The sequence below is a fragment of the Noviherbaspirillum agri genome (assembly GCF_054780595.1).
This window is the reverse complement of the sequence record NZ_BAAGWA010000009.1, coordinates 1-57,671: the sequence shown is the minus strand read 5'-3', so window position 1 is coordinate 57,671 and position 57,671 is coordinate 1. Positions and strand designations below refer to the sequence as shown.

Here is a 57,671-nt window from a genome sequence, read left to right as displayed (position 1 = left end):
GGTGTGCAGGATGCAGACCAGCTGGCGGTGCGCGTCGTGGATCGGGGTGTTGACCACGCTCCAGTAGCGTTCCTCGTACCAGGATCGGCCATCCGGTGTTGACATCCGGATGGGAAATCGTTGCGCGGGCAGGGCATGCGGCTTGCCGCTTTTCAGCACTTTCATCAGGGAAGCCCGGAGGGCGGCAATACCGGTATCGTTGGGGTCATCCGTATCCTCGCGAAAAACGTCGAACAGGCCGAAACCCTCCATGTCCTCCCGTGAGCGGGAAACCGTCCGCAGGAAGGAATCATTGAGCGCGAGAATAATGAATTCCGGCGTGGGAGAAAGCAAAAAAGCTCCGATCGGAGCGTCATAAAAAACGGATTCAAAAAGCGCGTTGGAAAGCATGAACAATGGCCCGTCGGGCTGGGTGGTTGTAGCGGATGGCGCCGGGGACTGACTTCCAGCGCCGCTGGCTGATGTTGGTAATTGACCATGAAACATCGGCAACGTTCGGGAAAGCAGGTGTCCAAGATGACAAGGGAAGAAAAGGGTAGGGCTGCCCCGGTGTCCTTTTCGCCTAGGATTTCGCGATTGCTTGATCTGAAAAAGCTTTCACGAAGGTATCGGATGGGCTCTGAAAGGCACTTTCCTATAATTCATGCATCAATAGCGAAATGGAGCGGCGAATGACTTCACCATGGGAAATTGACAGACAGGAAAGCAGTGCGCCAACTGACGCGGCGCCTGTCACGCGCCAGACCTTTGATGAGGTCATGGTTCCGGTGTATGCACCGAGCAGCATGCTGCTGGTACGGGCGCGCGGGCTGGACGTCTGGGATCAGGAAGGGCGGCAATATCTGGACTTTACTGCCGGCATCGCGGTAACGAGTCTTGGTCATTCGCATCCCGCAGTGATGGAAGCACTGCGCGCGCAATCAGAGATGCTCTGGCATGTCGGCAACGGTTACACCAACGAGCCGGTGCTGCAACTGGCGCGCGCAATGACGGAGGCCACCTTTGCTGACCGCGCGTTCTTCTGCAATTCCGGCGCGGAGGCGAACGAGGCGGCGCTCAAGCTGTCGCGCAAGCATGGGCACATGCGCTTTGGCGCGGCCAAGTCGCGCATCGTTTCCTGCGTCAATTCCTTCCATGGCCGCACGCTGTTTACCGTCTCGGTCGGCGGCCAGCCGAAATACACGGAGGGATTCGAGCCGCTGCCGCCGGACCTGATCCATATCCCTTTCAATGACATCGAAGCCGCACGCGCGGCGATCGGCGCCGACGTCTGCGCGGTGGTGGTGGAGCCGGTGCAGGGCGAAGGTGGCGTGCTGCCCGCGACATGCGAGTACCTGCAGACGCTGCGCGAACTGTGCGATGCGGCCGAAGCGCTGCTGATCTTCGACGAAGTGCAGTGCGGCATGGGGCGCACCGGCGACCTGTTCGCCTACATGGGTTACGGCGTGACGCCCGACATCCTGACGTCCGCCAAGGCGCTCGGCAACGGCTATCCGGTCGGCGCGATGCTCACCACGAATGACGTGGCCAGCGCCTTCAGTGTTGGTTCCCATGGCACCACCTATGGCGGCAATCCGCTTGCCGCAGCGGTTGCACTGAGCGTGCTGCAGACGATCAACACACCGGATTTCCTCGCACATGTGCGGCATGCTTCCGTCTTGCTGACGCAACGGCTGGAAGCCGTCGCACGCGATTATCCGCAGGTGTTTGAACTGGTGCGCGGCAAAGGGCTGATGCTCGGCATGGTGCTGGCCGACGCCTGGCGCGGCAAGGCCAAGGAGTTTGCCAAGGCCGCCGAAGGGCAGGGGCTGATGCTGCTGATTGCCGGGCCTGACGTACTGCGCTTCCTGCCTGCGCTGATTGTGACCGAGGCGCAGATTGACGAGGCGGTGCAGCGCTTGCGCCGTGCACTCGACGCGGTGTTGCAGGGTGTGCCCGCAGCAGCGAAGTCATAGCGGCAAGACCCACAGGAACGACACAACCCACAAGACCGACTGGAGAGCGCCATGTACATGGTCCGTCCCGCCACCACTTCCGACATCCCGGCACTGGAAGCAATGTGGTCCGGCGCGACGCCGGGCGTGCATACCTTGCCTCGCACGCGCAAGACGGTCGAACTGGCCATCGAACGTTCGGTCGCCTCGTTCGCCGCACGGCCGGACATGCCGCAGGAGGAGTCCTATTTTTTTGTGCTGGAGTCGACAGCCGACCGAAGCATCGCCGGAAGCGCCGGTATTTCTGCCACCGCCGGTGCAAGCGGCGCGTTTTTCGCCTTCCGCAATGAAGTCGTGAGCCAGGTCTCGCGCGAGCTGAACATCAGCTACAACGTCAACGTGCTGATGCTGTGTTCCGACCTCACCAGCTATTCGCAGCTGTCCGGCTTCTTCATGCGCGAACGCAACTCGGCAGGCGAACGCAAATATAGCGAGGAGGCGGCGCTGCTGTCGCGCGCGCGCCTGCTGTACGCCGCCCACGCACCGCAGCGCTTCGGCGAAAAGTTCTTTGCCTCCATCTCCGGCGTGACCGATGCAAACGGCCGCTCGGCCTTCTGGGAAGCGCTCGGCCGCAAGTTCTTCCAGATGGATCTGCAGGAGGTGGAGCACATGATCGAAGGCGCACGCAACCGCACGCTGATCGCGGAACTGATGCCGCATTACCCGGTCTACGTGCCGCTGCTGTCGCAGGAAGCGCAGGACGCACTGGCACGGGTCCATGCGGCCGCCGAACTGCCGTTCCACATTCTGTCGGAGGAGGGGTTCGAGCTGGACGAATACATCGACATCTTTGACGGCGGCCCGATCCTGCGCGCACCCAGGAATGCGCTGTGCTCGTTTTCGCAGTCACTGGAACGGATGGTGACGGGCGCGGAGGGTGCGATGGATAGTGAGGACCTGGAAACTTATCTCGTCGCCACGGCGCGCGAGGACAATTTCCGCGCCATGCTGGTGCGATGCCCGTCGCCCGAGCTTTCCGAGGACATCGCCATGCCCGACGAGGCGATGCGCAGCCTGGAAGTCACCCGTGGCGACACCGTGCTCTGCGTGAAATTGTGAGACTGTGAGGTAGCCGATGCTGGTCGTGCGCGCCATCAGGGAACAGGATCTGGACGGGCTGCTCGCCCTGGCCGAGCTCACCGGTTCCGGCATGACGACGCTGCGGCCGGACCGCGAGACGCTAGGCCAGCGCGTCGCCACCGCCTGCGCCTCCTTTGCGGGAAAGATCCCGCCCCCGCTGCGCGATTACATGTTCGTCATGGAGGATGTGTCCATCGCCAAGGTGGTCGGCGTCTGCGCGATCAAGGCGGCGGTCGGGCTCGACGAGACGTTTTACAACTACCGCATCGGCACGCTGGTCCACTCCAGCAAGGAACTCAAGGTGTTCTCCCGCATGGACACGCTGTATCTGTCCAACGACCTGACCGGCTGCGCCGAGCTGTGTTCGCTGTTCCTGCATCCGGATTATCGCGTTGGCACCAACGGCAAGCTCTTGTCCAAGAGCCGCTTCCTGTTCATTGCGCAGTTCCCGCAGCTGTTTTCGGAAAAACTGATCGCCGAGATGCGCGGCTTCCAGAATGCGGAGGGGCGCTCGCCGTTCTGGGACAGCCTCGGCCACCATTTCTTCCAGATGGATTTCAGCCGCGCCGACGACCTGACCGCGCTCGGCAAGAAATCCTTCATCGCGGAACTGATGCCGCGCCATCCGCTGTATGTCGCCTACCTGCCGCAGGATGCGCAGGAAGTCATCGGCCGCGTCCATGTCGATACCGCGCCCGCGCGCCGCCTGCTGGAGCATGAGGGCATGCACTACGAAGGTTATGTCGACATCTTCGACGCCGGGCCGGTGCTGCAGGCACGCGTCGTGGAGCTGCGCTCCCTGCGCGAGAGCAAGCGGGCCATCGTCGAGCATGCGGCGGCGGAAGAGGTGGAAGAAAACCCCGCGCTGGTATCCAGTACGGCGATGCATGACTTCCGGGTCATCACTGCCATGATCCGCCCGCGCCACGGCCGGCTCTCGCTGTCGGAGACGCAGCAGCGCCTGCTGAGCTGCCGGCCGGGCGATACAGTGCGCACGATGCTGCTCAACCCGAAGAAGGCCAGCCATGCATAGCCATTACATCGACGGCAAATGGGTAACAGGCGAGGGCGCACCGTTTGCGACGGCCGATCCCGTCAGCGGACAACCGCTCTGGACTGGCCGTGCGGGAACCGAAGCCGAACTTGACGCCGCCTGCAAGGCGGCCCGATCAGCCCTCGGCGCGTGGGCGTTACGCCCGGCGGATGAGCGCATCGCCGTCTGCCTGCGCTTTCGCGACCTGTTGAAGGCGCAGGGCGAGAACCTCGCCGAACTCATCTCCCGCGAAATCGGCAAGCCTTTGTGGGAAGCGCGCACTGAAGTCACGAGCATGGCCGCCAAGGTCGACATCTCGGTGCAGTCTTACCACACGCGCACCGGCACCGCGACCAGCACGGTCGCTGACGGCAAGGCCGTATTGCGGCATCGCCCGCACGGCGTGTTCGGCGTTCTCGGCCCCTACAATTTTCCCGGCCACCTGCCGAACGGGCACATTGTTCCCGCACTCATCGCCGGCAATACCATCGTCTTCAAGCCCAGCGAATACGCACCGCAAACCGCGATCCGGACCGGGCGATTGTGGGAAGAGGCCGGCCTGCCGGCAGGTGTGCTCAACATCGTCAACGGCGGACGCTACACCGGCGCAGCACTCGCCGCGCACGGTGAGCTGGACGGCATCCTGTTCACCGGCAGCTACCAGACTGGTGCCCTGCTGCACCGCCAGTTCGCCGGCCAACCGGGAAAAATGCTGGCACTGGAAATGGGCGGCAACAACCCGCTCGTCGCATGGCAGGTCAGCAACATTGACGCAGCCGTTCACCACATCGTTTTCTCCGCCTTCGTCAGCGCCGGACAGCGCTGCACCTGCGCGCGCCGCCTGATCGTGGAAAACGCTGCGCAGGGATCGGCGCTCGTCGACCGCCTCGTCGACATCGCAGGCAGGATCACCATCGGCAGGTTCGACCAGACCCCACAACCCTTCATCGGCCCGGTCGTCTCCGCCCAGACCGCCGAAAGGCTGTTGCAGGTGCAGGACGACCTGATTGCACGCGGCGGAAAGTCCTTGCTCCCCATGCGCCACCTGCAACCCGGTACCGGCTTCGTCTCCCCCGGCATCATCGACGTCACCGACGCCACAGGCGTCCCCGACGAAGAATGGTTCGGCCCGCTGCTGCAGGTCATCCGCGCAAGCGACTTCGACAAAGCGCTCCGCACCGCCAACGCCACCGACTACGGCCTCGCCGCCGGCCTGCTCAGCGATGACGAAAGCCTGTGGAACCAGTTCCAGACCCACATCCGCGCCGGCATCATCAACTGGAACCGCCCCACCACCGGCGCCGCCAGCACCGCACCATTCGGCGGCATCGGCAAGTCCGGCAACCACCGGCCGAGCGCGTACTACGCAGCGGATTACTGCGCATACCCGGTTGCATCGATTGAGAATGAAGTACTGGAAATGCCGAAGCAGCTTTCTCCGGGCTTGATGTTCTAAAGAACGGGATGATCAAAAGATGCGGTGGTCGCGCCTAGAGAAATCCCGCTTCTGGCGCTGCCAAGACAGTGAAGAGCAAAACGGAAAAAGAAGCGAAACATGTTTGAGCCGCAGGCGAGTTGGTTTCGCTTCCCGTTTTGTTCTTCACTGTCTTGGGAACCCGAAGGGCAGCGACTGCGCGGTCGCATTTCTTTGCTTACTTTCTTTGGCGAGACAAAGAAAGTGAGCGGCCGCCGGGCCGCCCCCGGCAAGCATCGACGAAGAGACGAACGCAACGAAGTAACGAAGAGAAAACAAAGGCGCAAAAAAGGAGCGCAACCATGCCCCCCACAAAAGAATTCAACTTCGACGGCCTAGTCGGCCCCAACCACAACTACGCCGGCCTCTCCTTCGGCAACGTAGCCTCCCTCAACAACATCGCCACCATCGCCAACCCCAAAGAAGCCGCCCTCCAGGGCCTCGCAAAAATGCGCGCACTCGCCCAGCGCGGATTCGCCCAAGCCCTGCTGCCGCCCCAAGCCCGCCCCAACTTCCACCTGCTGCGCCAGGTCGGCTTCACAGGCACCGATGCGGAAGTCATCGCGAAAGCCTGCAAGCAGGCCCCAGCCATCCTCTCGAGCGCCTATTCGGCATCACCGATGTGGACCGCGAACGCCGCCACCGTCAGCCCATCCGCCGACACGCGCGACGCCCGCGTCCATTTCACCGTCGCCAACCTCAACAACAAGCTGCACCGCTCCTACGAACACACGCAGACCGCACGCACGCTCCGCGCAATCTTCAAGGATGACCGGCACTTCACCGTGCATGACGCCTTGCCGTCCACGCCCGCCTTCGGCGATGAGGGTGCTGCCAACCACACGCGCTTGTGCGCATCGCATGCAAGCCCCGGTGTGGAAATGTTCGTCTACGGCCGCGTCGAGTTCCATCCCGACGCACCCGCGCCAAGGCGCTATCCCGCCCGGCAGACGCGCGAGGCCAGCGAAGCCGTTGCGCGCCTGCATGGCTTGCAGGCCGAACGCACCGTCTTCGTCCAGCAAGACCCGGCGACCATCGACAAGGGCGTGTTCCATAACGATGTGATTGCGGTAGGCAACGGCAATGTGCTGTTCTATCACCAGCATGCCTTCCTCGATGAAGGCGCGGCGCTTGCCTCACTCCGGCGGGCGATGGCGCACACGGGCGCCGAGTTGCAGGCGGTACGCGTGGATGCCGCCGATGTCCCGGTGGCGGATGCAGTAGCCAGCTACCTGTTCAACAGCCAGCTCCTATCCAAACTGGATGGCCGGATGGTGCTGCTTGTGCCGCAGGAATGCCGGGAAATCCCTTCCGTTGCAAAGTACCTGGAAAACCTGATTGCCTCCAACGGAACGATTGACGAACTCATCAGCTTTGACCTGCGCCAGAGCATGCGCAACGGTGGCGGTCCTGCCTGCCTGCGCCTGCGCGTCGCGCTGACGGACGCAGAGGCGGCAGCCATGCATCAGGGTGTGGTGATGACGGAGGCGTTGTACGCACGTCTCGTTGCCTGGGTGGAGAAGCACTACCGCGATCGCCTCGCACCGGCCGATCTTGCCGACCCGTCCCTGGCGATCGAAATCCATGCCGCGCTTGACGAGCTGACGGGGGTTCTCGGATTGCCGGGTTTGTATGGCTTTCAGTATTGATCGGCCTATGCCCGGTCAATGCGCAAGCCCGGCACGATCAAGGCAGGATCACAGCGCGATCAGGCCGTGCTGCCGCGCAAGGAACACCGCTTCGCTGCGGTTGCGCGCATCCAGCTTTTCCAGAATGCGCCGGATGTGCCATTTGACGGTGTTCACCGACAGGAACACCCGCGCGGCAATCTGCTCGTTGCTCAGGCCGGTTGCCAGCAACTGGAGAATGGTGCGTTCGCGGTCGTTGAGTGATGCGTTCAGCGGCATTGCCGTTACCGCGGCCGATGGTGTATCCCCGCGCAGATCCCGCCAGTAGTCGGCAATCGCATCCGTGTCCGGCATCGCCGCAAATACCGAGGCGGGCAGGTCGCGCAGCAAGGCGGCAAGCCGCTTTCCTTCTTCCGCAAAGCTGCGCCGTGCGCCGAGCCGCCAGCCCAGCGCAATGGCATTGGCGAGCGTCGTCTGCGCCGCCTGCCGATCGCCATGCGCATCGAGCGCCAGTGCGCGCAGCAGCAACAGCTTGAGCAGACGCCAGCGCCGGCCTTGTGCCTGTGCCTGCTCCACTTCACGTTCGAGCAGGACCAGTGCGGTTCGCGGGACATCGCGCTCGATGGCGCAGCGGATGAGCTCGATGCCGCGCCCGTACAGCTCTTCCACATACGAATAGGGTGTGTCGCCGCCGGGCGCTGTGCGTTCCAGCAGGTCGGCGCGCGACAGCGCCTGCTCGCGCCGGCCCAGCAACAGTTCGATGCGCACGCGCTCCCATTCGATCAGCCTGTGGGCACGCGCGACCTCCCAGTTGTCGCCGGTGTGGAGATGTGCCTGGTCGAGTGCCTCGAACGCCGCGTCATGGTCGCCCTGTGCCAGCTTGAGGCGCACATGCACGAGTTGCGACAACAGCAGCATGTCGACCGAGGGCTGGTGCATGACCAGCGGCAGGTAGCGCTGCAGCAGTTCTTCCGCCTCGTCGAGCCGGTCTTTTTCGTAGAGCACGCTGGCAATGAGGCCGACCGACGCAACGTTGACATGGCTGGTCTCAAAGGACGGCCGCTGCAGGCGCAGCGCCGCCATCTTGCCAACTTCGCGCAGTTGTTCCAGCGCCCGGTCGAGATTGCCCTGGATCGCCTCCAGCAGGCCGGAAACGGAGAGCGCATAGCCAAGGCCGAGCATGCTGCCAATTTCCTCGTTGCAAAGCCGTGCGGTGTCGGAGAATTGTCGCGCGCGCACAAAGTCGCCTTCGAGCATCAGGCAATAAGAGATCACGTTCGCCAGCGCCCCGGTGGCAAAGCGCTGCGTCTTGCCCACCTGCTTCCACCGCACCAGGCCGGACTGCAGCGCGCGCCGGGTGTCGCCACGCAATGCCATCAGAATCGATTCCAGTGCGTTCGCCTCATCCCGCACCGCGGTGTTTGGCTCGCGGCCGGTGAGGAGCTGCTTCACGCGCGTGAGCCACTCCACGGCGATGGCCGGCTTGCCGCCAAAGCCGCAGGCCCAGGCCGCGGCCAGCGGCAGCTCCGGTCCGGCACCCGACAGCGCGTCCTCGTCCAGCCGTTCCATCCAGCGCAGGATGATGCCGAACTGCGCCTGCATCACCAGTTCGCGCGCGCAGCTGGTCATTTCGCGCACGGCCGCTTCGTTGTCGCCTGCCTGAAGCCACAGGTCGACGGCCTCGATTGCCTGTCCCTGGCGCGCAAACCAGCGCGCGGCGCCGCGATGGGTGGCGACGACCTGCTCGCGCGGCAGCAATTGCGCCTGCTGGCCGCGCAGGAATTCGGCAAACAGCGGGTGATAGCGGAACCAGGTGTGGCTGGCGTCGAGTGCGGTGGTGAAGAGGCCGTGCCGCTCCAGGTAAAGCAGCACGTGCTGGCTGTCGGTGCGCCCGGTCGCGGCGTCGCATACGGTGGCGCACAGGCGGGGGAATCCGCAGGTTTCCAGCAGAAAGGCGCGCACGTTCGGTGGCTGTGCGTGGAGCACGTCTTCCGCGAGATAGTCCGCGATATGCGCGAGGCTGCCGGACAAGTCACTGGCGTAGCGTTCCAGGTCTTGCTGGTCATGCGCGGCAAGGGCGGTGAGCTGCAGCGCGGCAGGCCAGCCATCGGTAATGGACTGCATTTTCTCGACCAGCCACGGGGCGGGCGCCTGGCCGATGCGGCCACTGAAGAAGCGCAAGGTCTCGCGGCTGTCGAAGCGCAGGTCGCGCGCGGTGATCTCCAGCAGTTCGCCGCGCACGCGGTAGCGCTCGACACCGAAGGCGGGCTTGTCGCGCGTGCTGATCACGAGGCGCACCAGGCGCGGCAGGCGCTCGACCAGCAGGCGGGCGATGCGCAGCGCCGGGTCGCTGTTGAGCTGTTCGAATTCGTCGAGGAACAAGGTGAGCGGCGGCGCATCCGGGCCGATGCGGTCCAGCACGGCCATCCAGTCGGCAGACGCGGATACCGCCGTTGCCGTCGTTCCCTCGTCGCCCAGCGCAAGCGCCATCCAGTTGCCGAGCGCACCAAACAGGTAACCCATCAGGCGCGCCGGGTCGTTATCCGATCCGTCCAGCGTAAGCCACGCCGCATGTCCATTTCTCGATGCGATGCGCTCCATCCACTGGCGCATTAGCGTGGTCTTGCCATAGCCTGCCGGGGCGCGCAACAACACCAGGTGGACGTTTGCTTCCCGCTCCAGCCTGCTCAGCAGGTTGTCGCGCGGCACGCCGCTGCGGCTCGATTGCGGCGGATGAAACTTTGTCTGGATGAGGGATGCCGCCCCGGCCGGCGGGTTCGTCGGCAATACGCTATGCGGCGATGCGAACGCTGGATCGGTCATGGGGCGGGACAGTCTGTTCCGGGTTTGCTTCCCGATGGCGGGGAAGGGAGCGCCTAGCATAACTTGTTTCGGTTCTGTCGGCGCCTGAGACGATGCAGCCGCGCAACGCGATATGCCATGGCATGCACGCGATATGAATGCGATACGAATGCGTTACACATTACGGCAGGACGTACGCAGTGAGCAATCTCAAATCGGTTTGGTTTGCTGCGCTGCACACCAATCCTTGCACGCCTGCCGTGCCGTGTCATGCAGCTGGCGTGGTTTCCTTGGGGAGTGCAGGGGAGAGGATGGCCTGGAGCGAAGACAGTCCCAGTGTTGTGCCCGCCGTGCGGCTTCGCTTGATCATGTCGCTCGCCTTCTCCGCGATCATGATCGTCGGTGCATTGGTGTTGCCGCCGACGAGCAAGGGCATGATCGAGGCATCCACGACGCGCAGGCCTTCCAGCCCGTGCACGCGCAACTGCTCGTCCACGACCGCCATGCTGTCGTTGCCCATCTTGCAGGTGCCGACCGGGTGGTAGATCGTCTCGGCGCAGTCCCGAATGAACTGGCGGATGCCTTCGTCGTCGTTGTCGTCCTTGAGGCTGCCGGGCTTCGGCACGATCTCGGTGCCGCGGTAGTCGTCGAATGCGGGGGCGGAGAGAATGCGCCTCGCCAGCTTGACGCCCTTGACCATGCATTCCATGTCGTCCGGGTGGGACAGGTAGTTAGCAAAGATGTCCGGCTTGGCGAGCGGGTCGCTGCTGGCGAGACGGATCTCGCCGCGGCTCTTCGGCCGCAAGTTGCACACATGCAGGGAGTAGCCGTCGCCGAACAGGAACCCGATCTTGCGCCCATGCTGGGACAGGCGCAGCGGCGTAAAGTGGAATTGCACGTCGGGCACAGGCTCGGCGGAAGAGGTCTTGGCAAAGCCGCAGCCTTCGGCGCCGTTGCTGGTGTACATGCCGCTTCCCTTGCGCAGGTAGCGCATCGCCTCCAGCCCGCCGCGCAGGATCGTGCGCGCAGTGAAGCCCCAGGACACCGGCTTGGTGCAGGTGTGGACGACGATCACATCGAGGTGGTCCTGCAGGTTCTTGCCCACACCGGGAAGATGGGCGCGCACCGGGATGCCGGCCGCCTGCAGCTCGGGGCCATTCCCCACGCCGGACAGCATCAGCAACTGCGGACTCTGCACCGCGCCGGCGGCAAGGATCACTTCACGCGCCGCATGGGCTTTCTTGAGCAGGCCTTGATGACGGTACTCCACGCCGACGGCGCTGGCGCCCTTGAACAGCACGCGGGTCGCATGCGCGTCCGTGATGACGGTGAGATTGGGCCGCCGTAGCGCAGGCTTCAGGTAGGCGCGCGCGGTGCTGCAGCGGCGGCCATCCTTCTGTGTGACCTGGAACAGGCCGACGCCTTCCTGTTCCGGTCCGTTGAAGTCGTCGTTATACGGAATCCCGGCTTGCACGCCTGCCTGGATAAAGGTCTGCGACAGGATGTTTGGAGTACGGATGTCGGCCACATTCAGGGGGCCGCCGACGCCATGCCATTCCGATGCGCCGCGTTCCTGGTGCTGCGAGCGCTTGAAGTAGGGCAGCACGTCCTTGAACGACCACCCCTCGTTGCCGAGTGCCGCCCAGGCATCGTAGTCACTGGGGTGGCCACGCATGTAGCACATTGCATTGGTGGAACTGCTGCCGCCCAGCGTGCGGCCGCGCGGCCAGAACAGCTGGCGGCCGCCCAGTTCGGGTTCGCCGCGGGTCTGGAACTGCCAGTTCAGGACTTTGCTGTACATCATCCAGAGTATGCCCATCGGCATATGGATCAGCGGGTGGGAATCCGGCGGTCCCGCTTCCAGCAGGCATACGGAGATATCGGGATCCTCGCTCAGGCGGGACGCGAGCACGCAGCCGGCAGATCCGCCGCCGACGATGACGTAATCGAACATGGTTGTCTCCTCGTGAAGCCTTCATCGTCGAGTCCTTTATCGTCGAGTGTCAGCAGCCCGCTGCGGACTGCTGACTGGCGATGCGGCTTCTGTTGTGTCGCTGTGTTTTCAGTCAACGTGCTTGTGTCCGGCTCAACATTCAGCATTCTGTGCAAACGGGAAACACAACTGCCTCAGACGGACCAAGCGATTTATGCAGACATCGTACGTTTGACAGTCGCAAACCGTCACCATCAAAAAGGATGGAAATGGGTGGTGAGGTGGATCAAAAAGTATTTGTGCGGCGCATCAAACAGGCGGCGAATCGTCGGCCGGGATACGCATGGCGGCAGTGCGGCAAGAGGATGGACAACGGAGGCCCGTGGGCACCGCAAGGAAAACCAGGTTGGTGGAAAGGCGGCAGCCGGGTCTGACGGCATGCCGCAAAACTGCCGAGTGCCACCGGCATCCCCGGCATGCGTGGATACAACGGATGCTGGGGCACTGCGGCGTGCTACTTCACGCGACAGCCTACCGTCCGGATGCTGTCGACCCCTCTGAACTTCTGGCCGGTGACGGTTTGTCCGCTTAGCGCAAGGCTGCTCGTGCCACACGCGATACCGGTGTCTGCGGTACGGAAGTGCAACATCAGATCCGGCAGTCCGTCGCCGTTGACATCCGCGTTACTGTAGCCGGCCAATTGCGCCTCGCTTCCGGAAACGCCGAAACGAAGCGACTGCCAGTCGATCGAACAGGTGGAAAAGCCCGGCCCCGCCAGCAGCGCCACCGGAATGACGCCTTCGGAAACCGGATTGACCGGATTGCTTGCCGAACCGGGCTTGATGTCGATCGCGACATGCTGCGCTTGCGCGACGAAGGAAAAGTCATCAATGAAGAGCTCGGTGGAACTGAGGCTGAATTCCACCCACTCGATCGGACGGTCGGAGGTCACGCCGAAAAACGCCCCCGGGAGACTGAAGGGAACGCCTTCGGGCGGCGGATGAAAGACATCGCCGGTTGAGAGGCGGAAGGTCGTGACACCCGGAATCTCGAACATCCACCAGTCCAGCCCAAAGGCCGTCGTGTTCGGCGGAAGATTGACGCGCAACACGCCGCCATACGGTGCGTATATGTACTCGTTGTTCACCGACGCGCCATTCATGAAGGTCACGTCCTTGATCGTCAGGGAGCCAAACGGCACCGTTGCCGGCGGATTGGTGATCGGATTGCCGGCGCCGTCGGTGGAAAAGTCGATCACTTCCGGCGTACCCGCTGCGTTTTGCCATGCTGCCCGGTTGTTGAACGTGTTGACCGCGCTGGCAGAGCTGGAAAAGAAAGCCGCTGCGAGTACGGCGCTTGCCATGATGAGCCTGTGCCTTATTTGCATGTGTCCTTCCTCCTGGTCAGGTTGAGGTGATCTCCGGTCCCGACAAAGCATAAGGCGCAGACACTGCATCGCTGCTTGCGCAATCGCAGAAGCTTGCACGACAGGAATGACGAGCGGCATCAAGGCTTGCCGGCAATCGACACGGAAATGCAGCGCGGCAGCGGCTGATGCGAGCATTCCTCTTGCTCGCTGTAACGACAACAGGGTGTTCCCAACGACATGCAACGTGTCGCGCAGCCCGATGGAAGTTGGCCGAAAGCGGCTTTGCGTCAAGGCAGGATGTTTATTGCGTGCCTATAATTTTTGAATTGAGACATCGTTCGAAGCAGTCGGCTTTGGCGATCTTCCGAACAAGTGCATCTCGCCAGAAGAGATGCTTCAATGCCTGTTTGAAATGCATGAACGATGAAGGCGGCAGACGCTCAACCAAACGGAGAGGTGTATGGAGAAAGAAGCCCCGGACCTGCGCAGCAAGACCTTTGACAGCGTGTTGGAGAAAGACGGCGCTGCGCCAAACACCCCGGTTGCAAAGCTGATCGAAGCCTGGCTGCATTCCCTTGAAGAAGAAGACCTTGCCGGCATGACAGCCGACTGCCTTGCTTCGCCGTTGTGGGCCGGCTTTTCCCGGCTTGCTGCCTGGACGCCACAGGAAGGCTGCCGTATCGAAGTGGCGGACTATGCCGACGGTCGCGGCGGACATGCAACCGGCCTGCTGGTCCTCAATCCCGACATGCCGTTTCTCGTCGACTCCATCGTCATGGCACTGCGCAAATTGCGCATTCCGTCGCGCGCGGTGCTCAATGCGGTGCTTTCCGTAAAACGCACCCCGGACGGCGCGCTCGCATACGCCGGCCCGGCAAGCGAGGGTGGATCGCTCGAATCCTATGTGCTGTGCCTGCTGGCAGACCAGCTGGCTGCAGCAGATCTCGAGGCGCTGACCGGCGCGATTCGCATGGCCGCAGCGGATGCCGCCATCGTGCACCGCGACGCGCATGCGTTGCATGCAAAGATGGCTGCGGTAGCCGCGGCCGCTGCAGAACGCGGCACACGAGGCACACGAGGCACCAATGGCCACGAGGTGGCAGCCTTCCTCGAATGGGCCAACAGCGAGGGATTCGAAGTATTCGGCTACGCCCGTTACCAGCTTGTGCCCGGACAGCGCGAACTGGAGCGCGAACCCGGCAGCGCGCTGGGTGTGCTGGTCGACAAATCGCATCCGGTGTACGGCAATTGCCTGGCCGGCATTCCCGGAGACCTGGAGACGCTGGCGGCACGCAAGGAAACCCTGTCCGTGGTGAAGGCCGATGTGCAGTCCACGCTGCACCGCGACCAGCAACTCGACTTCATCGGCGTGCGCGACACCAACGATACTGGTGCGGTAATCGGCGAGCACTGCTTCGTCGGCCTGTTCTCGCGCTCCGCCACGGCGAGCACATTGGCGCAGCAACCGTTTGCGCGCCTGCGCATCAAGGAAGTGCTGACGATCGCCGGCGTGCGGCCGGAAGGATTCCGTGCCGAGAAATTTCTCGAAATCCTGGAATCCCTGCCCCGCACCGAGGTGATGGAGGCGGAGGTCGCGTGGCTGGCGCAACTCTGCAATACCGTCGTTGCGCTCTACAAGCAGCCGCGCGCCAAGGTCTTTGCGCGGCGCGATGTCTATGGCCGCCACCTGAACGTGCTGGTCTACCTGCCGCGCGAGCAGTACAGCGCGCACCTGGCGGACTCGCTGGCGCAACACCTGCGCAATCTGTCCGGTGCGCGCGACGTGCGCGTGCAGACGCACCTCGGCGAAGGACCGCTGGCGCGCCTGTACCTGATCGCCACCGCAGCCAGCATGTCCCTGCAACTGGAAAATGATATCCAGCAACCGCTGCTCGCCATGCTGGAAGGCTGGCATGGCAACTTCGATGCGTTGGTCGATCGCACCGAGCATCCCGCATTGCGGCAGGCACTGCGCAAATTCAGGGCAACGCTGCCGGCCGACTATGTAACCGCCGCTTCGCCGCAGGTGGCTTACCGTGATCTGTGCATACTGCTCGGTAACCCGCAGCCTTCACGCGTGAAGGTGAGCATCGATGTCGATGCGGCCAACCTCGTTACCATTCGCCTGCATTCCATCAACAGCGTGCCGCCGCTGTCGCAGATCCTGCCCGCGCTGCAGAACACAGGTGTTGCGATCCAGCGCGAGCGCACCCATGCGATCCGTGCGCCGGACGGCACGCGCCTTTTCGTGTCCAGCCTGTCGGTCGATGCGCAGAGCGCCGCGAAACTGTCCCAGCCGCAAATTGCGCTGGTCGCGCAGGAACTGTTCGAGTCGCTGTTCAATGACGAGGCGGAAGACGGCCGCATGAACGCACTCGTGATCGAGGCAGGACTGCGCATGAAGGAAGTGCAGCTGATCCGCGCGTATACAAGCTACTGGCGTCAGGCCGGCTGCCGCTTCAGCCTGCGCTACATGGCTGAGCGGCTGAAGACCCAGCCGGTGCATGTGCGCACACTGGTGGAAGCCTTTATCGCGCGTTTCGATCCCGCGCTCTCCGCAGAACAGCGCGCCGCCGGCACCGCATCGCTCGCGGCGTTCAAGCAGCAGCTCGCCGACGTCAACCATGCCGATACGGAAAACATCCTTGGCAGCATTGCCGACCTGATGCTGGCGACGGTACGCACTTCGTATTTCCAGAGTGCGCCGGGCAGCGACTCGATCGTCTTCAAGTTCGACAGCAGCGAGCTTGCCTTGCTGCCGCAGCCACGCCCTTATCGGGAAATCTTCGTGTTCTCCCGGCGCTTCGAAGGCGTGCACCTGCGCGGCGGGCCGGTGGCGCGCGGCGGCCTGCGCTGGTCGGACCGCATGGAGGACTACCGCACCGAGGTGCTCGGCCTGGTGAAGGCGCAGATGGTGAAGAATGCCGTGATCGTTCCGGCCGGCGCCAAGGGTGGTTTCGTGTGCAAGATGATGCCCAGGGACGCCACGCGTGACGTGATCGCCGCAGAAGGCGAGGCGGTGTACCGGCAGTTCATCGCCGGCCTGCTGGACGTGACCGACAACCGCATTCGCGGCGAGATTGTGCCCCCGCCGCAAACGGTCCGTTATGACGATCACGACCCTTACCTCGTGGTCGCCGCCGACAAGGGCACGGCCACCTTCTCCGACATCGCCAACGGCATCGCATTGAAGCGCGGCTTCTGGCTCGGCGACGCGTTCGCCTCCGGTGGCTCGGTGGGCTATGACCACAAGAAGCTGGGGATCACCGCAAAAGGGGCATGGGAAGCCGTCAAGCGGCACTTCTACGAGATCGGCCACGACCTCGCGACGACACCGATCACCGTCGTCGGTGTCGGCGACATGTCGGGCGACGTGTTCGGAAACGGCATGCTGCGCTCGCGCCAGATCAGGCTGGTCGCCGCGTTTGACCACCGCCACATCTTCATCGATCCCACGCCGGATGCCGAAGCCTCGTTCGAGGAGCGCCGTCGTCTGTTCTCGCTGCCGCGCTCGTCCTGGGACGACTATGACAAGCGCCTGATCTCTGCGGGCGGCGGCGTCTGGCCGCGCACTGCGCGGACCATCGCGCTGTCGGACGCGGCGCGCAGCGTGCTCGGCATCGACGCCACCAGTCTCACGCCGGAAGAGGTGATGCATGCGATCCTGCTGGCGCCGGTCGACCTGTTCTACAACGGCGGCATCGGCACCTATATCAAGGCCTCCACGGAAAGTCATGAACAGGTGAAAGACCGTGCCAACGATGCGATCCGCGCCGACGGCAAGGAGCTGCGCTGCAAGGTCGTGGCCGAAGGCGGCAACCTCGGCGCGACGCAGGCCGGCCGCATCGAGTTTGCGTTGAAGGGTGGCCATATCTTCACGGACGCGATCGACAATTCCGCCGGTGTCGACTGTTCCGATCATGAAGTCAACGTGAAGATCTGGCTCGACAGCGAGGTCAACGCCGGCAGGCTCGCCGCCGACGAGCGCAACCGGCTGCTGACCGATATCACGCAGGACATCGTGTCACTCGTGCTGCGCGACAATGCGCTGCAGACGCATCTGCTGGTGCGGGAAACGCAGGCGCAGACCGAGGCCACCGTGCAGGACCACTACGCGACGCTGATTGCGCGGCTGGAGGCGGAAGGCGTGCTGTCCCGCAAGCTGGAGCAATTGCCCGGCGCAACGGAACTTGCCACGCGCAAGGCGGAGGGAAGGGGGCTGACCACGCCCGAACTCGCGGTCATCGTCGCCCATGTGAAGAATCGCTACAAGCGCATCCTCGCCGAAGTCAACCTGCTCGCACAGCCGTGGGCGAAGGCGATGCTGACACCGTATTTCCCGCCGGCGCTGGTTGCGGAGCGCAACCCCCTGGAGCATCCGCTGGCGAACGCGATCCTTGCCACCGTGCTGGCCAACGAGTCGGTGAACCGCTGCGGCCCGGTGATGATCGGGGAGATTGCACGCACACTCAGCGTCGACGAAACCGAGGTGATCTGTGCGTGGGCCCAGGCATGGGCAGCACTGAACCTGACGCCGGTTTTTGCCGCGCTGGACGCGCATGCGCTGGAGGTACCGCGCGAAGTGTCACGGGCCGTGGACCAGCGCACGCGCTCATTGCAAAAGGCAATTATCAGCGGTGCACTGTCGGCCCCCGCACAGCAGCTGCACAAGGCGGGTGCGATGGAGGAGTTGGCATTGCTGTTTCGGCAAAAGGATGCCGTCGTCGAGCTGGTGCCGGCACTCGATTCGTCCCTGGCGACACAGGGCTTACCGGCGGGTTTTGCACAGGCATGCCAGGCGGTGGAGGCGGTCGAAGGCCTCGCCGACTTCCTGTTTGCCGGTTTGTCGGTGCCGCGTCCTGCCGGCATGAGCCTGCCGCAGTTCCTCAAGCTGGGAATGGCATTGCGACGGCAGGTCGGCATCGATGGCCTGGAGCGTGTGCTGACGCATACGCCGGCCACTGCGGCGCAGGAAGCACTGCGCGACCATGCGTTGCAGGTATTGCGCCGGGCGCAGCAGAACCTGCTGGCGCATGCGTTGCAGCAGCTGCCAGCAGATGGCGGACAGATCGACAATCCGGCGTCCCTGATTGAATCGCTGATGGCCAGGCTCAAGCTCGGTGTCCGCGCCGCCGACACGGCAGCACAGCAGAATCTCGAGCATGCGGTGCTGGATGTCTGGACGCTGTCGGAAGCGGCATCGTCCATGGCCGAAGCGGGCTGAGGCAATCGTGACACGCGCTTTGCCCGCATCGGTGCGCGCCCTGGCGAATGGCGACTTCGCACAAGTCGCCGATGGCTTCCGGAACGCCGGCTTTTCGGTGAGCCAACCCGCCGATGGCATCCTGCAACTCGTGCGGCCCGGGCAGGTGCAGCGCCGGAAGCTGCTGCTGTCGGTTGGCATTCATGGTGACGAAACGGCGCCGATAGAAATGCTGGCCGGCCTGCTGGCCAGATTGGCAGGTGCGCCGCATCGGCTCGGCGTGGACCTGATGGTGGTGGTCGGCAATCTTGCGGCGATCGGGCAGGGAAAGCGTTTCATCGACGTCGACCTGAACCGCCTTTTCCGTACCGGCCAAAGCGACTTGCATGCCACTGCGGAAGGGCGACGCGCGGAGGACATCATGCGGGCGGCAGCACGCTTTTTCGAATCCGGGGCAGCAGGAAAATGGCACTTCGACCTGCACACCGCCATCCGGCCTTCGCATTACCCGGCATTCGCCGTGATTCCGGATACCGGCGGAGACATGCAGGAATTGCTCGGCTGGCTAGGGCCGGCCGGCGTCGAAGCGGTAATCTTCAGCGCACCATCGGCAGGCACGTTCAGCGCCTACACGGCGATGCAATGTGGTGCGACAAGTGCCACGGTGGAGCTCGGCCGGATCGGGAAGCTTGGGCACAATGACCTGAGCCGGTTCGCGGCGGCCGATGCCGCGCTCGAAGCCTTCGTCCTGAGCGAAGCGGCGCCGGCCACTGCAAAACGACCTGTCGTGTATCGGGTGGCGCAGGAGCTGGTCAAGCACAGTGACAGCTTCCGCTTCGCCTTTGATAGCGCGACCGAAAACTTCACGCCGATGCCGCCCGGTGCGGTGATCGCGGAGGATGAGGGCATTGTGTATCGCGTCGGGCCGGAGACGGAGTACGTGGTCTTTCCGAATCCGGATGTGAGAATCGGTCTGCGAGCGGGTCTGATGGTCGTACGCAGCGTGTAACGACGACCTTGCTCAGTGGGTGGTATCAAGCGTTTGCAAGCAAGTCCCGTAGCTTGCCTGCGATACGGGCGTATTCCACTTCTATCGCCGCGAGCCGTTGCGGCGCATCGGCCGGCATCGCGTTCTTTGCATGCTGTTCCAGCAGGGCGCACATCGCGGACATGCCGGTGGCGCCGATCGACATGCTGCTGCCGCCGAGCGCATGGGCAACCCTGGCCAGTTCAAAACCGTTTCCAGCGGCAAGCGCCTGGCGCAGCGCGGCAAGCCGCGGGGGGCTGTCCGCCTGGTACAGCGCGGCAAGCTCCGCGAAATCCGGGCCGAACATCTGCTGCACCGTTTCCAGCTCATCCACCTCGTTCAACGTATGGGTATCTCCTGCATTGCTGACCTGTTCGCCATCTGTCAGCGGGAAAAGCCACCGCTCCAGCACCCCGGCCAGTGCCCGCGGATGCAAAGGCTTGGGCAGGAAATCGTCCATGCCCGCGGCCAGGCAGCGTTCCGCTTCGCCTGGTCCGCCCGCCGTCAGCGCGACGATCGGCGTGCGCCGGCCGCTGCCTTCCATTGCCCGGATTCGTTGTGTTGTCTGGTAGCCATCCAGCACCGGCATGTTGCAATCCATGAGGATCAACGCGTAGGGTGCAGCGCCATGCATCTGGATTGCCTGTGCGCCGTCGACCGCGCCTTCGGCGATGCAACCCTGCTTTTCCAGAAGGCGCAGCGCGACCTCCCGGTTTACCGGATTGTCGTCGGCCACGAGCACGCGCAAATCGCTTGTTGAGCTTGTCTCCATCTTCAGTTTTTTGCCGTCTGATTGCGTGAGATTGCGTGAGATTTTCAATGCCTTTTTTGCCAGGAAACGCCTGATTCTGAATGGCCGATAACAGGTTGGCAAACGATTTCAGGAACTGGCTCGGAATTTCCCTTCTGTTCAAGGGCTCATTTGTACTCCGCATCCGGATAATGCATGTTATGAAATTCCGGCCCATGGCATGAACAACAATCCGCCGGAATCCAGCGGGAGCACACTACATGGACATGAATCAGGCGACGCGCAACAAGCTCAACGGGCAGGAATCCTCCCTTGAGGACGACGATATCGAGCAAGGCTCGCATGATTCGCGTTCCGGCGCAGTCGACCTGAAAGCCATCCGCGAAGCAATTGCCCGCGTCGAAGCTGAAGCCAAGGCCACCGTCGCCGCCGAGAACCGCGCCCATGCCGAAGCGCGCGCCCGTGCCCTGGCCGAAGACCGAGCACGCCTCGAAGCCGCAGCCGCCGCCGAAGCCTACCAGAACGCCAAAGCCGCCGAAGAAGCCATCGAAGCCAGTCGCGCCCGTCTCGAAGCGGAGCGCCAGGCGCGCGAGGCCAGCGAAGCCCGCGCTGCCGCCGTCAAGAAGGAAGTCGCCGAATTGCGCGCCCGCGCCGAGGCTGAAGCCGAAGCAAAACGCATTGCAGAAGAGCGCGCCCGCGCTGAAGCGCAGGCCCGCCAGCGCGCAGCCGAACAGATCGCTGCCGAGACAGAGTTGGGCGCACGCGCTGCTGCCGCAGCCGAAGAGCTCGCCAAGGAAACCGAACTCGCCCGGTGGCAGGCTGCCCAGCGCATTGCCGCGACCGAGGCCGCAAGACAGGAAGCAGAAGCCCGCGCCCGCGCCGATGCCCGCATCGCAGAACTGGCGCGCGAGCAGGAGCGCCGCGAAAAGGAAGCCCGCCAGTCTGCCGAAATGCTGGCACAGGCACGCAGCGAAGCCCTCAAGATCGCCCGCGACCGTGAGCGTGCGGAGGCAATGGCGCTCAAGGCCGCATTGAGCCGCGCACCGATCGAAATCCAGGCACGCGAGGAAGCGCGTGCCCGCGTGCTGACCGAGCAGGAGCAGGAAGCAGCGGCGCTGGCGCGTATCGAACTCGAGCGCAAGACTGCCGAGGCGCTGCAACTGCGCCTGCAAGCTGAAGCCGAGATGCGCGACGCCGCCGCACGACGCGAGCATGCCGAAGCCACGGCCGCGAAGGCGGCACAGGCCCGCCGCGATGCCGAGGAACGCATTCGAGCAGCGACCGAAGCCCGCATCCAGACCGAGCGCGAACTGCAGTCCATGGCGCTCACGCGCGTCGAAACCGAACACTACGCCGACATGCAGGGCCGCGCCCGCATCGCGGCAGAAGCTCACGCAATCGAAAAAGCGCGCGAGCGTGCCGAGGCCGAGCAGAAGATCGCTGATGCCGCGCGCGCCCGTAGCGAGGAAGAGCAGCGCGCCAGGCGGCTCGCAGAAAAGCGCGTCGAGCAGGAACGCATCGCCGCCCGGCTCGCCGCCGAACAGGCCGAGGCAGAGCAGCAGGCGTATGCCCGCGCTGTCGAGCACGCCGATCTGCAGCGCCAAACCGCACAGTTGGCTGCAACCCGTGCACGCCAGGCTGTAGAAGTTGCCCGCGTAGAACGCGACCGTGCCATCGCCGAGCAGCAGGCTGTCGCCGCGTTGCAGGAAAAGCTCCGCGCCGAGGAAGCCGCCATTGCACAGGCAAAGGCGCGTGCCGAAGCAGAACAGCAGCACACCGAACTGTTGCAGATGCAGCAGGAGGCGGACCACGTTGCGCAAGTCGCCAAGGAAGACGAATGCGCCGCGATCAAGCTGGCCCTGGAAAAGGCGATTGAAAGCGCCAATGCACAGCGTGAGGCCGCGCAGGCTGCCATTGAGAAAGCGCGCGAAGCCGTCGAGCTGGAAAAGCTGGAGCGCCAGCGCGCAATGGATGAACAGCAAGCGCTCGCAGTACTGCGCAAGAAAGCCGAACTGGAACGCCAGCACGCCGACATCGCCCGGCAGGCACTGCAGACAGCGCAACAAAAGCTGGCTGCAGAACAGGCCGCCATCGCGGAAACCGAGGCCCGCCTGCGTGCAGAGCAGGAACAGTTGGCGGTGCTTCGTGCCCAGGAAGAGGCCGATCGCGCCCTGCGCGCTGCCCTCGAGGCAGAAAGCACTGCGTCCCGCCTGGCCGCAGAACGGACCCGGGCCGCTGCCGAGCTGCAGCGCAAGGCAGCGCAGGCAGCCCTGCTGAAGGCGCGCGAAGCCACCAACTTGGCGCAATCGGAGCGTGAGCGCGCCGACGCCGAGCAAAAGGCACTGGAGGCGCTGCAGCAGCGCCGCGAAGCAGAAGAGGCCGCCCGCGCCGAAGCCGAAGCACGCGCCAAGGCCGAGCAGGAGCAGGCGGAAACGCTGCGTGCCCGCGAGCAGCAGGAGCAGCAGGCGCGGCGTGACATCGAAGCCCGCCGCGCGGCGGAGCAGCAACGGCTGGAACACGCGGCGCAGCAGGCCGAGCTGGAGCGCCAGGCCGCCGAAGCCGCGCAAGCCAAGGCCGAGGAGGCCGCCGCACTGGCGCGCATCCAGCAGGAGCGCACGGTCGTTGAACAGCAGGCGTTGCAGGCGATCCGCGGCAAACGCGCAGCCGAGGAAGCGGCGCGCAACTACGCCGCTGCGCGGGCGCAGGCAGAAGACGAACGCGCAAAGCTCATGCGCACGCGCGAACAGGCAGAACGTGAACTGCGCGAGGCCAGCGAGTCAAAGACCGCAGCAGAGAAGCTACTGCTCGACAAGGCGGTTGAGCAGGCAGAACTGCGGCGCAAGACGGCACAAGTTGCGATCGCCAAGGCGCGCGAGGCGATCGAGCTTGCGACCCTGGAGCGCCAGCGCGCCAACGCCGAGCAGCAATCACTGGCCGCGATCCAGGAAAAGCAGCGCCTGGAGCGCGACCGGATCGCCGCGGAACAGAAGATGCTCGCCGCAACCGCCGAAAAGCTGGCTGCAGAACGCAATGCATGCGCAGACGCGCAGGCTCGTGCAGAGATGGAAGCCGAGCAGGCACGTATCAGTCGTGCCCGGGAACAGGCTGAACGACAGGCGCGCCTGGCATGCGAGGCACAGGCAGCGGCCGAGAAGGAATTCCTCGAGAAAGCCGCCGAGCAGGCGCAACAGCAACTGCTGGCCGCCCAAGCCGCTGAAGCGCATGCCCGCGAAGCGATTGAACTGGCCCGCATTGAAAGTGCGCGCGCCAAGGCAGAACAGCAGGCGCTGGACGCCATCCGGGAAAAGATCAAGGCTGAAGAGGCCGCCTGCACCGATGCCGAGCAACGCGCAGCAGCCGAGCGTGAAGCGGCAGAACTGGCCCGGCAACGCATGGCTGCAGAAGCCGAGGCCACGGCAGCCGAAGAGGCGCGGCTTGCCGCTGAGCGCCAGGCGCTGGAAGCCGCTCGCAAGCAAAAGGAGTCTTCTGAAAATACCGCGGAGCAGGCAGACTTGTTGCGCGCAAAGATCGAGCGTGAACAGGAGGAAGCGCAGGCAGTCGCCCGCGACCTGATGGAACGCATGACGCAGAAGAGCGAGGCGGTCGGTGACTGGCGCGTGCGTGCGGAAGCGGTGCTCGCTGATTCGCCGGTGCCCGCTGTGCGCAGCAATGCAGTCAAGCGTCCCCTCGTCGCGCTTCTTGGCGGAGCCGCATTTGCTGCAGGCGTGGCAGTGGCCGCGACCTGGATGACCCAGATGCCAGGTGAAGTTATGCCGGCCGGCTCTGTACAAGCGACAGCACCTGTTGTCCAGGTGCAGGCAACGCAGGCAACGCAACCAATGGCTTCCGTGGATCTCGTTGTCGCCGATCCGGCAGAGCCGTCGAAGTTGCAGATGTCTTATCAACTCACCCTGGAGCCGCAGCACGACGGCGCAGCCGGCAAGCCGACTGAAGCCGGGGTGGCGAAGGAGTGAGCTGCATGACGAGGGATTGCATCATTCTCATCATTTTCATCATTCACAGCTTCTGCATGTTTCGTCACTCTTCATCCACCCGGACCGATATCGCAATGACCTAGGTTTTTCATTCCGTTCCTCGTTCCGGTACGTTGCCACGCTGGTAAGCAAAGACGTCCGGAATGGCGGATTCAGGTCGGGAAGGTTAGAATGCACACGTTTGAAAACCCGGCCGGGCACGGTGGAAGCCTTACCAAGCCCCGTAACGACACCAGAACAACATGACTTTCACCTCGCGTCGCATGACTGCTTTCCGTTTGCGCTCTGCACTGAATACATCCATCGTATTGAGCGGCCTTGTCGCGGCACTGTTTGCCGCACCCGCCTTGGCCGATGACGTCACGGACGTCAGCAAGCTCATGCGTGCCGGCCAGTACGCCGAAGCATTGTCCAAGGCGGATGCCTACCTCAGCAGGAACCCGCGCGACGCACAGATGCGTTTCATGAAGGGTGTGATCCTCACCGAGGAGAACAAGTCGGCCGAAGCGATCACGATCTTTACCAAGCTCACCGAAGACTATCCGAGCTTGCCTGAGCCGTACAACAATCTTGCAGTGCTGTATGCCGCCGCCGGCCAGTATGACAAGGCACGCGTTGCATTGGATGCCGCCATTCGCACCAACCCCAGCTATGCGACGGCCTACGAGAATCTCGGCGACGTGCATGCCAAGCTTGCCAGCCAGGCCTACGACAAGGCACTTCAGCTCGATAGCGGCAATTCAGCTGCCAAGTCAAAACTGACGCTGGTTCGCTCGCTGGTCGGCAATGGCACTGACACCAAGGTGGCGGCTGCACCGGTTCCACCAACCGCGGTGGCGAAAGCACCGGAGCGGGCGGCCGCTCCTGCGCCAGCCCCGAAGGCGGCAGTCACGCCGCCGGCTCCGAGCGCTCCGGCTGCTCCGACTGTGAAAACCGCACCGGCTGAACAAGTCGCAGCAGCAAAACCGGAAGCGTCCAAACCGGCGCCGAGCAAGCCAGAGCAGAATGGCAATGCCGAACGCGACGTCGTTCTTGATGTTGTAAATGACTGGGCACGCGCCTGGAGCGACCAGGATGTGAAGTCCTACCTCGGCTACTATGGCAGCGATTTCCAGGTCCCAGGCAGGCAATCCCGCAAGACATGGGAAGCAGAGCGCCGCACGCGGATCGATGGCAAGGGTCGTATCAGCGTGAAGGTTGAGTCGCCGCAAGTCAGCGTCAACGGCAACACTGCTACGGTAAAGTTTCGACAGATCTACGTGTCGGATCGCCTGACCGCCAACACCCGCAAGACGCTGGTGCTGACAAAGCAGGGGGGCAAGTGGAGAATCAAGCAGGAGAATACGGGTAGCTGATGTTTCGCTTCGAATCAACGTACGGCCGGGCAAGTGTCATGTCCAGGCTTGCAGTCGGCCTGGGCTTGTCATGCCTGCTGGTTTCTGCGAGCGGGGCGGCGCCGTCGGCTCCAGCCGAGAAAAAGGTGTCCAGCCCGATTCTTTCCCTGGCCAGCACTGACAAGCCGGATCCTGAAGTCCTCCTGATCGAGGTCTACAAGGAGCTCGGCGCCAACAACCTGCGCAAGGCGCAGGAGAAGGTGGATGCGCTGGTCGAGGCCTATCCGAATTTTCGCCTCGGGCACCTGATCCGCGGCGACCTTCTGTTGATGCACACCCGCCCGGTGTCCGTACTCGGCGCTGTGAAGGGGCCGGAAGACAAGCTGCGCAACCTGCGCGAAGAGGCGATTGTGCGGCTGAAATCGCTGCGCGAGCGTCCTGGTCCCGAGATGTTGCCCCGTCAGGTGCTGCAGCTGCGGGAAGATCAGAAGCATGTGCTGCTGGTCGATGCAAAGCGTTCCCGGTTGTTTGTGTATGAAAACGACGGTGGTCGGCTGAAATTCATCACGGACTTTTACGTCAGCCAGGGCAAGCTGGGCGTCGACAAGTTCAAGGAAGGCGACCAGAAGACGCCACTCGGTGTCTATTACATCACCAGCCGTCTGCCCGGGGAGCGGCTGCCCGATTTCTACGGCTCGGGCGCGCTGCCGATCAACTATCCGAACGAGTGGGACAAGTTTAACGGGCGTGGCGGGTCCGGCATCTGGCTGCACGGCACCCCATCCGACAGTTTCAGCCGGCCGCCGCTGTCGTCCGACGGCTGCGTCGTACTGACCAATCCCGATCTGCACCGGCTTGCCAATTCCGTCGAGATCGGCAAAACGCCGGTGGTCATTAGCGAGAAGATCGATTTCATCAGCAAGGCCAAATGGGACAACGAGCGCGGCCACGCAATGCGTCTGGTGGACAACTGGCGGCGCGACGTGGAGAGTCTCAGCCCGCAGCGCATGATGGCAAATTATTCCAGGAAATTCCGTTCGGATCGTGGTGAAGACCTGCGCACCTGGTTCGCCAAGCATCAACAGTCCTTGCGTGGTGTAAAGAAGCTGTCGATTGCCTTGCGCGAAACCACACACTTTTACTATCCCGGTCGCGAGGACATGATCGTCAGTACTTTCACGCAGGAATCCTCGATCGGAAAGAGCAAGACCTCGATTCGCAAGCGCCAGTATTGGGCAAGGGAAGGCGGGCAGTGGAAAATCGTGTATGAACTAAATTTGTAGTAACGCGATATTCTTCGCAACAGAAATTGCTAACCAGAATTCTTGAACGGCAGCCGACGATCAGGCAGCCGTTTTTTCTTTCTGCATTGTGTTGGTGAATTGAGTGGCTGCATCTTGCCTATTGTGATGTCGATCAAATTTCGCTTGGATTTTTCATAACCCTTGTGGAAAGCCTGGAAGCGTCGGTCTATCCTCTTACGCTCAGTCTTAGTAATTAAACGATTTGCCCACCTGCTGTCATGGCGGGCGAAAAGTGCCACGAATCAAAATGCAATGCCGGTATTGCGGGGCGACTTGTTCCGGCTATGGCAAGGTTTGTACCGCATGCAGCCAACAACTGCGAAAAATGGGCTTCCCGCAGGAGCCCCCGAGCCTGGATGAGGTGCGTGCTGCGCGCCGCAGATATCCAGCGCTGTCTCGTCTGCAATTCAGTACGCGCATTTGCACTGTACCCTTCAGGAGGACTCGCCATTTGACCGGTTCCATGTCATCGAAGCCGCCGAACAATACAGCAATCCATACACAATCTCCCGCATCCGGAGGCTCTGGTCAGGCGGCATATCATCATGCCGGCCATCGAAGTCGTGCCGGTGGCACAGCATCAGCATCAAGGAAGATCGACGCCGGATCTTTTTCACAGGACGCGTCCAGTTCACCTCAGTTCTCGACGCATGACCGTGGCCAACCGATGTACGTGATGGAAGACGGACCAGATGGCTTGCGGAAAAAGAGTGCGGTTACACGTTACATCCTCATGCTCGCGATTTTCACCGTCGGAGCGGCGGTCGGCCTTGGCGCTTCATGGGCCCTCCGCCCTGCTGGACAAGCGGTCCAGTCCACGGTTGAAAACAGCGCCGGCGCTTCATTGTCTGAACGCGTCGCCGCGCCGCCAGAAACGAACCGTTCCTCGACCGTACGCGGCATTAGTTCCAGCGAGCTCCCCTATGATGGCAAGCCCCCTCCCACAGAAGAGGGTGAGCCGGATGCTGACCTGGTTACGTCCACTGAGCGTCACGGCGCATTGCCGGAGGAGCGTGTATCCGGAATGCTCCGGTCGCGTGTTGAACCGTCTTCCGGTGAAAGCGTGGAGGACGTGGGCGACGTGCAGAAGTCGCTTTCAGATACGCCTTCCACAGGACCTGCAGTTAAAGCCGCTGAGGCCGGTGCTGCAGGTGACAAGAGTGACAAGAAGCAGATTGCTCCCGGGCTGGTCGGGGCGGCGAAACAGTCGGCGAAGGAAACGCAACGATCGCTAGCGAAGGCCAAGGCGGGCGAGGAGCGCAGGACGAAGGAGGCCAGCACGAAGGCCGCTTCGAGAAAGCCTGCTCCTGCGCGGCTCGCCAAGGATCGTGAAATCGACCGGATCAAGCAGGAGGCGGACAAGGAGCTGCAGCGCAAACTTGAGGTAGGGCGCGCCAACGAGGCGGCGCGTGCGCAAAGGCAACTGGCTGCCTCACGTTACGCGGATCAGCCCGTCGACTCGAAGACGGCGCATGTGCGCAAAGTGCTCGCAAAATGCGAGCGTATCCCGAATTTGTTTCGACGCGAGAAATGCAAATGGGATCTATGTGGCAACAGGTGGGGTAAACACGGCTGCCCCTCGTATTCGCGGCCGGCAACGACTTATTGAAGTCGCCGCGCCGGTCTTGTCCTTAGCTTGAAAATGGAATGGGCACCGTCCGCAAATGGGATGGGGCGTCCATTCTAGCCTTAGCCGTTTGAACTTCCATTCCCCGCAGGCGACGTCGCGTCGACCTTCACTCTCCGCCGCCTGGCTGTTGATTCTTCTCTTTAAGTGAACCGACTCCGAGTCGACTTCAAGTGAGCTTATTGTTCACTTGAATTTCAGCGTGCAACTGCGCCCAGCAGCTGCGCGGTTCGTACGATTCCCTTTCCTTGAGTTATAACAACGTTGGTACAATAGATGCCTTGTTCCAACATTGTTTTTATTAAAGTTTTCTTATTGGAAATTTTGTTGTACGATGTTAGAACATGCTGTTAAAGGGATTTCTATGAAGACTGCAATCCGCAAGATGGGTAATTCGCAAGGGGTCTTGATCCCCAAACCGTTCCTTTTGCAGACCGGCCTTGATATTGGGGAAGTGGAAATCGAAGTGGAAAACGAAGCGATCGTGATCCGTAAGCCGAAGAAGAAATCGCGCGAAGGCTGGGCGCAAGCGTGTCAGCAGCTTGCCGCCCGCTCTGCGGATCAGGCAATCGCTTGGCCGTTGATCCCGCCTGATGCGGATGCGGGCTTTTCATGGTGAAACGTGCCGAAGTCTGGCTGGTCGACTCCGAGAGGCAGGTCGGCGGCGTTATCCAGAAGCGTTGGCCCGGCGTCGTAGTGTCGCCGGAGGAGATGGATGAATTCCTCAGCACGCTGATCCTGGCGCCGATGAGCACGCATGACTTGCCTGCGCCGTTTCGAATTCCGGTGACCTTTCTTCAGAAGGAGGGGCTGATCCTGCTGGATCAGATCTGTACCTTGGAAAAGTCCCGCCTCGTCCGAAAACTCGGCGTCATTGGTGAAGACACCATGGCCAAGACTCTCGACGTATTACAAGAAGTATTCGCTTATTAACATAAGGGCTGAACTCACATGTCTAACGATTACTTGTCCGAAATTCGTGATGTCAATCTGAGTTACCTGATGATTGCGCAGCAGATGATCCGGCACGACCGCGCCGAGGCGATCTTCCGGCTAGGCATCAGCGCCGAGATTGCAGACCTGCTTGCCGGCATGAGCAACGCCCAAGTCCTTAAAATGGCCAGTTGCAACATCATGCTCTCGCGTTTCCGTTTCAATGACACCGCGATCCTGTCGACCTTGTTGCGCGACAAACCAGGTGCGGTTGGGGCGCCGGTGCATGCGTCCATCATCATGGCTTCTCAGGCGCCGGAAACGATCACTTGATACTCCGATCTACATTGCGTGGTGTGCCTGTGATGCTATATCTCCTGCTCGACAAGCTGCTCGTGATTGGCGGGTTCGTGAGTGAGCCTGGCGCCGTTTTGTGCAGCGGTTGCGAGGCTGCCTGAGATGCAGGCGATGGATTTGCCCAGGAACGCCCTGCAATGGGAGACGGAGCGTCAGAATCGCGTCCATCAGGAAGCCGTCGAACAGAAAAAGAAACAGATGCATCTTGATAAAGCGGGCACGCGTGTGCAGCCTGCGGAGAACATGATCCGTGAGGTCTCCCTGTCGAGGGATTTGCCTGACGGTGTGGAAGAGGTAGTGCAGCAGCGTACGGATGCGCTGCGTCGAATTCCGGACATGCGTTCGGCCTTGGTGCCTTTTGATGACGATGCCGAGGGCGAGTCCTGGAGCAAGCCGTTTTCACTGATGAAAGCGGATCTTGACCCGTGGCTGTCGTACTACAAGGGCTATGCAACATCGCGCCTGTTCCTGGATGTGCCGCCCGCCGATAGCCCGGCTTCAGCGGTTTCGCGGAATGAGGCTTCGATCGACTACGCGGTGCGCGCGCTTCTGGAGCTGAAGCGGGCTGATCCGAAAATCATTCTTGATCCCCCCGTATTGATCAGTCAGCCAGTCGAATACATTGAATTCGAGGCCGAGCTGAAGGCCTGCAGCAACCCGCTGCAGGCTGCCACATTGCTCAAGTATGCGACTGAGGCTCATGAGAACCAGTTGCGCCAGGCAGTCGAGAGGGGGCGCGACATGGGAAACCGACTTTACGATGCACTGATGGGCGAAGGGCATGCAAACCTCATTCGGGCATGGGAAAAGGTTTTCAAGCGCAAGCCCAACGTCGAAGAGCTGCACCTGATGCTGACCACGGGGCGGATCAAGGTATCGCGCACGCGTTCATCTGCAGTCATCGAGCCCAAAGAGTCGCCAAATGACGTGTCGGCTCCGGCCCTTGGTCGACGTCCGGAGCCTGAAGTGCCGCCATTGCGGCTCGAGCCCCAAATAAAGAAGCTGCAGGTTCCTGCGCCATTAAGTGTCGAAAATAAGGAAGAGAAGCTGGCGGCAGCAACAGCGATGCCTCAAAAAAGCGAGAAGGTCGTCGCTACAAAACACAAGACCTTCTTCTATCTTCATGCCGCGATCGGTCTTGCTGCGCTTGCCGCCTATGGCATGTGGATGTTTTCCTGAGCAGTTGCCGAATTCAGGGCAGGGCGTGCGCCACGCCACATATGAGGGCGATGCTGCCATAACGGCTTCTCTGTTGCGCCAGAGCTTCTTGTTGTGATTCTTTGTGCTGCTTCGGTGCCGCCTGTTGCGCTCAAAGCTCAGTTTTTGCCCAGGTACACAATTCAGTCTTGATGCCTTTGCGGGCTGCTTCAAGCGGAGCAATTCCTCCGGGACCGTTTTATCCTTTTCCCAAAACAGAAAGGGCCTAGGTTTTCACCTAGGCCCTTGTATTTCTGGTAGGCCGTGCTGGGCTCGAACCAGCGACCAACGGATTAAAAGTCCGCTGCTCTACCAACTGAGCTAACGACCCGAAAGACCAAGATTATAAGTAACGATCCTGCATCCTGTCAAATGTCTTTTTCCGAAAATCAATTTAATTCCTGCGGCATTTGACGCTGCGAATCGAAAGCTACTTTAGCGCTGCCAAGCGGTCCTTCGCAGTTTGCGCTGCCTGCGAATCCGGATATTGCGCGATCAAGGTTTCAAGCGTCTTCTTTGCTGCGGGCTTGTCCTTGAGCTCCATTTGGCAGCTCGCGATATTCAGTAACGCATCTGCTGCTTTCGGACTGTCCGGGAAATTCTTCACGACGACTTGCTGAGCAGCGATTGCATTCTTGTAATCGCGTTGCGCGTAGTAGCTGTTGCCGAGCCAGTACTGTGCGGAAGGCGCCAAGCCGGACTGTGGATAGCGGCGCGTGAAATCATAGAATGCGGCGCCGGCGTTACGATAATCGCCACCCTTGAAATAGGCGAGAGCTGCATCGTAGGAGCGCTGTTCTGCTTGTTCGACCGTCACTTCCTTGCCGTCGATCGTGACCTGTTGCGGCTCGAGCTTGCGAAGGCGGTTGTCGAGATCGACGTAGAAATCCTTCTGGCGCTTCTGCGAGTTTGCCAGTTCGTTGGTCAGGATCTCGATCTGGCCGCGCAGCCGTGCGATTTCCTGCCGAAGCTGTTCATTCTGATTGTTGAGATCGAAATTGTTGCTCTTATCGGCCTTGGCGTTGATCTCATTCTGCATGTTGTTGAGGCGACCCCGGATTTCCAGGATCGCGCGACGCGCTTCTTCATCTTCAAACAATGCAGCTTGCGCCTGGAACGGTGCAAAAGAAAACGCGGCCAAAAGGGCCGCAGCAAATGAAGCTTTGATGGTCTTGTTCATGGAAACTCCTGAACGTTGGCGAAATGGCAGACCATTTCTTTCTTGACGCTCCCTCTCCCGCTGGCGCGGAAGAGGGGGAGTGGCGGTGATCGTCAATCACCCATATCGATTTACTGATAGACGATGTCGGAACGACGGTTTTCAGCCCAGGAAGCTTCGTCGCTGCCAGTTGCCTTCGGCTTCTCTTCACCGAACGACACGGCTTCCATCTGACCGTCGGCTACGCCAAGGACGGACAGGGACTTGCGAACGGCTTCAGCACGCTTCTGGCCCAGTGCCAGGTTGTATTCGCGGCTGCCGCGCTCGTCGGTGTTGCCCTGGATGACAACCTTGCGGCCCTTGTTGGAGGACAGGTACTTGGCGTGGGCTTCCACTACCGGCTTGAACTCATCCTTGACGATGAAGCTGTCGAAGTCGAAATAAACGCTGCGCTTTGCGAGAATGCCGTTCGGATCGTTCAGCGGGTCGGTGGAGCCGGTCGTTACCGGGGCGACGGTGCGAGCGTCCGCAGTTGCTGCCGGCTTGGCCGAACGGTCTTCGACTTTGGCGGTTTCGTCGAGCTTGACGGAGGAGCAGCCAGCAAGTGCCAGCAGGCTGGAAAGGATGAGGGTGGCGGTAGTAGTTGTGCGCATTAAGAGTTCTCCTGAGTAAATTTGTTGCTACAAACCTATATTATTTCATGAAAGGGCCCCATGTGGGTTCCCTTATGTCACCAGCCGGCGGTGTCAGGCGGTACTTGACCCGACCGTCGACCGACACGACCGCAAGCGCGTCCCGTCGCCCTGCCTTCGTCGCATACATGAGGTACTTTCCGTTTGGCGAGAAACTCGGCGATTCGTCGTCCAGGGTGTCAGACAAGCGAAGCTCCTGGCCGCTTGCCAGATCAAGCACGTACAGCTGGAACCGGCCTTCCCGGCGCGAGATGAATGCGAGCGACTTGCCGTCGGGGGACACGCGCGGACTCACGTTATAGCTGCCACTAAAGGTGATGCGCTGGGCATCGCCACCATTGATGCTCATGCGGTAAATCTGCGGACCGCCGCTACGGTCGCTGGTGAAATAGATATGCTGGCCGTCAGCGGAGAACCGCGGCTCCGTCTCGATGCCGGTGGTATTCGTCACCTGGCGGAGATTGCTGCCATCGGCATTGACGATGTAGACCTGAGTGTATCCATTACGCGACAGTGCCAATGCCAGACGGCTGCCATCCGGTGACCAAGAGGGGGCCGAATTGCTGCCACGATAGTTTGCGATGGCGGTGCGCCGACGGCTTGTCAGATCCTGAACGTACACGACCGGCTTCTTGTTTTCGAATGAAACATAGGCGACCCTGGTACCGTCGGGCGACCAGGTGGGCGAAATGATCGGCTCGTTTGAGCGAAGGGCAACTTGCGTGCCTTCACCGTCAGCGTCCGCGACCTCAAGGCGGTATTCATTCCCAGTTTTGGTCACGTAGGCGATCCGTGTTGCAAATGCCCCGCGTACACCAAGGAGCTTCTCGTAGATGTCATCCGAAATCTTGTGTGCGGCCACACGCATACGATCAGGGCCTGCGACCTGGCCGAATCCGGAAAGACTCGTTGCCCTGAGTGTATCCAGCAAGCGATAGCGCACATCGAACCGTCCGTCTGCAAGACGCTGCACGCTTCCGACCACCAATGCGTCGGCACCTTGCGATTTCCACTCCGTATAGTTGACTGCAGTCGTTTCCGACATGGTGTTGCCCGTGTCGATGATCCGGAAGTATCCGCTGTTGGCAAGATCGGCCTTGATGATCGCCGTTACCTGCTGTGGAGCCATCGCTTCTCCGGTGAAGCCGGCGATGGCAATCGGAATCTGCGTTGCGCCGACACCGGATGTTTCCACGCGCAACTGCGCTTGTGCGAATCCCGTAACGGCAATCAGTAGCACAACGAAGCCACGGGAAATGAGATTTTTCATCATGGTCACCTAATTAGTCTTTCGGTTTATGAGTTCCTGTGAAGCTGGAAGGCATGCTGCCATTGCTATCCCTCGGGAAGGGTTGCGCTCTTTCGATTGCTCTTGCAACGGCCTCATCGAACCCCGGAACGCCGGACGAGCGGAGTTTGCGCATGCCGGCGACCGAGCCATCGGGTAGCAATCTGACCTCGTACTCGACAGGAGGGTTGCCTTGCAAGCCCTCCGGAACGACGAATGTAATGTGAGACTTGATCTTTGCCCCGACCTTGCTTGCCCACTCGACACTTGCGCGCCCGCCTTGTGCCTTTGGCGCGTCACCGCTCCCGCCAGCACCGATGATACGGCGCATATTTTCTTCGCGTATCTTGTCTGCCAATCTGGCGTCGGCTTCTTCCTGCAGTCGCTTCTTTTCCGCTGCCTCCTTCTTCGCCTTCTCGGCCTTTTCCTTTTCGGCCTTTTCTTTCTCTCGCTTCGCTTCTTCCTGTTTTAACTTGGCAAGCTTCTCTTCTTCAAGACGCTTCTTTTCTTTTGCGAGGCGTTCTTCCTCCTCGCGGCGTTTCTTTTCTTCCGCGGCCTTGCGCTTCTTTTCCTGTTCAAGCGCGATGTCCGGTTTTTCGACCGGTGGTGGCTCTTTTACTATTGGCTTGGGTGGTTCCTTGATAACAGGTTTGGGCTCTGGTGCCGGCTCTGGTACTTTTACCGGTGCGGGCGGTGGAGCAGCCTCGCGCGGTTGCGGATCCCACACTTCTGCTTCAATTGTCGCCGGATGGTTGCTCTGCCATTGCACGCCTATCCATAGGAAGGCAAGCAGCGCGGCATGGACCAATGCGGCGAAAAGGAGCGAGCGGCCAAGCCCCGGCTCCTTGGGAATGGTGTACTGATGTGCGTCCGTCATTGCTTGGTCGCCAGCCCCACCCGGTTGATGCCAATCTTTTTCGCTTCCGAGATCACCTGGATGACTTCATCGTACTTGATGTCTTTATCCGCAGAAATCATGACGGGCAGGTCCGGATTGGCGGCATGCATCGCGCGCAGCTTTTGCAGCAGGGCACTGCGGCCGCCGACTTTCTCATCCCGCCCGCCGCTCTTGGACCCACTGATCCCAATTGTCGCGGTAGTGTCGGGCTTCAGGGATATCTGGATGTATTCGGTAGGCGGCAAGGCAGACTTTGCTGCTGTCGGCAGGTTGATGACGCCAGGATTTGTCAGCGGCGCAGCGACCATGAAGATCACCAGCAGCACGAGCATCACGTCGATATAGGGAACGACGTTGATTTCGGATTTGAACTTGCGGCCGCGTCCGCCGCGCATGGAACTGTAGGCCATCAGCGAACCTGGCGTTGCAAGATATTGGAGAACTCTTCAATGAAGCTTTCGAAGCGAATCGCCAGGCGGTCGATGTCGTGCGAGTAGCGGTTATAGGCTACCACCGCCGGGATCGCCGCAAACAGGCCGATCGCAGTTGCAATCAGCGCTTCGGCGATACCGGGAGCTACCGAGGCGAGCGTCGCTTGCTGCACATTGGCCAGGCCGCGGAACGCATTCATGATTCCCCATACGGTGCCGAACAGGCCGACATACGGCGAGACCGAGCCAACGGAGGCAAGGAAGGCCAGGTGCGATTCAAGCGCATCCATCTCGCGCTGGTAAGCGGCACGCATTGCGCGACGAGCACCATCAATCATGCTGCCCGGATCGACTGGACCCTTGCCGGCGAAGATCGCCTTGGCCTTGCCGAATTCGCCCATTCCTGCTTCGAAGATGCGCTCCAGGGCGCCACCATCGCTGCCGTTCCGACGTCGGTTGGAGGTTGCTTCTTCGTAGAGTGCGTTGAGATTGCCTCCCGACCAGAAAGCGCGCTCGAACTCTTCCGTACGTGCTTGCGCGCTTCTGATCGCAAACATCTTCCGGAATATGTACGTCCAGCTCATGATGGAGACGAGCAGCAGAAGCGCCATCACGAGCTGCACCAGCAGGGAGGCGTTGCTGATCAGGGAGACAAAGGAAAGATCTTGGGTAACGGTCATGTTTCTTTAAACGGATAAAAATCGCACCGAGCCGTTTAGGACGCGGGCTAAAGTATGTTATGCGGGGAACGGCCCTGTTCTTCTTATCTGCGCCATGACCTCGTCCGGTATTGGGCGAGGGCGGAGCGTTTCGGTATCCACACAGCCGACCTTGATGGACCCACTGGTCAGTAGTTGTGGTTGCGCACCACTGACGCGCCATGCTTCTTGAAAGAATTGCACAGAGGCACGTCCTAGCCGTTCGACAACGACAGTGAGTTTCAGTTCATCATCTAATTTCGCTGGAGCATGATAATCGACTGTTGTGCTTTTTACGACGAACATTGCGCGATGCGTTTCTGATAACGATTGCTGTCCAATGCCGGCGGCACGCAACCATTCTGTCCGCGCCCGTTCAAAGAAGCGCAAATAATTGGCGTAAAAAACAACACCCCCGGTATCGGTGTCCTCGTAATACACCCGAACTTTCCAGCTAAATTCAGAACTCATATTTATTGTTGCTAAAAGTTGCGCTTGATGGCGAACGGGGAGAACGCCTGGCAGGAGGGCATCATTTCGATGTAGTTGATATTCACATGCGGCGGCAAAGTAGCGATCCAGAATGCGGTCTCCGCAATGTCCTTTGCGGTCAGCGGTTCGGTTCCCTCGTACACCTTTGCAGCCGCTGCATCATCCTTCAGGCGGACATTGGAAAATTCGGTGCCCCCACATAGTCCCGGAGCGATGTTGGTGGCCCGTACGCCCGTGCCGACGAGGTCGGCGCGCAGATTGAGCGTGAACTGGTCGACGAAAGCCTTGGTGGCACCGTACACATTGCCGCCAGGGTAGGGGTATGCACCGGCAACCGATCCGATATTGATGATCATGCCGCTCCCGCGCGCCACCATCGCGGGAAGGAGGTGACGCGTGATCGTGACCAGCCCTTTGCAGTTCGTATCGATCATCGTTTCCCACTCTTCCAGCGACGCCTTGTGCGCCGGTTCGATGCCAAGCGCAAGCCCGGCATTGTTAATGAGAATGTCGATGTTCTTCCAGTCTGCCGGCAGCGTTGCCAAGCCGTTGTTGATAGACGTTTTATCACTGACATTCATCTCGATAGGAAGCAGTGCGGAGCCAAGTTCGGCTGCCAGTGCATCCAGTCGCTCCTTGCGGCGACCGGTCGCAATCACCTTATGGCCGTTTTGCACGAATTTGCGTGCCATTTCTGCGCCGAAGCCTGAAGTTGCTCCTGTAACCAAAACGATCATCGTGAATCCTTTTGTTCTCTGTAGGTAAGTTGGCCAAAATTGTAGCCGAAAGGCGGAGTGGGCCGCAGTTCATGTCCGGGGCAGAAAATGGCGGCGCGACGCGGCCATCCTTGCTGAAATCAGGTACCTATCTTACAATTTAGCGCCATTTCATCCCACGTAACTGGCGAAAACACTGGAACGCAGTTCCGGTAACAAGGTGGAAATCCACCGGGGAACGTGGGATATCCAATAGCCGTTCGCCTGGGCAGCCCAAATGGAATGCACGACTGAGGCTGCCTGTCTTTCCCATCGGCCCTCATTCGATTTAGGCAAACCCACTTTGCATACTTAATCGATTGGAGTTATTTCATGTTCGCAAAAGACCATACCATCGCCAAAGTCGATCCCGAACTTTGGTCCGCCATCCAGCAGGAAAACAAGCGCCAGCAGGATCATATCGAGCTGATCGCCTCCGAAAACTACACCTCGCCTGCCGTCATGGAAGCGCAAGGCTCGCAGCTCACCAACAAATATGCCGAAGGCTATCCAGGCAAGCGCTATTACGGCGGTTGCGAGTATGTGGACATTGTTGAATCGCTGGCGATCGAGCGCCTGAAGAAACTGTTCGGTGCCGAGGCGGCAAACGTGCAGCCGAATTCCGGCTCTCAGGCAAACCAGGGCGTATTCTTCGCCATGCTCAAGCCGGGCGATACGATCATGGGCATGTCGTTGGCGGAAGGCGGTCACCTCACGCACGGCATGGCACTGAACATGTCCGGCAAGTGGTTCAACGTAGTCTCTTACGGTCTCAACGACAAGGAAGAGATCGATTACGACGCGATGGAACGTCTTGCGCACGAAAAGAAGCCGAAGATGATCATCGCTGGCGCCTCCGCTTACGCGCTGCGCATTGACTTCGAGCGCTTCGCCAAGGTCGCAAAGGATGTCGGCGCCTATTTCATGGTCGACATGGCGCACTACGCCGGTCTCATCGCGGCAGGCGTCTATCCGAATCCGGTTCCGTATGCCGACTTCGTCACCTCGACCACGCATAAATCGCTGCGCGGCCCGCGCGGCGGCGTCATCCTGATGAAGGCCGAGCATGAAAAGGCGATCAATTCCGCGATCTTCCCGGGCATCCAGGGCGGTCCGCTGATGCATGTGATCGCAGGCAAGGCTGTCGCCTTCCAGGAAGCGCTGTCCCCGGAGTTCAAGACGTATCAGCAGCAGGTTGTGAAGAATGCGGACGCGTTGGCGAAGACCCTGATCGCACGTGGACTGCGCATTGTGTCCGGCCGCACCGAGTCGCATGTGATGCTGGTTGACCTGCGCGCCAAGAAAATCACCGGCAAGGAAGCAGAGGCCATCCTCGGTACGGCGCACATGACCTGCAACAAGAACGCAATTCCGAACGATCCCGAAAAGCCGTTCGTGACGTCCGGCATCCGCCTCGGCAGCCCGGCAATGACGACCCGTGGTTTCAAGGAAGCGGAAGTGACGAAGGTCGGCAACTTGATTGCGGACGTGCTGGACAATCCGCATGACGCAGCAACAATCGAGCGCGTGAAGGCAGAAGTCAAGAAACTGACCGACGCCTTCCCGGTATACGCCTGATCGTGTCGGGAAGTGTGCGGTGCAGGACAGGCAGGAAAAGCACAGCATACTTCCCGTCGACTTGATATTTTTTTATAACGGGAAGAGAATCCCGCGATTGGTAACAGATGCTGCTCGTCATTCAGTTCCTCTGGATCGGCGGCAGCAACATCCAGAACCGCAGGCACCCCAATGAAATGTCCCTTCTGTCATCATGAAGACACCCAGGTGATCGACACGCGCGTGTCGGAGGAGGGGGATACCATTCGCCGCCGCCGTCGCTGTGCTCATTGCGACAAGCGGTTCACCACCTACGAACGCATCGAACTGTCGATGCCGGTCATCGTCAAGAAGAACGGCAGCCGGACAGATTACGATCCGGCCAAGCTGCGCGCTAGTTTCATGCTTGCCCTCCGCAAGCGCCCGGTTTCCGCGGAAGCAGTGGATGCTGCCATCCATCGCATCGAAGAAAAACTGCTCTCCAGCGGTGCACGCGAGATTATTTCCGGCCACATCGGCGAGCTTGTCATGCGCGAACTGAAGCGCCTCGACAAGATTGCTTACATTCGCTTTGCGTCCGTGTACAAAAGCTTCGAAGACGTCGCCGAATTTCAGGATGCGATCGCTGAAGTCGGTCCTGAACGTAAGAACTCCACCACCTAGTTAACCGTGACAAGTCTGGACATGGATTTTTCGCGCTCAAAAAGTTGTAAAAAATGCAACAATAGTCGGCTCAGTTCGAGGAGACCCGTTTCGCGGAGATCCACGCTTCGCAAAAGAAGCGCCGGTTTCTCCATGGTTGAGACGTTGGTCGCGATGGTTATCATGGCTGTCGGTGTGATGGGAGCGGCAGGCTTGCAGCTGACAGCCCTGCGCACTGCCCGGCAGACTGCATTCGCGACAATTGCGTCGCATCTGGCGGCCGACATGGCGGATGCAATACGAGCGAGCCAAGGCTGGGCGAGCAGGAACGGCAGTGTGGATCCCTACCTCGATGCGAGTCTTGATTCGGGCGACGCGGAGGGCTCTACCCCGCCGGCGCGGTCTTGTTACAGCGACACTTGCGATCCGACGGAATTCGCTGCCTTTGAGGTGAGCGAATGGAAAGCACGGATCCGCAGCACCTTGCCTGCCGGCCGATTCCGCATTTGCCGCGATATCGATCCCTGGGACGGCAGCAGGAACGCGCCGGCGTGGCAATGCCACGATAATGCTGCGGATACGGCCCCGATCGTCGTCAAACTCGGCTGGCGCATCAACAATCCCGATGCGTCCCTGGCCAGCCATGCCACTGGCCACGAAGAGGCCGGCATGACTTTGATCGTGGGGGCAGGGGTATGACGGATCGCGGTCCTACCGCTTTGCGCGCAAAACATCGGTGGCACGGATTGCGCGGTGAGTACGGCGTCACTCTTGTTGAGTTGATGGTTTCGATGGCGATTGGCTTGTTTATCGTACTGGCTGCAACAGCGCTGCTTGTTTCAGTCAAGCAGGCCTATCTTGCTCAGGACGACGAAGCGCAGGTTCAGGAAGCCGGCAGGTACACACTCGATACGGTCGCCCGTGCGGTGCGACAAGCCTCGCACCGGACCTGGGATACGGAACAGGTGGCAGTTACCGACCAATCAGCATTCGATCCCGATGTTATCGGCCTCGATTCACGCAGCCTGCGCAGCAGGACTCCCGGCATCGAAGCGCCACTGCTGAAATCGGTGAATGGCAGCGATGTGCTGGCCATTCGTTTCTTCGGCTCCGGTAGCGCGGAAAGCGGTGACGGCACAATGCTAAATTGTGCCGGCTTTTCCACGCCATCTCCATCATCCGATGAGATGGCGGCAGATCACCGCACATGGAGCATTTTCTATGTGGCCATTGGAGAAAGTGGCGAACCCGAGTTGTATTGCAAGTATCAAGGGAGGAGCAGCTGGACGTCGCAATCCATAGCACGTGGTGTGGAATCGTTTCAGGTCCTTTATGGCCTCGATACCGACATGGATGGCTTTCCCAACCGCTTGCTCAATGCGTCTGCGATTGATGCATTGGATGATGAAATGGTGGTTCACGGAGCCAATGCCGTTGAGCGGGCAACTGACCGGGCGAGGAAAACGCACTGGAAAAAGGTCGTTGCCGTCAAAGTCGCAATGCTGATTCGCGGCACTCATCAGACGAGCTGGACTGAGCCTGCGAACGGCTATGCGCTATTCGGCGACATGTATGCGAATGAGTATGCAGACGAAGACCTCGGCGTGCTCATCAGAGATGCAGACCTGCCGAAATCCCAGCGTGGGCGGTTGCGCCGTGTCTTTTCCATGACAATCCGACTGCGTAACGGGGTGGGGGAGGGCGTGGCGTGAAGAGCGCAAGTTGGTATGAATGCACGCAACGGTGCGCCTCGAAGCGAAACGCTGCGAATCGCCATCGCGGGGCTGCGCTCATCATGACGCTCATCATGATGGTGGTGGTACTCATGCTCGGCATGTCGGCAGTCCAATTCGCCTGGCAGGGGGAGAAGGCGGGGCGCGGCGACCGTGATCGCCTGATTGCCTTCCATGCAGCCGATGCGGCTTTAGCGGATGCCCAACGAGATATCGATGCCTCCCCGCGCCAGGGCCTCTTTGCACAGGAGGTGGTAGAACCATTCGGAGATGTCTGTGATAACAGGGGGATGGAGCTCTATCTCGGTCTGTGCAAGGCAGCCGAACCAGCGAGTCCGCCGGTATGGACTGAGGTGAACTTTGCTGATGACAAACAGAATCGCTCGGTGCCATACGGACATTTCACCGGCCAGCAGTTCCAGCACGGCGTTGGGGTAATGCCCGCGCGGCTGCCGCGGTACATCATTGAACGTCTCACGCGTCCTGGTGTGGAGGAAGGAGCTGCAATCGTTTTCTATCGCATCACTGCGCTCGGATTCGGCATGCGCGATACCACACAGGTAATGCTGCAGGCCTTTTACCTTCCGAGCCATGTGGAGGGAGCGCCGGCGCCGAAAGGGCGTTTTGGCTGGCGGGAAATCTCGAATTGGCAGGAGGTGCGCAATGCGCGTGGCAACGGCTAACAGGCGACAACGCCTCCCATATGGATTCACGTTTATTGAAATACTGTTCGTGCTGGCGCTGTTTGCGCTGCTGGCAGGTATCGCATATCCCACCTATGTCGAATCGGTTCGAAAGGGGAAGCGCGTGGAGGCTCGAGCAGCGCTATTCCAACTCATGCAGCAGCAGGAACGCTATTTTTCACAGAACAATACCTATCTTGCGTTCTCCGCTGATTCCATGGACGTGGATGAAAGGAAGTTCAAATGGTATTCGGCAGGAAGTGCGGAAAACAGCGCTTACGAACTGAAAGCCGAAGCATGCGAGAACGACACGATTCGCAATTGCGTGCGCCTCGTTGCCATGCCCGGAACGGATAAGGTGGACGGGAATTTCCGTGATCCGGTATGTGGAGAAATGATCGTGACCAGCACGGGCATCAAGCGTGCCCGTCATCCCGATTGCTGGAAGTGAGACGGCACAGCCTGCAATTCGATCCATGAGACGCTCCGGATTTTCGCTCATCGAACTCATGGTCGTACTGGCCGTGGCGGCAATCCTGCTTGGTGCCGGGGTGCCGTTTGTCAGGGGGCTGGTGCAAGGCCAGCGTTTGACGACTGTAGTCAATGCGTTTTTCTCGTCCATGAACCTCGCGCGCGCAGAAGCTATTCGACGCGGTGTGCGGGTCGATATGGTTCCTGTGAGCGATTCCGACGATTGGGCAAAAGGCTGGGTGGTTTTTGTCGACGAAGATAATAATCAAAAGGTCGACCTCGGCGAGGAAACGATCTTTGTGTACGATACCGTCGGCCAGGGAATCCGCATCAATGCCAGTCTCACGGACAAGTCGCCATCCTACCTGGCTTACAGTGCTACAGGGCGAACTCGCACCAATGCAAGTGCGTATGCTCCACAGTTCGGCAGTGTCACCTTCGAACTCGACAAGCAGGTCAGAAAAATCAAGATCAACTTTCTGGGGCGTGCACGCGTGTGCAACCCGGAGGTGGCCGGGAGCACCTGCTAAGCCGCCGTGCCTGATGCCCCTCATCAGCGATAGAATGTCGATCCATGGCGCAGAGCGTCCGGCTGCCGCCCCCTCGACAACTGAATTCGGAATCCCGTGGAAATCTATAGCGATACGCAGGGCATGCAGCTCGCGCTGCAATGGGCTACGAAGGGCCTTTTCATTACCACACCCAACCCTCGGGTTGGGTGCGTCATCGTAAAGAATAACAAGGTCATCGGCACCGGCTCCACCCAGCCTGCCGGGCAGGCCCACGCAGAGGTGCAGGCACTGAATGATGCAGCGCAAAGGCGGTTTGATGTGCGCGGTGCGACTGTCTACGTTACTTTGGAACCCTGCAGTCATTACGGGCGTACGCCGCCGTGTGCCGATGCCCTGATACGCGCCGGCGTCGGACGTGTTGTCGCTGCAGTCGCCGACCCCAATCCGCTGGTTGCGGGGCAGGGCATGGAAAAGCTCAGGGCCGCGGGTATCGAAGTGGCTTTCGGAATACTTGAGGACGAAGCCAGGGAGATGAATATCGGCTTCATGTCCCGGATGCAGCGTGGCAAACCCTGGGTGCGAATGAAGGCGGCTGCCAGCCTGGATGGCAAGACTGCTCTTCATAATGGACGGAGCCAATGGATTACCTCCGCCAATGCGCGCGATGACGGTCATTGGTGGCGGGCACGGGCTTGTGCCGTACTAACGGGGATCGGAACGGTGCAGGCGGACGACCCTTTGCTCAATGTGCGCGCCGTTGAAACACCGCGCCAGCCGCAGCGCATCGTCATCGACAGTCATCTGCAGATCAGCCCTGATGCGCGAGTGCTCGCCGGCGGTGGCACGTGGATCGTCGCCGCCCGCTCCAACCCGGAAAAGGAGGCGCAGTTGCGCGATGCTGGCGCCGAAATCTTGATGCTGCCGAACGCGCACGGCAAGGTTGACCTGCCCGCGTTGACGCTCGAACTGGGCAAGCGCGGGATCAACGAGTTGCATGTCGAGGCCGGTTTCAAGCTGAACGGCTCATTGATTCGCGAAAAGTGCGTGGATGAACTGCTGATGTACCTTGCACCAAATTTGCTGGGGGACGCACAGGGTCTGTTCGACTTGCCGCCACTGGAGCGCCTGGACGGCAGGCAATTGCTGCGATTTCACGAGGTTGCCCAGGTCGGCCCGGATTTACGTATTCTTGCTCGTTTTCTCTGATTGGATTTCATCATGTTCACCGGAATCGTTGCTGCTGTCGGCAGAATTACCTCCATTACCCCCTTGGGCGACAAGTCTGACGCCGGCGTTCGTCTCACCGTTGATGCCGGTGGATTGCCCATGGCGGATGTTGCTTTGGGTGACTCGATCGCACTCAATGGCGCCTGCATGACCGTGGTAAGCAAGACGGACAGCGGCTTTACGGTCGATGTCTCACGTGAAAGCCTGAACCGGACCGCGGGCCTCGACGCAGCAGGAGAGGTGAATCTGGAGAAGGCGCTTACCCTGGCCGACAGACTGGGCGGCCACCTCGTATCTGGCCATGTCGATGGACTCGGCGTGGTGCGCAAGTTCGAACCGGTCGGCGAATCCATGGAACTGGTCGTGGAGGCGCCGACGGATCTCGCCAAGTATCTCGCCTTCAAGGGCTCGATCGTGGTCAACGGTGTCTCTCTCACCGTCAATCGCGTGACCGATTCCGAGAGTGGTTGTGAATTCTCCATCAACCTGATCCCGCATACTGTACAGGTGACCACCCTCAAGCATTTGCGGCCGGGGGTAAAAGTGAACCTGGAGATCGACCTCATCGCGCGTTATGTCGAACGCATGCTTGGCATGAAAGTTTGAGCATCGCTGGATCCGGCAAGATGCCGTTGTGTTTCGGTTTTGCAAGTTGAAGCCGGCGTAAATCCTTTAAAATAGCGGGCTACATAGGATTTCAATCATGGCTATTTCAACAACCCAAGAAATCGTTGCCGAGCTCCGTGCCGGCCGTATGGTCATTCTCGTCGACGAAGAGGATCGCGAAAATGAAGGCGACCTGGTCCTCGCGGCAGAATTCGTGACGCCGGAAGCGATCAACTTCATGGCCAAGTTCGGACGTGGACTGATCTGCCTGACCCTGACGGAAGAGCGCTGCAGCCAGTTGAACCTGCCGATGATGACTGCCCGTAACGGTACGTCTTATGGAACCGCGTTTACGGTGTCGATCGAGGCTGCGGAAGGCGTCACAACCGGCATTTCGGCGGCGGACCGCGCGCGCACCGTGCAGGTGGCCGTTGCAAAGAATGCGAAACCTTCCGACATTGTCCAGCCGGGCCATATCTTCCCGCTGAAGGCGCAAAAAGGCGGCGTGCTGATGCGTGCCGGGCACACTGAAGCCGGCTGCGACTTTGCGGAGCTCGCCGGCCTGACTCCGGCGGCCGTGATCTGCGAGATCATGAAAGATGACGGCACGATGGCCCGTTTGCCGGACCTGATGGAATTCGCAAAGGAGCACGGCCTGAAGATTGGTACGATTGCCGATCTTATTCACTACCGTAGCCAGCACGAAAGCATCATTGAGCGTGTTGCGGAGCGCACGATGCATACTGCCTACGGTCCGTTCAAGGCAATTGCCTACCGCGATACGCCCAGCAGGGGTGCACACGTCGCGCTCGTGCATGGCGATGTCGAAGCCGACCTGGAAACGCTGGTTCGCGTGCATCAGCCGGTATCGATTCTCGACGTGCTGGAAACGCAAGTCACGACGCATTCTTGGAACATGGCTTCCGCAATGGCCGCCATCAAGGCATCCGAGCGCGGTGTGATGGTTCTCTTGAATTGCGAAGAGTCCGCCGATGAGATGTTTGCCCAGTTCGAGGCGTTGAACACGCCGGAACGACGCCACCAGCCACGAGAGTCACGCATGGACTTGCGGACTTACGGCATTGGAGCGCAAATCCTGAAAGATCTGGGCGTTGGCAAGATGAAACTGCTGGCCAGTCCGCGGAAGATGCCGTCGATGACGGGTTTTGACCTGGAAGTCACTGGCTATCAGGACAAGCCGGCAAACTGAGTATCTAACCCATCGGATTTTTTAGGCGACCGCTCCCCAAGGAGCGGTAAGCTGCACAACGATTCTGACAACAATCAAACCATGAGCTGACCTTCGTACCGGCTACGGACGGTGGCAGCGAATGGCGAAAACCAATGGCGCTGTCGCGCATGAAGGAACAACCATGACCGTAGGAACTTACGAAACAAATCTGAATGGCGAAGGTTTGCGGATCGGCATTGTGCAAGCCCGCTTCAATGAAGATGTTTGCCACGGCTTGTTGTCTTCCTGCTTGGCAGAACTGAAGCATCTTGGCGTAGCGGATGAAGACATTCTGCATGTCACCGTGCCGGGTGCCCTGGAAATCCCGCTTGCGTTGCAGAAAATGGCGGAGACTCAGCAGTTCGATGCACTGATTGCGATCGGTGCGGTCATACGCGGCGAGACCTACCACTTTGAGCTGGTATCCAACGAGTCCGGCGCTGGTATTACCCGGGTCGGACTCGATTTCGGTATCCCGATTGCCAACGCCGTGCTGACCACCGACACTGATGAGCAGGCCGAAGCGCGCATGGCAGAGAAGGGGGCGGATGCGGCGCGTGTTGCGGTCGAAATGACGAATCTGGCGATTGCCTTGGAAGAGCTCGCCGAAGCAATTGAAGAAGAGTAAGTGATGAATCAGAAGACTTTACATGCGAACCCGAACAAGAATCGCACGCCGCGCCACCGCGCGCGCGAGTTCGCGTTGCAAGGCTTGTATCAATGGCTGATGAACAACGAGGATGCCGGTGCAATCGATGCGCATATCCGCGAGGCGCATGGTTTCAACAAGGCTGATGCCGAGCATTTCGATGCGCTGCTGCACGGTACGATCAGGCAGGCCGCGTCACTGCGAGAACAGTTGGGACCTTTGATTGATCGTCCTATCGACCAGCTTTCTCCAGTCGAACACGCTGCGCTGCTGATCGGCGCGTACGAACTCGGCAATCACCTCGAGATTCCATACAAGGTAGTGATCAACGAGGCCGTGGAGCTGACCAAGTCGTTTGGTGGTATTGATGGACACAAGTATGTCAACGGCGTTCTCGACAAGTTTGCAGCCAAGGTTCGCGACGTCGAGGTTGATGGCGCGAAGAATCGCTAATCGTCTCTTGACATTCTGCCCGGCAATTTTTCGGCCGGCGGAATGCCTTTTCGTATGATCACTTCCATTCTTGCTTCCCGCCTCGAGAATATCGCTCCATTCCATGTCATGGAGCTGGCAAAAATGGCCGCTGTGCTGGAACAACAGGGCCGCTCCATCATCCACATGGGAATCGGCGAGCCCGACTTTACTGCGGCGCCGGCAGTCGTTGAGGCAGCCGCGCGCGCGATGGCGGATGGCCGGTTGCAGTACACGCCGGCGACAGGCATTCCACAGTTGCGTGAGGCCATTGCAGAGCATTACTCGTGCGTGTACGGGTTGCGCATCGCGCCCGCGCGCATCATCGTGACCGCAGGCGCATCCGCCGCCTTGCTGCTTGCCTGTGCAGCATTGGTGGAAAAGGGGGCGGAAGTGCTGATGCCCGATCCCTCTTACCCTTGCAATCGACACTTCGTCGCGGCGTTTGACGGGCAGGCGAAGATGATTCCGAGCGGACCCGAGCAGCGCTTCCAGTTATCGGATGCGATGGTCCGCGAACATTGGGGGGGAGCGACCCGTGGCGTACTGCTCGCCTCTCCGTCGAATCCCACCGGCACGTCGATAGCGCATGACGAGCTTGCGAAGATTGTTGCGACGGTGCGTGAAAAGGGCGGATTCACCATTGTCGACGAGATCTATCAAGGCCTGACTTATGACGAAGCGCCGTTTTCTGCCTTGTCTCTTGGCGAAGACGTCATAGTTATTAATAGTTTCTCGAAGTACTTCAACATGACTGGTTGGCGCCTCGGATGGCTCGTCGTGCCGGAGTCGATGGTGCCGGCGATCGAGAAACTTTCCCAGAATCTGTTCATTTGTGCATCGAGTATCGCGCAGCATGCTGGTGTCGCCTGCTTTGCACCCGAGTCAATTGCGATTTACGAAGAGCGCAAGGCTGAGTTCAGGCGCCGTCGGGACTTTATTGTTCCTGCGTTACGAGAGCTGGGGTTCAAGGTGCCGGTGACGCCTGACGGCGCGTTCTATGTCTATGCAGATTGCTCTGCGCTGTCGGACGATGCCGATCACTTGACGATCGAGATGTTGAACCAGGCAGGCGTGGTGTTGGTGCCCGGCCTGGATTTCGGCCCTGCGACGGCACGTCAGTATATTCGGCTGTCGTACGCGACGTCGATGGAAAATCTGAAGCGGGCTGTCGAGAGGATGAGCGAATTCTTTACCAGTCGGCGCGGTTAGGCGGTTAGAGGCATTTCGGCTATGCAGTGGCTGAAAATGATGCTATTGCTTCCAAACCAAATAAAAAGGAGCCTGAGGCTCCTTTTTACTTATAAGTCATTGTTTGCTTATAGTGATGCAAGCTGCCCGGACTTCGGTAATGGCTGTGCGGTCTCTATAGGATTCGGTCGTTCTTCTGCCGTTTGCTCCGTCTTGTTGCTGTTTTGCGGACGTGCCTTGGTGGTGGTCGAGCTTGCCGATGTCGTATAGATCGGCACTTTCTTGCCCATTGAAACGTCCTTCAAGCGGCGATATTCCGCCAGCACGCGCGCACCATAGCCGAAGTCAGAGTCGAATGCTCCAGCTCCTACATACAGCTTCAGGCCGGCTTCCACCGAGCCGCCGCGTTTGACATAGTCTTTGAGGATCAGCGAACCAACGCGAATATTGGCGACAGGGTTGAGCGCTGCCTTTACGCCGCCCAGGTCCTCGAACTTGTCATGATGGACTTTGGACATGACTTGCATCAGGCCTTGCGCACCGACCGGGCTTTCCGCGAACGGATTAAAACCCGATTCGATTGCCATCACAGACAGAATCAGCAGAGGATCCAGCTTGATTTCCTGGGCAGTCATGTAGGCGGCTGAAACCAGCATGTTGGTTGCATCTGCGGCGACGCGATAACGTTTGGACAGCCATGCGGTAACCCACTGTTGTTGCTGCGAACTGACTGCTGCTGCCGTCTCAACATTCAAGGCGGTTTGTGAACTGATTGGGGCTGCAGTTGGTGTGACTGGCTGCGCCGGCATGTCCATCAGGTTAGCCAGTGCCGGGGCGGACTCGTCGACGGTTTCTGCTGCTTGCGATTCAGCAAACGGGGACAGCTCCAGCAGTTGATCCGCCACTTTCGGTTTGATGAACATCAGCGAGAGCGCACCGATGGCGAGAATTCCCAATACCAGTACTGTGTGATGCGCCGTGGTGATGAAGCCGCTGATCGTATCCCGCACGAAAACCGCCCATGCGGCCGACTGGCTGGCTTTTTGCCGAGTGAAGTCAGACGTCACCCGGATCAGTCGATTTACCATAAGAACCTCCTGAATCGTCGCGGCACGCGAAGAGTCCACTACATGAACTTGTAGATTCTTGTGCTTGCCGTGAATCAGTACATCGTCTGTCAGTGCGAGGTGCTACCGGCAGACGTCGGATTGTTTGCTCTAGACTGGCGGCTGCTCGTCGGCGCCGGATCAGTGGCAAACAATTTTTTCGGGGGAGAAGGCGGACGCCTTTTGAAAACACTCCTTAAAATGTCATGTGGGACCCCGATCCCGTGAGTGATGAAGATTTAGTTTGCGTCACTCATCTTTCCAAGTGCGCCCCTCATCAAGTTGGCCGAATTTTAGGGGGCTGTTTATATCAAGTCAACACTATCAAAGTTCTCTTTTATTACTTTTAAATCTTAATTTCTCGCTGCGCTGCAACAGAAAATCAATAAAATCAACCACTTGGGCTTGCATTCTAAAAACATCTGCAAGCTGTCGATCTTGTGAAAAATCATGAAATATTCGGATTTGCGGGACTTTATTTCCCAATTAAAGCAATTGGGCGAGCTCAAACACGTCACCCTTCCGGTTTCCCCCCATCTCGAAATGACGGAGATCTGCGACCGCACGCTGCGCTCCGGTGGGCCTGCGCTTCTTTTTGAGCGTCCTACCGGGCACTCCATGCCGGTGCTCGGCAACCTCTTCGGCACGCCGCGGCGCGTCGCGCTTGGCATGGGCGCGGAAGATGTCAGCGAACTGCGCAGGATCGGCCAGGTGCTTGCGACACTCAAGGAGCCGGAGCCGCCGAAAGGGCTGAAGGATGTGATGGGCCTGGGCTCCATGGTGAAAGCGCTATGGGATATGGCGCCAAAGGAGCACCGTTCTGCGCCGTGCCAGGAAATCGTCTGGGAGGGCAATGACGTGGACCTGTCGCGGCTACCGATCCAGCATTGCTGGCCGGGCGACATCGCACCTCTTATTACATGGGGGCTGGTGATCACCAAGGGGCCGCACAAGAAACGGCAGAACCTGGGCATCTATCGCCAACAGGTCATCGGCCGAAACAAGGTGATCATGCGTTGGCTGGCGCATCGGGGTGGCGCGCTTGACTTTCGCGAGCATGCGATCGTTAACCGGGGCAAGCCTTATCCGATTGCCGTAGCGCTCGGTGCAGATCCCGCGACGATTCTTGGGGCGGTGACGCCCGTTCCTGACAGCCTATCCGAATATCAGTTTGCAGGTCTCTTGCGCGGCAGTCGTACCGAGCTGGTGAAGGCCATCGGCAGCGAGTTGCGTGTGCCGTCATCTGCCGAAATCGTGCTCGAAGGCCATATTTATCCGGATGAGACACATCCGAGCGGCTATGAGCATGCGCTGGAAGGGCCATATGGCGACCACACTGGTTATTACAATGAGCAGGACTGGTTCCCGGTATTTACAATCGACCGCATTTCCATGCGCCGCGACCCGATTTATCACTCCACGTATACGGGTAAGCCGCCGGACGAGCCAGCCATCCTCGGTGTGGCGCTGAACGAGGTGTTTATCCCGTTATTGCAGAAGCAGTTCACGGAGATTACGGACTTCTATTTGCCGCCTGAAGGGTGCAGCTATCGCCTCGCGGTAGTGCAAATGAAGAAATCCTATCCGGGGCACGCCAAGCGGGTGATGTTTGGGGTCTGGAGTTTCCTGCGTCAGTTCATGTATACGAAGTTCATTGTCGTGGTGGACGAGGATGTGAACATTCGTGACTGGAAGGAAGTGATCTGGGCCATCACGACGCGCGTGGATCCTTCGCGCGATACGACGCTCGTCGACAACACACCGATTGATTACCTGGACTTTGCATCGCCAGTAAGCGGGTTAGGCAGCAAGATGGGTATCGACGCCACCAACAAGTGGCCAGGTGAAACAAACCGGGAATGGGGGGCGACCATTACGATGAGCGACGAGGTGAAGGCGAAGGTTGACCGCATCTGGCAGGAATTGGGAATCTGATTTTCATGCAGGGACGGCCCGTGCTGCATGCTTTGCTGTTAGAATTGCGGTCGGGCGGGCCCCTACGCATTGTGGCATGGCCAACCTGGTCAGGTCGGGAACGAAGCAGCCACAGCCATTTCCCGCAAGTGCCGTAGATCAGGCTCGCCCCCTTCCTTATTCCCCTACACATTTCCCTGCCGCTGAACTGACTCAGCGGACTCTCCGCAAGCTGCGTTACAGGCGGTGATCTGCCATTGTCGTGCTCCTTTTCCTGTGGCGCGAGCGCCATCGCAAGGGAATGCCAAGGCATTGGCCAAGGCTTCGTGTCTGGTTGTTGCATCGGGGACATCGTGTTCGTGTTTGGTCAATCCTGCTCTATAACTTGCATCAGGTCAGGTAAAATGCGACCTACTACCAAACACCCGCACCAACATGTCTTATCAAGTCCTCGCCCGAAAGTATCGTCCCAGGAGCTTTGACACGCTCGTCGGGCAGGAGCACGTTGTGCGGGCGCTGACGCATGCGCTGGACCAGCAACGCCTGCATCACGCTTATTTGTTTACAGGAACGCGCGGTGTCGGGAAAACGACGCTGTCGCGCATACTGGCAAAGTCGCTGAATTGCCAGGGCGCGGATGGAAACGGCGGGATCACGGCAGCGCCGTGCGGTGTGTGCGAAGCATGCACCGCCATTGATGCAGGGCGCTTTGTCGATTACATCGAGATGGACGCAGCATCCAACCGTGGCGTCGATGAAATGGCGCAATTGCTGGAGCAGGCGATTTACGCGCCTTCCAACGCACGCTTCAAGGTCTACATGATCGACGAAGTGCACATGCTGACCAACCATGCGTTCAATGCGATGCTGAAGACGCTGGAAGAACCACCCGAGCATGTGAAGTTCATCCTGGCGACAACCGATCCACAGAAGATCCCTGTCACGGTGTTGTCGCGCTGCCTGCAATTCAATCTGAAGCAGATGCCGCCCGGACATATCGTCGGACATTTGGAAAATATCCTCGGCCAGGAAGGCATCGAGTTTGAAGCGCCGGCGTTGCGCCTTCTGGCGCAGGGTGCACACGGTTCGATGCGCGACGCGCTGTCCCTGACCGATCAGGCAATTGCCTATGCCGCCGGCAAAGTGACGCTTGAGGCGGTGCAAGGCATGCTGGGCGCGCTGGACCAATCCTATCTCGTCCGTGTACTGGATGCGCTCGGCGCAAAGGACGGCGCGGGATTGCTTGCCGTTGCCGATGAGATGGCGACGCGCAGTCTTTCTTACAGCGCGGCGCTGCAGGACTTGGGTACGCTTTTGCATCGCATTGCTTTGGCGCAGACGGTTCCCGCTGCGTTGCCGGACGACGTGCCGGAACGCGAGGACATTATTCGCCTTGCCGGATTGTTCGACGCGGAAGAAGTGCAGCTGTTCTACCAAATTGCCGTGCACGGCCGCAATGAGCTGAGCTTGGCGCCGGACGAATATGCCGGATTCTCGATGACCTTGCTGCGGATGCTGGCCTTTCGCCCTGGGAGCGGTGGTGCAGAACCGAAAACGGTGGCACGTGGCCCGACAGCAGCGTCTGCGCCCGTTTCCACTGCATCAGCCGCCGCTACGCCGGTCTCGCCTTCTGCTCCCGCTGCACCCGCAAGACCTGTACCGCAACAGGCAGTGTCACCAAGTGCACCTTCCGGCCGGGCCGCAGGCGGCATGAGCCCCGCGCGTGCGGCACTGGAAGCCGTGCGTAATGGCGGTAAAACGCCGCAACCGGCCGCGATGATGCAGTCAAAAGCTGCGCCGGCTGTTGCGCCTGTGGCTACCTCCACCCCTGCACTAAACCCTGCCTCGGCCCCAGTGTCGGCCTCGGTTCCGCCATGGGATGACGAACCTCCTCCGGCGCCGGAGTGGGGTGACTTCGACTCTGTGGCGACAGCAGCTCAAAAAAAAACTGAATCTTCAGTCATCGCCGCGCAGGCAATAGGCGAGGAAGACAGCGACACAGCGGTCCTCGATGAAGCTCCGCCAGCACCCGAAGCTCCTCCTGCCGTGCGCTTCAAGCCGCGCGCGCAGATTCCGGTTGCATCGCTGAACTGGGATGGCAACTGGCCAGTGCTCGCCGCCTCGCTGCCATTGCGGGGCGTTGTACAGCAGCTGGCGCAACAGAGCGAACTGCTGCAATGTGAAGACAACGGAGACGGGGTGCTGTTTCATTTGCGCATCCCGCTTGAAACGCTGCGTTCGGCCGGTGCAACCGAAAAGCTGACTGCGGCACTGACGGAACATTTTGGAAAAACGGCCCGTGTCACCACGGAGATCGGTGCGGTTGAGCAGACCGCAAACGCTCAGGCAGTCGCAGAACGCGAGGCGCGCCAACGCAAGGCCGAAGAGGACATGCAACGCGATCCCTTCGTGCAGGCGATGATGCGTGAGTTCAATGCCACTATCGTGCCGGGTTCAATCAAACCGGCTTAACCAACATTAAGGAGTAGGAACATGATGAAGGGCCAACTGGCAGGGCTGATGAAGCAAGCCCAGGCAATGCAGGACAACATGAAGAAGATGCAGGAGCAGCTTGCCTCCATCGAAGTGGAAGGCCAGTCTGGCGCCGGCATGGTGAAGGTGGTCATGACCTGCAAGAACGACGTCAAGCGCGTGACCATCGATCCGTCCCTGCTTGGTGACGACAAGGACATGCTGGAAGACCTCGTCGCTGCCGCTTTCAACGATGCAGTGCGCAAGGCGGAAGCGACGTCGCAGGAAAAAATGTCGGGCATGACTGCCGGCCTGCCGCTTCCCCCGGGCTTCAAGCTGCCGTTCTGATTCAATTTCCTGCCTCGTGTGACAGTGGCGGCAACCATGCCGCCGGCTGATCAGGTCCTTCCCGGCGGTCTTAAATTTAAACAGTGAAATCCCCCTCCAGCCTAGACTTTCTGACGGAAGCCTTGCGCCGCTTGCCCGGCGTAGGGCCCAAGTCCGCGCAGCGCATGGCATACCACCTGATGCAGCATGACCGCGATGGTGCCGCGCTGCTCGGGCGTGCTTTGACGCAGGCGGTCGAAAAAATACGCCACTGTGCCAAGTGCAACACCTTCACTGAACATGAAGTGTGCGAGATGTGCGTCAATCCGGAACGCGACGCGCATTTGCTTTGCGTCGTGGAGACGCCAGCGGACCTGTTGATGATCGAACAGACGCTGACGTACAAAGGTTTGTATTTCGTATTGATGGGGCATCTTTCTCCACTGGACGGCATCGGCCCGAAGGACATCCATCTCGAAAAGCTCATTGCCCGCGCAAAGGATGGTGTGGTGGAGGAAGTCGTCCTGGCGACGAATTTCACCAATGAAGGCGAAGCGACGGCCCATTACATCAGCGAGACGCTCAAGGTGCGCGGATTGAAGGTCAGCCGCCTTGCACGCGGCGTACCGGTCGGCGGTGAACTCGAGTACGTCGATGCCGGGACGATTGCGCGTGCGATGCTCGACCGGCGGGCAACCTGACGCTGCGGCAATGCTGCGCAGACCTCATCGTGGGCGGTGACGCGGATATCGGTTTGCTGCGCTCGCGATGGATGGCGCTGGTAACGCCAGTTTCTAGGGATGCCGGTACGTCTTCTGATGTATTCAATATGCTGGCCGAGCATTACGCCGAGCCGCATCGTGCGTATCACAATCTCTCCCATGTCGCTGCATTGCTCATGCTTGCGGATGATGTGCGTGCACATATCCGGCATCCCGAGGTCGTTGATCTGGCGATCTGGTTCCATGACGTTATCTACGACACGCGTTCCGCAGACAACGAGGAGCGCAGCGCGGATTTTGCACATGATGCGATGCGGACGATGCAGATCCATGGCGAGCTGATAGCGGCAGTCAGGCAATGCGTCCTGGCGATGCAGCGTCACGAGGTGCTGCTGCAGTCCCATCCGGATGTGCCTTTGTTCCTCGATCTCGATCTGTCGATACTTGGTGCGACGGAGGACATCTATCGCCACTACAGGGATGCGATCCGGACGGAGTACGGTTGGGTTGCGGACCAGGAATACTGCGCTGGGCGCGCATCGGTTCTGAAAAAGTTCCAGGCGCGTCCGCAACTCTACTTCACCCGTCTGATGGCCGATCGTTACGAGGAGCGCGCGAGGCATAATATCGCGCTGGAAGTGCGAGATTTAATGCAAGAATCAGGACATGAACGATGAATGAAACCAGATCCCCGGGGCCACTGGCCGGCATCAAGGTACTCGAACTCGGCACGCTGATTGCCGGGCCGTTTTGTTCGCGCATGCTGGCCGAGTTCGGTGCGGAGGTGATTAAGGTCGAATCGCCGGACGGCGGCGATCCGATACGGCAGTGGCGCGTGCTCAAGGATGGCACTTCATTGTGGTGGTCGGTACAGTCGCGCAACAAGAAGAGCGTGACACTGAACATGAAGAATCCGCAGGGACAGGAAATCGCACGACGGCTTGCGCTGGATGCCGACATCATTATCGAGAATTATCGTCCGGGCGTGCTGGAGAAATGGGGCGTCGGCTACGAAGACCTGAAAAAGATCAATCCGGCGACCATCATGGTGCGGCTGTCGGGATACGGTCAGACAGGACCGATGAAGGATTTGCCCGGCTTTGGTGCGATCGGTGAATCGATGGGCGGCATGCGCTATGTTTCGGGGCATCCGGACCGTCCGCCGGTTCGCATCGGTATTTCCATCGGCGACTCCATGGCTGCGCTGCATGGCGTGATCGGCGCGATGATGGCGCTGCGCCATCGCGATGTGACTGGCGGGCGCTGGAACGGCAAGGCGGGCGAGGCGTGCGTTGCAGGGCAGGGGCAGATGGTGGATGTGGCCCTGTATGAGGCGGTCTTCAACATGATGGAGTCGCTGGTGCCGGAGTACGACTTTGCCGGTGTCGTGCGCGAGCGGACCGGTGGCGCGTTGCCGGGTATCGTTCCGTCCAATACGTACACCACCAGCGATGGCGAGAATATTGTCATTGCCGGCAATGGCGACGCGATCTTCAAGCGACTGATGCTCGCCATCGGCCGCGACGATATGGCGAATGATCCGCAGCTCGCGCGCAACGACGGGCGCGTGCCGCGTACGGCGGAAATCGATGGTGCGATCCAGGCATGGTGCGACACGCAGACCATCGGCAACGCGTTGGCGGTCCTCAAGGCTGCCGATGTCCCGGTCGGGAAAATCTATTCTGTGCGCGACATGATGACCGACCCGCAGTTCCTCGCGCGCCGGATGTTCGAGCAGCACGCGTTTGCCGACGGTACCCCGATCAAGCTGCCGGCGATTACACCGAAGCTGTCTGAGACGCCGGGCGAGACCAAGTGGCTCGGGCCGCAGTTAGGCGAACATAATGCAGAGGTCTTGCGCGGCCTGGGCTATGATGACGACGACATCGCGCGTTTCAAGCGCGAGCATGTGATATAGGAGACAACATGAACAAGACTTTCTTGAAGCAGTTTCTGATCGCCCTGGCGCTTTTCCTCGCCGGCTATTTCACCTTCAATAACAACCTCTTCTGGTAAAGCAGTTACTTCCTTCCAGCGACATCGTGCAGCGCCTTCGAGGCGCGCCGTATATCCGCGCGAGGAATGGTCGTAAGCGAGCAGCAGGCGATTGACGCGGCTGTTTATAAGTGCGGTATGCACCATCCGCAGCATGCTGGAACGATTGCAAGAGACTGGTGACTGGCCGAGCCGATCTCTGAGACAGCCGATCATTTTGCGATCCTGTTTTGTAAACAGTTCACGAACGCGCCACTGAGAATTTTTAACCGAACTCAGAACACATAATTGCTGCCGCGAATATTGGCCGCGAGCAGCGGCTCTTTTCCAGTAGTCCACCCTTTCTCTTGCTAGGCGGAATTGCGTTCGTGACACTTCGTTTTTTCTTCTGTGGTGTCCGCCATAGGGCTGACTGCCTTGGTGCCTAATCGATTTTCCAGACCGTACGCGGCACCAGTTTGTGGTTGAGGACAGCCTTTTCCGACGCCTGATTTTGTCCGTGTCGACTTCTGTATTCCGAACATTCTCCGTAACTGAAAGTGAACTGATTGGTATCAATCGCCCGCCTGTGAGGCCTCCTAACAGCCTGTTTGAAAACTCGAAAAAGTGTAAGTTGGCAGTCTGATGCGCGAAAAGCGCAGGAGGATTTGCCATGTGGACAGAGCGGCATCGAGCGAAACAGGTACGGCAAGGGCACCAGGTAAAGCG

General features: G+C 60.1%; 48 protein-coding genes, 1 tRNA gene, 1 other RNA gene and 1 riboswitch (1 of these 51 running past the window's edge). Of the genes, 35 read left to right on the top strand and 15 right to left on the bottom strand.

The genetic code is table 11. The features are described 5' to 3' along the window. Nucleotides 1-333, bottom strand: the beginning of a protein-coding gene (locus ACYVIA_RS15600) for a sensor domain-containing protein (protein WP_460842347.1). 2,589 nt of this gene lie to the left of the window's left edge; the window shows 333 of its 2,922 coding nt (coding positions 1-333); it begins with the start codon at nt 331-333; its stop codon lies off the left edge, out of view. Between the two features lie 338 nt (nt 334-671). Here ACYVIA_RS15600 and ACYVIA_RS15595 point away from each other — a divergent pair, with 338 nt between their 5' ends. From ACYVIA_RS15595 to astB, 5 genes are all read left to right on the top strand, one after another. Then, a complete protein-coding gene (locus ACYVIA_RS15595; protein WP_460842345.1) occupies nt 672-1,955 on the top strand; it encodes an acetylornithine/succinyldiaminopimelate transaminase in 1,284 nt (427 codons plus the stop codon). A gap of 51 nt (nt 1,956-2,006) precedes the next feature. Then, nucleotides 2,007-3,053, top strand: coding sequence for an arginine N-succinyltransferase (locus ACYVIA_RS15590; RefSeq protein WP_460842344.1), 1,047 nt, complete (start codon nt 2,007-2,009; stop codon nt 3,051-3,053). 16 nt (nt 3,054-3,069) lie between these two features. After that, entirely contained in the window at nt 3,070-4,107 is a 1,038-nt protein-coding gene (gene astA / locus ACYVIA_RS15585) for an arginine N-succinyltransferase (protein ID WP_460842342.1), read from the top strand. Beyond that, complete coding sequence (gene astD, locus ACYVIA_RS15580) at nt 4,100-5,563, top strand: succinylglutamate-semialdehyde dehydrogenase (protein ID WP_460842340.1); 1,464 nt, start codon at nt 4,100-4,102, stop codon at nt 5,561-5,563. The genes astA and astD overlap by 8 nt, the downstream gene beginning before the upstream one ends. A 320-nt stretch (nt 5,564-5,883) precedes the next feature. Further along, nucleotides 5,884-7,230 carry an N-succinylarginine dihydrolase gene (astB, locus tag ACYVIA_RS15575; RefSeq protein ID WP_460842338.1) on the top strand — a complete coding sequence of 449 codons (1,347 nt, stop codon included), beginning with the start codon at nt 5,884-5,886 and terminating at the stop codon, nt 7,228-7,230. Nucleotides 7,231-7,278: 48 nt separating this feature from the next. Here astB and ACYVIA_RS15570 read toward each other — a convergent pair whose 3' ends face one another. From ACYVIA_RS15570 to ACYVIA_RS15560, 3 genes are all read right to left on the bottom strand, one after another. Further along, nucleotides 7,279-10,032 (bottom strand): LuxR C-terminal-related transcriptional regulator, encoded by a 2,754-nt coding sequence (locus tag ACYVIA_RS15570; RefSeq protein ID WP_460842336.1) that lies wholly within the window; start codon nt 10,030-10,032, stop codon nt 7,279-7,281. A 247-nt stretch (nt 10,033-10,279) separates the two neighbouring features. Further along, complete coding sequence (locus ACYVIA_RS15565; RefSeq protein ID WP_460842333.1) at nt 10,280-11,965, bottom strand: GMC family oxidoreductase; 1,686 nt, start codon at nt 11,963-11,965, stop codon at nt 10,280-10,282. A 493-nt stretch (nt 11,966-12,458) separates the two neighbouring features. Continuing rightward, complete coding sequence (locus tag ACYVIA_RS15560) at nt 12,459-13,331, bottom strand: hypothetical protein (RefSeq protein WP_460842331.1); 873 nt, start codon at nt 13,329-13,331, stop codon at nt 12,459-12,461. Between the two features lie 442 nt (nt 13,332-13,773). On the opposite strand from ACYVIA_RS15560, the gene ACYVIA_RS15555 reads away from it, so the two are divergent. Both ACYVIA_RS15555 and ACYVIA_RS15550 read left to right on the top strand, forming a co-directional pair. After that, on the top strand, nt 13,774-18,537 hold the full coding sequence (locus tag ACYVIA_RS15555) for an NAD-glutamate dehydrogenase domain-containing protein (RefSeq protein ID WP_460842327.1): 4,764 nt from the start codon (nt 13,774-13,776) through the stop codon (nt 18,535-18,537). Nucleotides 18,538-18,544: 7 nt separating this feature from the next. Continuing rightward, nucleotides 18,545-19,525: a succinylglutamate desuccinylase gene (locus tag ACYVIA_RS15550; protein WP_460842324.1), complete on the top strand. Its 981-nt coding sequence runs from the start codon at nt 18,545-18,547 to the stop codon at nt 19,523-19,525. A gap of 25 nt (nt 19,526-19,550) precedes the next feature. Here ACYVIA_RS15550 and ACYVIA_RS15545 read toward each other — a convergent pair whose 3' ends face one another. Then, entirely contained in the window at nt 19,551-20,363 is an 813-nt protein-coding gene (locus ACYVIA_RS15545; protein ID WP_460842322.1) for a response regulator, read from the bottom strand. Between the two features lie 191 nt (nt 20,364-20,554). Between ACYVIA_RS15545 and ACYVIA_RS15540 the strand changes: the two genes are divergently transcribed. The 8 genes from ACYVIA_RS15540 (at nt 20,555) to ACYVIA_RS15505 (ending at nt 31,023) form a co-directional block, all read left to right on the top strand. Then, a complete protein-coding gene (locus ACYVIA_RS15540) occupies nt 20,555-24,268 on the top strand; it encodes a coiled-coil domain-containing protein (protein ID WP_460842320.1) in 3,714 nt (1,237 codons plus the stop codon). Nucleotides 24,269-24,531: 263 nt separating this feature from the next. Next, nucleotides 24,532-25,644 (top strand): nuclear transport factor 2 family protein, encoded by a 1,113-nt coding sequence (locus ACYVIA_RS15535; RefSeq protein WP_460842318.1) that lies wholly within the window; start codon nt 24,532-24,534, stop codon nt 25,642-25,644. A gap of 38 nt (nt 25,645-25,682) precedes the next feature. Then, a complete protein-coding gene (locus tag ACYVIA_RS15530; protein WP_460842316.1) occupies nt 25,683-26,906 on the top strand; it encodes a L,D-transpeptidase family protein in 1,224 nt (407 codons plus the stop codon). 472 nt (nt 26,907-27,378) lie between these two features. Further along, entirely contained in the window at nt 27,379-28,536 is a 1,158-nt protein-coding gene (locus ACYVIA_RS15525; protein ID WP_460842315.1) for a hypothetical protein, read from the top strand. 382 nt (nt 28,537-28,918) lie between these two features. Beyond that, a complete protein-coding gene (locus ACYVIA_RS15520) occupies nt 28,919-29,173 on the top strand; it encodes an AbrB/MazE/SpoVT family DNA-binding domain-containing protein (protein WP_460842313.1) in 255 nt (84 codons plus the stop codon). After that, nucleotides 29,167-29,487, top strand: a complete 321-nt coding sequence (locus ACYVIA_RS15515; RefSeq protein ID WP_460842311.1) for a type II toxin-antitoxin system PemK/MazF family toxin — start codon at nt 29,167-29,169, stop codon at nt 29,485-29,487. Before ACYVIA_RS15520 ends, ACYVIA_RS15515 begins: the two co-directional genes overlap by 7 nt. A gap of 18 nt (nt 29,488-29,505) precedes the next feature. Further along, nucleotides 29,506-29,820, top strand: a complete 315-nt coding sequence (flhD, locus tag ACYVIA_RS15510) for a flagellar transcriptional regulator FlhD (RefSeq protein ID WP_460842309.1) — start codon at nt 29,506-29,508, stop codon at nt 29,818-29,820. Nucleotides 29,821-29,961: 141 nt separating this feature from the next. After that, complete coding sequence (locus tag ACYVIA_RS15505) at nt 29,962-31,023, top strand: hypothetical protein (RefSeq protein WP_460842308.1); 1,062 nt, start codon at nt 29,962-29,964, stop codon at nt 31,021-31,023. A gap of 273 nt (nt 31,024-31,296) precedes the next feature. On the opposite strand, the gene ACYVIA_RS15500 is transcribed toward ACYVIA_RS15505, so the two are convergent. The 9 genes from ACYVIA_RS15500 to ACYVIA_RS15460 form a co-directional block, all read right to left on the bottom strand. Then, a tRNA-Lys gene (locus ACYVIA_RS15500) sits at nt 31,297-31,372 on the bottom strand. Nucleotides 31,373-31,471: 99 nt separating this feature from the next. Beyond that, entirely contained in the window at nt 31,472-32,221 is a 750-nt protein-coding gene (gene ybgF / locus ACYVIA_RS15495; protein WP_460842306.1) for a tol-pal system protein YbgF, read from the bottom strand. A 110-nt stretch (nt 32,222-32,331) separates the two neighbouring features. Next, entirely contained in the window at nt 32,332-32,853 is a 522-nt protein-coding gene (gene pal / locus ACYVIA_RS15490) for a peptidoglycan-associated lipoprotein Pal (protein WP_460842304.1), read from the bottom strand. A gap of 40 nt (nt 32,854-32,893) precedes the next feature. After that, nucleotides 32,894-34,162, bottom strand: a complete 1,269-nt coding sequence (tolB, locus tag ACYVIA_RS15485) for a Tol-Pal system beta propeller repeat protein TolB (protein WP_460842555.1) — start codon at nt 34,160-34,162, stop codon at nt 32,894-32,896. 13 nt (nt 34,163-34,175) lie between these two features. Continuing rightward, a complete protein-coding gene (tolA, locus tag ACYVIA_RS15480; RefSeq protein WP_460842302.1) occupies nt 34,176-35,057 on the bottom strand; it encodes a cell envelope integrity protein TolA in 882 nt (293 codons plus the stop codon). Continuing rightward, entirely contained in the window at nt 35,054-35,488 is a 435-nt protein-coding gene (locus tag ACYVIA_RS15475) for an ExbD/TolR family protein (RefSeq protein ID WP_460842301.1), read from the bottom strand. The genes tolA and ACYVIA_RS15475 overlap by 4 nt, the downstream gene beginning before the upstream one ends. Then, the gene (tolQ, locus tag ACYVIA_RS15470) at nt 35,488-36,189 is read right to left on the bottom strand and encodes a protein TolQ (RefSeq protein WP_460842299.1); all 702 of its coding nucleotides are present in this window, start codon (nt 36,187-36,189) and stop codon (nt 35,488-35,490) included. The genes ACYVIA_RS15475 and tolQ overlap by 1 nt, the downstream gene beginning before the upstream one ends. A 57-nt stretch (nt 36,190-36,246) precedes the next feature. Further along, a complete protein-coding gene (gene ybgC, locus ACYVIA_RS15465) occupies nt 36,247-36,678 on the bottom strand; it encodes a tol-pal system-associated acyl-CoA thioesterase (protein WP_460842297.1) in 432 nt (143 codons plus the stop codon). 11 nt (nt 36,679-36,689) lie between these two features. Further along, complete coding sequence (locus ACYVIA_RS15460; protein ID WP_460842295.1) at nt 36,690-37,436, bottom strand: SDR family NAD(P)-dependent oxidoreductase; 747 nt, start codon at nt 37,434-37,436, stop codon at nt 36,690-36,692. Nucleotides 37,437-37,585: 149 nt separating this feature from the next. Continuing rightward, nucleotides 37,586-37,692: riboswitch (ZMP/ZTP riboswitch) on the top strand. 95 nt (nt 37,693-37,787) lie between these two features. Here ACYVIA_RS15460 and glyA point away from each other — a divergent pair. From glyA to ACYVIA_RS15395, 13 genes are all read left to right on the top strand, one after another. Continuing rightward, nucleotides 37,788-39,032 (top strand): serine hydroxymethyltransferase, encoded by a 1,245-nt coding sequence (gene glyA, locus ACYVIA_RS15455; RefSeq protein WP_460842293.1) that lies wholly within the window; start codon nt 37,788-37,790, stop codon nt 39,030-39,032. Between the two features lie 171 nt (nt 39,033-39,203). Further along, nucleotides 39,204-39,674 carry a transcriptional regulator NrdR gene (gene nrdR / locus ACYVIA_RS15450; RefSeq protein WP_460842291.1) on the top strand — a complete coding sequence of 157 codons (471 nt, stop codon included), beginning with the start codon at nt 39,204-39,206 and terminating at the stop codon, nt 39,672-39,674. A 21-nt stretch (nt 39,675-39,695) separates the two neighbouring features. Continuing rightward, entirely contained in the window at nt 39,696-40,352 is a 657-nt protein-coding gene (pilV, locus tag ACYVIA_RS15445; RefSeq protein WP_460842289.1) for a type IV pilus modification protein PilV, read from the top strand. Continuing rightward, nucleotides 40,349-41,365: a PilW family protein gene (locus ACYVIA_RS15440; RefSeq protein ID WP_460842287.1), complete on the top strand. Its 1,017-nt coding sequence runs from the start codon at nt 40,349-40,351 to the stop codon at nt 41,363-41,365. Before pilV ends, ACYVIA_RS15440 begins: the two co-directional genes overlap by 4 nt. Next, nucleotides 41,362-42,069, top strand: a complete 708-nt coding sequence (locus tag ACYVIA_RS15435; RefSeq protein WP_460842285.1) for a pilus assembly PilX family protein — start codon at nt 41,362-41,364, stop codon at nt 42,067-42,069. Before ACYVIA_RS15440 ends, ACYVIA_RS15435 begins: the two co-directional genes overlap by 4 nt. Then, nucleotides 42,056-42,520: a type IV pilin protein gene (locus tag ACYVIA_RS15430; protein ID WP_460842284.1), complete on the top strand. Its 465-nt coding sequence runs from the start codon at nt 42,056-42,058 to the stop codon at nt 42,518-42,520. Before ACYVIA_RS15435 ends, ACYVIA_RS15430 begins: the two co-directional genes overlap by 14 nt. A 25-nt stretch (nt 42,521-42,545) precedes the next feature. Continuing rightward, nucleotides 42,546-43,070 (top strand): GspH/FimT family pseudopilin, encoded by a 525-nt coding sequence (locus ACYVIA_RS15425; RefSeq protein ID WP_460842282.1) that lies wholly within the window; start codon nt 42,546-42,548, stop codon nt 43,068-43,070. A gap of 96 nt (nt 43,071-43,166) precedes the next feature. Next, nucleotides 43,167-44,258: a bifunctional diaminohydroxyphosphoribosylaminopyrimidine deaminase/5-amino-6-(5-phosphoribosylamino)uracil reductase RibD gene (gene ribD, locus ACYVIA_RS15420; RefSeq protein ID WP_460842280.1), complete on the top strand. Its 1,092-nt coding sequence runs from the start codon at nt 43,167-43,169 to the stop codon at nt 44,256-44,258. A 12-nt stretch (nt 44,259-44,270) separates the two neighbouring features. Beyond that, entirely contained in the window at nt 44,271-44,885 is a 615-nt protein-coding gene (locus tag ACYVIA_RS15415; protein WP_460842278.1) for a riboflavin synthase, read from the top strand. 97 nt (nt 44,886-44,982) lie between these two features. After that, entirely contained in the window at nt 44,983-46,095 is a 1,113-nt protein-coding gene (ribBA, locus tag ACYVIA_RS15410; RefSeq protein ID WP_460842276.1) for a bifunctional 3,4-dihydroxy-2-butanone-4-phosphate synthase/GTP cyclohydrolase II, read from the top strand. A gap of 163 nt (nt 46,096-46,258) precedes the next feature. Next, nucleotides 46,259-46,744, top strand: coding sequence for a 6,7-dimethyl-8-ribityllumazine synthase (ribH, locus tag ACYVIA_RS15405; protein WP_460842274.1), 486 nt, complete (start codon nt 46,259-46,261; stop codon nt 46,742-46,744). A gap of 3 nt (nt 46,745-46,747) precedes the next feature. Beyond that, nucleotides 46,748-47,218, top strand: a complete 471-nt coding sequence (gene nusB, locus ACYVIA_RS15400; protein WP_460842272.1) for a transcription antitermination factor NusB — start codon at nt 46,748-46,750, stop codon at nt 47,216-47,218. Between the two features lie 54 nt (nt 47,219-47,272). Then, a complete protein-coding gene (locus ACYVIA_RS15395) occupies nt 47,273-48,448 on the top strand; it encodes a pyridoxal phosphate-dependent aminotransferase (RefSeq protein ID WP_460842270.1) in 1,176 nt (391 codons plus the stop codon). Nucleotides 48,449-48,555: 107 nt separating this feature from the next. On the opposite strand, the gene ACYVIA_RS15390 is transcribed toward ACYVIA_RS15395, so the two are convergent. Further along, nucleotides 48,556-49,515 (bottom strand): transglycosylase SLT domain-containing protein, encoded by a 960-nt coding sequence (locus tag ACYVIA_RS15390; RefSeq protein ID WP_460842269.1) that lies wholly within the window; start codon nt 49,513-49,515, stop codon nt 48,556-48,558. Nucleotides 49,516-49,983: 468 nt separating this feature from the next. Here ACYVIA_RS15390 and ubiD point away from each other — a divergent pair, with 468 nt between their 5' ends. The 7 genes from ubiD to ACYVIA_RS15355 all read left to right on the top strand — a co-directional run bounded on the left by ubiD (nt 49,984) and on the right by ACYVIA_RS15355 (nt 56,886). Next, a complete protein-coding gene (gene ubiD, locus ACYVIA_RS15385; RefSeq protein ID WP_460842267.1) occupies nt 49,984-51,468 on the top strand; it encodes a 4-hydroxy-3-polyprenylbenzoate decarboxylase in 1,485 nt (494 codons plus the stop codon). A 53-nt stretch (nt 51,469-51,521) separates the two neighbouring features. Continuing rightward, nucleotides 51,522-51,620, top strand: an RNA gene (gene ffs / locus ACYVIA_RS15380) — signal recognition particle sRNA small type. Between the two features lie 262 nt (nt 51,621-51,882). Next, nucleotides 51,883-53,919 (top strand): DNA polymerase III subunit gamma/tau, encoded by a 2,037-nt coding sequence (locus tag ACYVIA_RS15375; RefSeq protein WP_460842265.1) that lies wholly within the window; start codon nt 51,883-51,885, stop codon nt 53,917-53,919. A 21-nt stretch (nt 53,920-53,940) separates the two neighbouring features. Continuing rightward, complete coding sequence (locus ACYVIA_RS15370) at nt 53,941-54,267, top strand: YbaB/EbfC family nucleoid-associated protein (protein ID WP_460842263.1); 327 nt, start codon at nt 53,941-53,943, stop codon at nt 54,265-54,267. A gap of 83 nt (nt 54,268-54,350) precedes the next feature. Then, entirely contained in the window at nt 54,351-54,947 is a 597-nt protein-coding gene (recR, locus tag ACYVIA_RS15365; RefSeq protein ID WP_460842261.1) for a recombination mediator RecR, read from the top strand. A 29-nt stretch (nt 54,948-54,976) separates the two neighbouring features. Next, a complete protein-coding gene (locus ACYVIA_RS15360; RefSeq protein WP_460842260.1) occupies nt 54,977-55,645 on the top strand; it encodes an HD domain-containing protein in 669 nt (222 codons plus the stop codon). Beyond that, on the top strand, nt 55,642-56,886 hold the full coding sequence (locus tag ACYVIA_RS15355; protein WP_460842258.1) for a CaiB/BaiF CoA transferase family protein: 1,245 nt from the start codon (nt 55,642-55,644) through the stop codon (nt 56,884-56,886). Before ACYVIA_RS15360 ends, ACYVIA_RS15355 begins: the two co-directional genes overlap by 4 nt. Nucleotides 56,887-57,671 lie beyond the last annotated feature (785 nt).

What these genes read in the sequence shown, in the direction of transcription:
- ACYVIA_RS15595 (WP_460842345.1), top strand. Translation starts at nt 672, where the DNA reads ATGACTTCACCATGGGAAATTGACAGACAGGAAAGCAGTGCGCCAACT.
- ACYVIA_RS15590 (WP_460842344.1), top strand. Translation starts at nt 2,007, where the DNA reads ATGTACATGGTCCGTCCCGCCACCACTTCCGACATCCCGGCACTGGAA.
- astA (WP_460842342.1), top strand. Translation starts at nt 3,070, where the DNA reads ATGCTGGTCGTGCGCGCCATCAGGGAACAGGATCTGGACGGGCTGCTC.
- astD (WP_460842340.1), top strand. Translation starts at nt 4,100, where the DNA reads ATGCATAGCCATTACATCGACGGCAAATGGGTAACAGGCGAGGGCGCA.
- astB (WP_460842338.1), top strand. Translation starts at nt 5,884, where the DNA reads ATGCCCCCCACAAAAGAATTCAACTTCGACGGCCTAGTCGGCCCCAAC.
- ACYVIA_RS15570 (WP_460842336.1), bottom strand. Translation starts at nt 10,032, where the DNA reads ATGACCGATCCAGCGTTCGCATCGCCGCATAGCGTATTGCCGACGAAC.
- ACYVIA_RS15565 (WP_460842333.1), bottom strand. Translation starts at nt 11,965, where the DNA reads ATGTTCGATTACGTCATCGTCGGCGGCGGATCTGCCGGCTGCGTGCTC.
- ACYVIA_RS15560 (WP_460842331.1), bottom strand. Translation starts at nt 13,331, where the DNA reads ATGCAAATAAGGCACAGGCTCATCATGGCAAGCGCCGTACTCGCAGCG.
- ACYVIA_RS15555 (WP_460842327.1), top strand. Translation starts at nt 13,774, where the DNA reads ATGGAGAAAGAAGCCCCGGACCTGCGCAGCAAGACCTTTGACAGCGTG.
- ACYVIA_RS15540 (WP_460842320.1), top strand. Translation starts at nt 20,555, where the DNA reads ATGGACATGAATCAGGCGACGCGCAACAAGCTCAACGGGCAGGAATCC.
- ACYVIA_RS15535 (WP_460842318.1), top strand. Translation starts at nt 24,532, where the DNA reads ATGACTTTCACCTCGCGTCGCATGACTGCTTTCCGTTTGCGCTCTGCA.
- ACYVIA_RS15530 (WP_460842316.1), top strand. Translation starts at nt 25,683, where the DNA reads ATGTCCAGGCTTGCAGTCGGCCTGGGCTTGTCATGCCTGCTGGTTTCT.
- ACYVIA_RS15520 (WP_460842313.1), top strand. Translation starts at nt 28,919, where the DNA reads ATGAAGACTGCAATCCGCAAGATGGGTAATTCGCAAGGGGTCTTGATC.
- ACYVIA_RS15515 (WP_460842311.1), top strand. Translation starts at nt 29,167, where the DNA reads ATGGTGAAACGTGCCGAAGTCTGGCTGGTCGACTCCGAGAGGCAGGTC.
- flhD (WP_460842309.1), top strand. Translation starts at nt 29,506, where the DNA reads ATGTCTAACGATTACTTGTCCGAAATTCGTGATGTCAATCTGAGTTAC.
- ybgF (WP_460842306.1), bottom strand. Translation starts at nt 32,221, where the DNA reads ATGAACAAGACCATCAAAGCTTCATTTGCTGCGGCCCTTTTGGCCGCG.
- pal (WP_460842304.1), bottom strand. Translation starts at nt 32,853, where the DNA reads ATGCGCACAACTACTACCGCCACCCTCATCCTTTCCAGCCTGCTGGCA.
- tolB (WP_460842555.1), bottom strand. Translation starts at nt 34,162, where the DNA reads ATGAAAAATCTCATTTCCCGTGGCTTCGTTGTGCTACTGATTGCCGTT.
- tolA (WP_460842302.1), bottom strand. Translation starts at nt 35,057, where the DNA reads ATGACGGACGCACATCAGTACACCATTCCCAAGGAGCCGGGGCTTGGC.
- ACYVIA_RS15475 (WP_460842301.1), bottom strand. Translation starts at nt 35,488, where the DNA reads ATGGCCTACAGTTCCATGCGCGGCGGACGCGGCCGCAAGTTCAAATCC.
- tolQ (WP_460842299.1), bottom strand. Translation starts at nt 36,189, where the DNA reads ATGACCGTTACCCAAGATCTTTCCTTTGTCTCCCTGATCAGCAACGCC.
- ybgC (WP_460842297.1), bottom strand. Translation starts at nt 36,678, where the DNA reads ATGAGTTCTGAATTTAGCTGGAAAGTTCGGGTGTATTACGAGGACACC.
- ACYVIA_RS15460 (WP_460842295.1), bottom strand. Translation starts at nt 37,436, where the DNA reads ATGATCGTTTTGGTTACAGGAGCAACTTCAGGCTTCGGCGCAGAAATG.
- glyA (WP_460842293.1), top strand. Translation starts at nt 37,788, where the DNA reads ATGTTCGCAAAAGACCATACCATCGCCAAAGTCGATCCCGAACTTTGG.
- nrdR (WP_460842291.1), top strand. Translation starts at nt 39,204, where the DNA reads ATGAAATGTCCCTTCTGTCATCATGAAGACACCCAGGTGATCGACACG.
- pilV (WP_460842289.1), top strand. Translation starts at nt 39,696, where the DNA reads ATGGATTTTTCGCGCTCAAAAAGTTGTAAAAAATGCAACAATAGTCGG.
- ACYVIA_RS15440 (WP_460842287.1), top strand. Translation starts at nt 40,349, where the DNA reads ATGACGGATCGCGGTCCTACCGCTTTGCGCGCAAAACATCGGTGGCAC.
- ACYVIA_RS15425 (WP_460842282.1), top strand. Translation starts at nt 42,546, where the DNA reads ATGAGACGCTCCGGATTTTCGCTCATCGAACTCATGGTCGTACTGGCC.
- ACYVIA_RS15415 (WP_460842278.1), top strand. Translation starts at nt 44,271, where the DNA reads ATGTTCACCGGAATCGTTGCTGCTGTCGGCAGAATTACCTCCATTACC.
- ribBA (WP_460842276.1), top strand. Translation starts at nt 44,983, where the DNA reads ATGGCTATTTCAACAACCCAAGAAATCGTTGCCGAGCTCCGTGCCGGC.
- ribH (WP_460842274.1), top strand. Translation starts at nt 46,259, where the DNA reads ATGACCGTAGGAACTTACGAAACAAATCTGAATGGCGAAGGTTTGCGG.
- nusB (WP_460842272.1), top strand. Translation starts at nt 46,748, where the DNA reads ATGAATCAGAAGACTTTACATGCGAACCCGAACAAGAATCGCACGCCG.
- ACYVIA_RS15395 (WP_460842270.1), top strand. Translation starts at nt 47,273, where the DNA reads ATGATCACTTCCATTCTTGCTTCCCGCCTCGAGAATATCGCTCCATTC.
- ACYVIA_RS15390 (WP_460842269.1), bottom strand. Translation starts at nt 49,515, where the DNA reads ATGGTAAATCGACTGATCCGGGTGACGTCTGACTTCACTCGGCAAAAA.
- ubiD (WP_460842267.1), top strand. Translation starts at nt 49,984, where the DNA reads ATGAAATATTCGGATTTGCGGGACTTTATTTCCCAATTAAAGCAATTG.
- ACYVIA_RS15375 (WP_460842265.1), top strand. Translation starts at nt 51,883, where the DNA reads ATGTCTTATCAAGTCCTCGCCCGAAAGTATCGTCCCAGGAGCTTTGAC.
- ACYVIA_RS15370 (WP_460842263.1), top strand. Translation starts at nt 53,941, where the DNA reads ATGATGAAGGGCCAACTGGCAGGGCTGATGAAGCAAGCCCAGGCAATG.
- ACYVIA_RS15355 (WP_460842258.1), top strand. Translation starts at nt 55,642, where the DNA reads ATGAATGAAACCAGATCCCCGGGGCCACTGGCCGGCATCAAGGTACTC.